This is a genomic window from Bradyrhizobium sp. HKCCYLRH3059 (assembly GCF_051168035.1).
In the GTDB taxonomy this organism is placed as follows: Bacteria; Pseudomonadota; Alphaproteobacteria; order Rhizobiales; family Xanthobacteraceae; genus Bradyrhizobium.
The window spans coordinates 284,701-340,134 of record NZ_JBNPUF010000005.1; the positions used below are offsets into that span (position 1 = coordinate 284,701).

At 66.5% G+C, this 55,434-nt stretch carries 50 protein-coding genes, 1 tRNA gene and 2 pseudogenes (1 of these 53 only partly in view); 21 read left to right on the top strand and 32 right to left on the bottom strand.

The window, feature by feature from the left end; translation table 11 throughout:
• From ACQR13_RS17790 to ACQR13_RS17800, 3 genes are all read left to right on the top strand, one after another.
• A protein-coding gene (locus tag ACQR13_RS17790; RefSeq protein ID WP_315751291.1) for an SURF1 family protein crosses the window boundary here: on the top strand, nucleotides 1-552 show its 3' portion. Its footprint begins 210 nt before the window's first position; the window shows 552 of its 762 coding nt (coding positions 211-762); the start codon falls outside the window, past its left edge; it ends in the stop codon at nucleotides 550-552.
• An 84-nt stretch (nucleotides 553-636) separates the two neighbouring features.
• Nucleotides 637-1,104: a MerR family transcriptional regulator gene (locus tag ACQR13_RS17795; RefSeq protein ID WP_315751293.1), complete on the top strand. Its 468-nt coding sequence runs from the start codon at nucleotides 637-639 to the stop codon at nucleotides 1,102-1,104.
• A complete protein-coding gene (locus ACQR13_RS17800; RefSeq protein ID WP_315751295.1) occupies nucleotides 1,043-1,447 on the top strand; it encodes a carboxymuconolactone decarboxylase family protein in 405 nt (134 codons plus the stop codon). The genes ACQR13_RS17795 and ACQR13_RS17800 overlap by 62 nt, the downstream gene beginning before the upstream one ends.
• Before the next feature lie 25 nt (nucleotides 1,448-1,472).
• Here the strand turns inward: ACQR13_RS17800 and ACQR13_RS17805 are convergent, their stop codons facing one another.
• The 4 genes from ACQR13_RS17805 to ACQR13_RS17820 form a co-directional block, all read right to left on the bottom strand.
• Complete coding sequence (locus ACQR13_RS17805; protein WP_315828026.1) at nucleotides 1,473-2,060, bottom strand: NADPH-dependent FMN reductase; 588 nt, start codon at nucleotides 2,058-2,060, stop codon at nucleotides 1,473-1,475.
• Nucleotides 2,061-2,146: 86 nt separating this feature from the next.
• Nucleotides 2,147-2,980 (bottom strand): PhzF family phenazine biosynthesis protein, encoded by an 834-nt coding sequence (locus tag ACQR13_RS17810; RefSeq protein WP_315751522.1) that lies wholly within the window; start codon nucleotides 2,978-2,980, stop codon nucleotides 2,147-2,149.
• 267 nt (nucleotides 2,981-3,247) lie between these two features.
• The gene (locus ACQR13_RS17815) at nucleotides 3,248-3,475 is read right to left on the bottom strand and encodes a hypothetical protein (RefSeq protein ID WP_315717916.1); all 228 of its coding nucleotides are present in this window, start codon (nucleotides 3,473-3,475) and stop codon (nucleotides 3,248-3,250) included.
• Nucleotides 3,472-3,795 carry a heavy metal-binding domain-containing protein gene (locus ACQR13_RS17820; protein WP_315717915.1) on the bottom strand — a complete coding sequence of 108 codons (324 nt, stop codon included), beginning with the start codon at nucleotides 3,793-3,795 and terminating at the stop codon, nucleotides 3,472-3,474. Before ACQR13_RS17820 ends, ACQR13_RS17815 begins: the two co-directional genes overlap by 4 nt.
• 1,645 nt (nucleotides 3,796-5,440) lie before the next feature.
• Here ACQR13_RS17820 and thrC point away from each other — a divergent pair.
• The 4 genes from thrC to ACQR13_RS17840 all read left to right on the top strand — a co-directional run bounded on the left by thrC (nucleotide 5,441) and on the right by ACQR13_RS17840 (nucleotide 9,607).
• The gene (gene thrC / locus ACQR13_RS17825; RefSeq protein WP_315717913.1) at nucleotides 5,441-6,856 is read left to right on the top strand and encodes a threonine synthase; all 1,416 of its coding nucleotides are present in this window, start codon (nucleotides 5,441-5,443) and stop codon (nucleotides 6,854-6,856) included.
• Nucleotides 6,856-8,145 (top strand): M16 family metallopeptidase, encoded by a 1,290-nt coding sequence (locus ACQR13_RS17830; RefSeq protein ID WP_434863107.1) that lies wholly within the window; start codon nucleotides 6,856-6,858, stop codon nucleotides 8,143-8,145. The genes thrC and ACQR13_RS17830 overlap by 1 nt, the downstream gene beginning before the upstream one ends.
• A 114-nt stretch (nucleotides 8,146-8,259) precedes the next feature.
• The gene (locus ACQR13_RS17835; RefSeq protein ID WP_315717912.1) at nucleotides 8,260-8,847 is read left to right on the top strand and encodes a GNAT family N-acetyltransferase; all 588 of its coding nucleotides are present in this window, start codon (nucleotides 8,260-8,262) and stop codon (nucleotides 8,845-8,847) included.
• A gap of 142 nt (nucleotides 8,848-8,989) precedes the next feature.
• The gene (locus ACQR13_RS17840; protein ID WP_316165809.1) at nucleotides 8,990-9,607 is read left to right on the top strand and encodes a hypothetical protein; all 618 of its coding nucleotides are present in this window, start codon (nucleotides 8,990-8,992) and stop codon (nucleotides 9,605-9,607) included.
• Between the two features lie 107 nt (nucleotides 9,608-9,714).
• On the opposite strand, the gene ACQR13_RS17845 is transcribed toward ACQR13_RS17840, so the two are convergent.
• The 5 genes from ACQR13_RS17845 to ACQR13_RS17865 form a co-directional block, all read right to left on the bottom strand.
• Nucleotides 9,715-10,206 carry a F0F1 ATP synthase subunit B family protein gene (locus tag ACQR13_RS17845; RefSeq protein ID WP_434863038.1) on the bottom strand — a complete coding sequence of 164 codons (492 nt, stop codon included), beginning with the start codon at nucleotides 10,204-10,206 and terminating at the stop codon, nucleotides 9,715-9,717.
• Complete coding sequence (locus ACQR13_RS17850) at nucleotides 10,206-10,781, bottom strand: F0F1 ATP synthase subunit B family protein (protein ID WP_434863039.1); 576 nt, start codon at nucleotides 10,779-10,781, stop codon at nucleotides 10,206-10,208. Before ACQR13_RS17850 ends, ACQR13_RS17845 begins: the two co-directional genes overlap by 1 nt.
• A 28-nt stretch (nucleotides 10,782-10,809) precedes the next feature.
• On the bottom strand, nucleotides 10,810-11,037 hold the full coding sequence (locus ACQR13_RS17855; protein WP_006615622.1) for a F0F1 ATP synthase subunit C: 228 nt from the start codon (nucleotides 11,035-11,037) through the stop codon (nucleotides 10,810-10,812).
• Between the two features lie 40 nt (nucleotides 11,038-11,077).
• Entirely contained in the window at nucleotides 11,078-11,821 is a 744-nt protein-coding gene (locus tag ACQR13_RS17860) for a F0F1 ATP synthase subunit A (protein ID WP_315717909.1), read from the bottom strand.
• An 87-nt stretch (nucleotides 11,822-11,908) separates the two neighbouring features.
• Entirely contained in the window at nucleotides 11,909-12,286 is a 378-nt protein-coding gene (locus ACQR13_RS17865) for an AtpZ/AtpI family protein (protein ID WP_315717908.1), read from the bottom strand.
• 284 nt (nucleotides 12,287-12,570) lie between these two features.
• On the opposite strand from ACQR13_RS17865, the gene ACQR13_RS17870 reads away from it, so the two are divergent.
• The 3 genes from ACQR13_RS17870 to ACQR13_RS17880 all read left to right on the top strand — a co-directional run bounded on the left by ACQR13_RS17870 (nucleotide 12,571) and on the right by ACQR13_RS17880 (nucleotide 14,355).
• Entirely contained in the window at nucleotides 12,571-13,194 is a 624-nt protein-coding gene (locus ACQR13_RS17870) for a 2-hydroxychromene-2-carboxylate isomerase (RefSeq protein ID WP_434863040.1), read from the top strand.
• 102 nt (nucleotides 13,195-13,296) lie between these two features.
• On the top strand, nucleotides 13,297-13,863 hold the full coding sequence (locus ACQR13_RS17875; RefSeq protein ID WP_434863041.1) for a hypothetical protein: 567 nt from the start codon (nucleotides 13,297-13,299) through the stop codon (nucleotides 13,861-13,863).
• Between the two features lie 24 nt (nucleotides 13,864-13,887).
• Nucleotides 13,888-14,355, top strand: coding sequence for a secondary thiamine-phosphate synthase enzyme YjbQ (locus tag ACQR13_RS17880; protein WP_434863042.1), 468 nt, complete (start codon nucleotides 13,888-13,890; stop codon nucleotides 14,353-14,355).
• A 108-nt stretch (nucleotides 14,356-14,463) separates the two neighbouring features.
• Here the strand turns inward: ACQR13_RS17880 and ACQR13_RS17885 are convergent, their stop codons facing one another.
• A complete protein-coding gene (locus ACQR13_RS17885; protein ID WP_316165574.1) occupies nucleotides 14,464-16,134 on the bottom strand; it encodes an MFS transporter in 1,671 nt (556 codons plus the stop codon).
• 352 nt (nucleotides 16,135-16,486) lie between these two features.
• Between ACQR13_RS17885 and ACQR13_RS17890 the strand changes: the two genes are divergently transcribed.
• On the top strand, nucleotides 16,487-17,161 hold the full coding sequence (locus tag ACQR13_RS17890; RefSeq protein WP_315717903.1) for a response regulator transcription factor: 675 nt from the start codon (nucleotides 16,487-16,489) through the stop codon (nucleotides 17,159-17,161).
• A gap of 1,001 nt (nucleotides 17,162-18,162) precedes the next feature.
• On the opposite strand, the gene ACQR13_RS17895 is transcribed toward ACQR13_RS17890, so the two are convergent.
• Nucleotides 18,163-18,417, bottom strand: coding sequence for a hypothetical protein (locus tag ACQR13_RS17895; RefSeq protein ID WP_434863043.1), 255 nt, complete (start codon nucleotides 18,415-18,417; stop codon nucleotides 18,163-18,165).
• Between the two features lie 26 nt (nucleotides 18,418-18,443).
• On the bottom strand, nucleotides 18,444-19,415 hold the full coding sequence (locus ACQR13_RS17900) for an alpha/beta fold hydrolase (protein WP_434863044.1): 972 nt from the start codon (nucleotides 19,413-19,415) through the stop codon (nucleotides 18,444-18,446).
• A gap of 103 nt (nucleotides 19,416-19,518) precedes the next feature.
• Here ACQR13_RS17900 and ACQR13_RS17905 point away from each other — a divergent pair, with 103 nt between their 5' ends.
• Nucleotides 19,519-20,451 carry a LysR family transcriptional regulator gene (locus ACQR13_RS17905; RefSeq protein ID WP_316193451.1) on the top strand — a complete coding sequence of 311 codons (933 nt, stop codon included), beginning with the start codon at nucleotides 19,519-19,521 and terminating at the stop codon, nucleotides 20,449-20,451.
• A 14-nt stretch (nucleotides 20,452-20,465) separates the two neighbouring features.
• On the opposite strand, the gene ACQR13_RS17910 is transcribed toward ACQR13_RS17905, so the two are convergent.
• The 6 genes from ACQR13_RS17910 to ACQR13_RS17935 all read right to left on the bottom strand — a co-directional run bounded on the left by ACQR13_RS17910 (nucleotide 20,466) and on the right by ACQR13_RS17935 (nucleotide 30,837).
• Complete coding sequence (locus ACQR13_RS17910; RefSeq protein WP_315717899.1) at nucleotides 20,466-23,984, bottom strand: PAS domain-containing hybrid sensor histidine kinase/response regulator; 3,519 nt, start codon at nucleotides 23,982-23,984, stop codon at nucleotides 20,466-20,468.
• A gap of 433 nt (nucleotides 23,985-24,417) precedes the next feature.
• The gene (gene hemA, locus ACQR13_RS17915; protein WP_315717898.1) at nucleotides 24,418-25,647 is read right to left on the bottom strand and encodes a 5-aminolevulinate synthase; all 1,230 of its coding nucleotides are present in this window, start codon (nucleotides 25,645-25,647) and stop codon (nucleotides 24,418-24,420) included.
• A gap of 209 nt (nucleotides 25,648-25,856) precedes the next feature.
• Entirely contained in the window at nucleotides 25,857-26,915 is a 1,059-nt protein-coding gene (locus ACQR13_RS17920; protein WP_315751312.1) for an MBL fold metallo-hydrolase, read from the bottom strand.
• 274 nt (nucleotides 26,916-27,189) lie between these two features.
• The gene (locus ACQR13_RS17925; RefSeq protein ID WP_315751314.1) at nucleotides 27,190-29,328 is read right to left on the bottom strand and encodes a methyl-accepting chemotaxis protein; all 2,139 of its coding nucleotides are present in this window, start codon (nucleotides 29,326-29,328) and stop codon (nucleotides 27,190-27,192) included.
• Nucleotides 29,329-29,571: 243 nt separating this feature from the next.
• Entirely contained in the window at nucleotides 29,572-30,306 is a 735-nt protein-coding gene (locus tag ACQR13_RS17930) for an outer membrane protein (protein WP_315717895.1), read from the bottom strand.
• Between the two features lie 219 nt (nucleotides 30,307-30,525).
• Nucleotides 30,526-30,837, bottom strand: coding sequence for a hypothetical protein (locus tag ACQR13_RS17935; protein ID WP_315717894.1), 312 nt, complete (start codon nucleotides 30,835-30,837; stop codon nucleotides 30,526-30,528).
• Between the two features lie 286 nt (nucleotides 30,838-31,123).
• Between ACQR13_RS17935 and ACQR13_RS17940 the strand changes: the two genes are divergently transcribed.
• Entirely contained in the window at nucleotides 31,124-33,112 is a 1,989-nt protein-coding gene (locus ACQR13_RS17940; protein ID WP_316201993.1) for a methyl-accepting chemotaxis protein, read from the top strand.
• Between the two features lie 81 nt (nucleotides 33,113-33,193).
• On the opposite strand, the gene ACQR13_RS17945 is transcribed toward ACQR13_RS17940, so the two are convergent.
• From ACQR13_RS17945 to ACQR13_RS17955, 3 genes are read right to left on the bottom strand one after another with little or no spacing between them, the layout of a single operon-like run.
• Nucleotides 33,194-35,458: a xanthine dehydrogenase family protein molybdopterin-binding subunit gene (locus ACQR13_RS17945; RefSeq protein WP_315751318.1), complete on the bottom strand. Its 2,265-nt coding sequence runs from the start codon at nucleotides 35,456-35,458 to the stop codon at nucleotides 33,194-33,196.
• On the bottom strand, nucleotides 35,448-36,506 hold the full coding sequence (locus ACQR13_RS17950) for an FAD binding domain-containing protein (protein ID WP_315751320.1): 1,059 nt from the start codon (nucleotides 36,504-36,506) through the stop codon (nucleotides 35,448-35,450). Before ACQR13_RS17950 ends, ACQR13_RS17945 begins: the two co-directional genes overlap by 11 nt.
• Nucleotides 36,503-36,997, bottom strand: a complete 495-nt coding sequence (locus tag ACQR13_RS17955) for a (2Fe-2S)-binding protein (protein WP_315751322.1) — start codon at nucleotides 36,995-36,997, stop codon at nucleotides 36,503-36,505. Before ACQR13_RS17955 ends, ACQR13_RS17950 begins: the two co-directional genes overlap by 4 nt.
• A 196-nt stretch (nucleotides 36,998-37,193) precedes the next feature.
• Between ACQR13_RS17955 and ACQR13_RS17960 the strand changes: the two genes are divergently transcribed.
• Nucleotides 37,194-37,784, top strand: coding sequence for a TetR/AcrR family transcriptional regulator (locus tag ACQR13_RS17960; RefSeq protein ID WP_315751324.1), 591 nt, complete (start codon nucleotides 37,194-37,196; stop codon nucleotides 37,782-37,784).
• A gap of 281 nt (nucleotides 37,785-38,065) precedes the next feature.
• Here ACQR13_RS17960 and ACQR13_RS17965 read toward each other — a convergent pair whose 3' ends face one another.
• The 3 genes from ACQR13_RS17965 to ACQR13_RS17975 all read right to left on the bottom strand — a co-directional run bounded on the left by ACQR13_RS17965 (nucleotide 38,066) and on the right by ACQR13_RS17975 (nucleotide 40,738).
• Nucleotides 38,066-38,362, bottom strand: coding sequence for a zinc-ribbon domain-containing protein (locus ACQR13_RS17965; protein WP_315751326.1), 297 nt, complete (start codon nucleotides 38,360-38,362; stop codon nucleotides 38,066-38,068).
• Nucleotides 38,363-38,408: 46 nt separating this feature from the next.
• Nucleotides 38,409-39,110, bottom strand: a complete 702-nt coding sequence (locus ACQR13_RS17970) for an alpha/beta fold hydrolase (protein WP_315751328.1) — start codon at nucleotides 39,108-39,110, stop codon at nucleotides 38,409-38,411.
• A gap of 827 nt (nucleotides 39,111-39,937) precedes the next feature.
• Nucleotides 39,938-40,738, bottom strand: a complete 801-nt coding sequence (locus ACQR13_RS17975) for an IclR family transcriptional regulator domain-containing protein (RefSeq protein WP_315751330.1) — start codon at nucleotides 40,736-40,738, stop codon at nucleotides 39,938-39,940.
• Between the two features lie 211 nt (nucleotides 40,739-40,949).
• Here ACQR13_RS17975 and ACQR13_RS17980 point away from each other — a divergent pair, with 211 nt between their 5' ends.
• Both ACQR13_RS17980 and ACQR13_RS17985 read left to right on the top strand, forming a co-directional pair.
• Nucleotides 40,950-42,308 (top strand): aromatic ring-hydroxylating dioxygenase subunit alpha, encoded by a 1,359-nt coding sequence (locus ACQR13_RS17980; RefSeq protein WP_315751332.1) that lies wholly within the window; start codon nucleotides 40,950-40,952, stop codon nucleotides 42,306-42,308.
• A gap of 193 nt (nucleotides 42,309-42,501) precedes the next feature.
• On the top strand, nucleotides 42,502-43,941 hold the full coding sequence (locus ACQR13_RS17985) for a glutamine synthetase family protein (RefSeq protein WP_315751333.1): 1,440 nt from the start codon (nucleotides 42,502-42,504) through the stop codon (nucleotides 43,939-43,941).
• A gap of 15 nt (nucleotides 43,942-43,956) precedes the next feature.
• Here the strand turns inward: ACQR13_RS17985 and ACQR13_RS17990 are convergent, their stop codons facing one another.
• On the bottom strand, nucleotides 43,957-44,661 hold the full coding sequence (locus ACQR13_RS17990; protein ID WP_315751335.1) for an SDR family oxidoreductase: 705 nt from the start codon (nucleotides 44,659-44,661) through the stop codon (nucleotides 43,957-43,959).
• Between the two features lie 257 nt (nucleotides 44,662-44,918).
• Between ACQR13_RS17990 and ACQR13_RS17995 the strand changes: the two genes are divergently transcribed.
• Nucleotides 44,919-45,956, top strand: a complete 1,038-nt coding sequence (locus tag ACQR13_RS17995) for a magnesium and cobalt transport protein CorA (protein ID WP_434863045.1) — start codon at nucleotides 44,919-44,921, stop codon at nucleotides 45,954-45,956.
• A gap of 207 nt (nucleotides 45,957-46,163) precedes the next feature.
• Here the strand turns inward: ACQR13_RS17995 and ACQR13_RS18000 are convergent, their stop codons facing one another.
• Nucleotides 46,164-47,447, bottom strand: a complete 1,284-nt coding sequence (locus ACQR13_RS18000; protein WP_434863046.1) for a hypothetical protein — start codon at nucleotides 47,445-47,447, stop codon at nucleotides 46,164-46,166.
• A gap of 120 nt (nucleotides 47,448-47,567) precedes the next feature.
• Between ACQR13_RS18000 and ACQR13_RS18005 the strand changes: the two genes are divergently transcribed.
• Nucleotides 47,568-48,296 (top strand): SDR family oxidoreductase, encoded by a 729-nt coding sequence (locus ACQR13_RS18005; protein WP_315751340.1) that lies wholly within the window; start codon nucleotides 47,568-47,570, stop codon nucleotides 48,294-48,296.
• A 204-nt stretch (nucleotides 48,297-48,500) separates the two neighbouring features.
• On the top strand, nucleotides 48,501-50,576 hold the full coding sequence (locus ACQR13_RS18010; protein WP_434843277.1) for a methyl-accepting chemotaxis protein: 2,076 nt from the start codon (nucleotides 48,501-48,503) through the stop codon (nucleotides 50,574-50,576).
• A gap of 342 nt (nucleotides 50,577-50,918) precedes the next feature.
• On the opposite strand, the pseudogene ACQR13_RS18015 reads toward ACQR13_RS18010, so the two are convergent.
• A pseudogene (locus ACQR13_RS18015) lies at nucleotides 50,919-51,588 on the bottom strand (IS3 family transposase); the annotation flags it as partial.
• A 164-nt stretch (nucleotides 51,589-51,752) separates the two neighbouring features.
• On the opposite strand from ACQR13_RS18015, the gene ACQR13_RS18020 reads away from it, so the two are divergent.
• Nucleotides 51,753-51,926, top strand: coding sequence for a hypothetical protein (locus ACQR13_RS18020; protein WP_315717878.1), 174 nt, complete (start codon nucleotides 51,753-51,755; stop codon nucleotides 51,924-51,926).
• A gap of 113 nt (nucleotides 51,927-52,039) precedes the next feature.
• Here ACQR13_RS18020 and ACQR13_RS18025 read toward each other — a convergent pair whose 3' ends face one another.
• From ACQR13_RS18025 to ACQR13_RS18040, 4 genes and pseudogenes are all read right to left on the bottom strand, one after another.
• A complete protein-coding gene (locus ACQR13_RS18025; RefSeq protein WP_315717877.1) occupies nucleotides 52,040-52,393 on the bottom strand; it encodes a response regulator in 354 nt (117 codons plus the stop codon).
• A gap of 196 nt (nucleotides 52,394-52,589) precedes the next feature.
• Nucleotides 52,590-53,276, bottom strand: coding sequence for a response regulator transcription factor (locus ACQR13_RS18030; protein ID WP_315717876.1), 687 nt, complete (start codon nucleotides 53,274-53,276; stop codon nucleotides 52,590-52,592).
• The gene (locus tag ACQR13_RS18035; protein WP_315717875.1) at nucleotides 53,257-53,991 is read right to left on the bottom strand and encodes a sensor histidine kinase; all 735 of its coding nucleotides are present in this window, start codon (nucleotides 53,989-53,991) and stop codon (nucleotides 53,257-53,259) included. Before ACQR13_RS18035 ends, ACQR13_RS18030 begins: the two co-directional genes overlap by 20 nt.
• A 489-nt stretch (nucleotides 53,992-54,480) precedes the next feature.
• A pseudogene (locus ACQR13_RS18040) lies at nucleotides 54,481-54,654 on the bottom strand (nuclear transport factor 2 family protein); the annotation flags it as partial.
• A 451-nt stretch (nucleotides 54,655-55,105) separates the two neighbouring features.
• On the opposite strand from ACQR13_RS18040, the gene ACQR13_RS18045 reads away from it, so the two are divergent.
• Entirely contained in the window at nucleotides 55,106-55,330 is a 225-nt protein-coding gene (locus ACQR13_RS18045; RefSeq protein WP_434863047.1) for a hypothetical protein, read from the top strand.
• On the opposite strand, the gene ACQR13_RS18050 is transcribed toward ACQR13_RS18045, so the two are convergent.
• Nucleotides 55,309-55,383 (bottom strand) — tRNA-Thr (locus tag ACQR13_RS18050). The two genes, ACQR13_RS18045 and ACQR13_RS18050, sit on opposite strands and share 22 nt — an antisense overlap.
• Between the last annotated feature and the right edge of the window lie 51 nt (nucleotides 55,384-55,434).

Below are 55,434 nucleotides of genomic sequence, written 5' to 3' on the forward strand. Positions count from 1 at the left end.
GACGAATTCCGTCGCGTCAGCTTCACCGCCACTTACGCCAAGCTCCCCGATGCGATGGTCTACAGCGCCGGCTCTGCCGTGCGCGAGGACGTCTCGGGCCCCGGCACCTGGGCATTCCTGCCGGCGCGCCTGCCGTCCGGCGAGACCGTCGTGATCGACGCCGGCTTCGTCGCCAACACGATGCAGGAGCGCGCGGTGCAGGACCGCGCCACCGCCAAGCTCGTCACCGGCGAGCCCGTGACCCTGACCGGCTATCTGCGCTTTCCCGAGGCTGCCGGTTTGCTCACCGCCGCCGAGAGCCGCGAAAAGCGGCTGTGGTTCACGCGCGACCATCGCGCGATGGCCAAGACGCTCGGCTGGGGCGAGGTCGCGCCGTTCTACATCGATCTGGAATCGCCGGTGCCCGACAATGGCATTCCCAAGCCCGGCCCGCTGTCGCCGCATCTGCGCGACGAGCACATGCAATACGCGATCACGTGGTTCTCTCTGGCCGCCGCGTTGATCGTCGCGTTCGCGGTGTGGGCGCGGGGTCGGCGCGCAGCGAACCGATGAGCCCGTAGTCCGCGAAACGTCGCTTGACTTAGAGCGCACTCGAACCCGTAGCCTGCGTGGCGTCGTGAATGGAGATAGGGGCGCATGAAGATCGGCGAACTGGCCAGGCAGTCGGGGCTGACGCCCCATACGATCCGCTACTACGAGCGGATCGGGCTGCTGCCCAGGGCCGATCGCGATCATGCCCGCCAGCGGGACTACGACGCATCGATCCTGACCTGGATCGAATTCCTCGGCCGTCTCAAGGCCACGGGAATGCCGATCCGGGACATGCTGCGCTACGCCGAGCTGCGTGCGGGCGGCGCTGCTACGGAGCCGGAACGACGCCGGCTCCTGGAGCGGCATCGCGACGCGGTCCGGGCGCGTGTCGCCAGCCTGCAGGACTGCCTTCTCGTTCTCGACGGCAAGATCGCCGGCTATGCCGGCAGCAGCGAGAGGACGAACGATGATGACGCGATCCACGCCCAACCAGGCCACGACGACGAGCCCGATGCCATCCAGCGCCAACAACGATCAGGATCGGCTGGCGCGCGGCCGGCGCGCGCTCGATAGCATCGACGGCGAGGCCGGCCGCAATGTGATCGCGGCGCTCGCCGACATCGCGCCGGATTTCGCGACCTACGTGATCGAGTTTCCGTTCGGCGACATCTATTCGCGCCCCGGCCTCGATCTGCGCAGCCGCGAGATCGCGACCATCGCAGCGCTGACCGCGCTCGGCAATGCCAGCCCGCAGCTCAAGGTGCACCTCCATGCGGGCCTCAATGTCGGCCTCAGCCGGGCGGAAATCACCGAGGTGATCATGCAGATGGCGGTCTATGCCGGCTTTCCCGCCGCGCTCAATGGATTGTTCGCGGCCAAGGCGGTGTTCGCGGAAGCGGACGCGAAGCCCGCATGAATTCGGGCGCCCGCGGTGAGCACAGTCATGACGATGGCTGTGTGTTCTCATCGCCTGCGGACGCGGCCAAGGCCAGTGCGGCGATCGCATCCGCGATGGCCGCACGCATGTCGGGGGCCGCGATGCGACCATCTGCGGTCATTGCCGTCGGCGGCACCGGTACGGCGACGCAAGCCTCATCGACGATCGTCGCGCCCGCGCGCTCCAGCACCCTGCGCAGGTCGGCATGGGCGTCGTGCGCGCCACCATGGGCCGAGCAGTTGATCCAGCCGATCGGCCGTCGATAGAGGCTGCCGGCACTGACGGTCCAATCGATCATGTTCTTGAAGCTGCCCGGCAGCGAGCCCGCATATTCCGGGGTCGACAGCATGACGGCGCGGGCGTCGCCGAGCAGCTTGCGCAAGCGAATGACCGGCTCGGGCAAGGGATCGCAATCGTGGTCGGGATTGAAGTGCGGCAGCTCGCTCAGCCCGACGTAGATCGCCGGCGTGACATCCGCTGGCGCCAGCTCGGCCGCGGCGACGATCGCTGCACGGCAGGCCGAGCGGGCGCGCAGGCTGCCGCTGATCAGAACGATGAGCGATGTGTCCTGCTGCATCTCGGTCGACATCATCACGGCGTGCTCCGCTGGCGAACGAAGCGCTCGTTCTTGCAGCCCGCGCACTATGGCGGCCAGGCGCCCCGGGATTTCAAATCAAATCACGCGTGAATCAGCCGGGCTCGCCCGGACACCCGGACCGGCGCGCCTGGAGGGCCGTCGAGATCGACCTGCAGGCAGCAGGGCACGCCCATGTCCTCGCCCTGGCGGATCACGATCGGCCGCTCGGTCGCCCAGGCGAGCTCGCGCAGATAGCCGGCCAGCGCCGCGGCCGCCGCGCCCGTCGCCGGGTCCTCGTAGACCCCGCCGAACGGAAACGGGTTGCGGGCGTGAAACAGCTGCGGCGTCTCGGCGTGTACGAGGGCGAAGGTGCAGAAGCGCTCACGCTGTGCCAGCACCTGGCCTCGAGCGAAGTCGTAGCTGATGGCAGCCAGGCGGCTGCGGTCGCGCAGGGCAATCACTGGATGATCCATGCCGGCGTGAGCGATCACCGGCGGGATCCGCTCGTCGAGTTCGTCTTGCGACAGCCCGAACAGCGTCAGGATCTTGTCGAGCGCCGCAGATGGCAGGGCCCGGGTCAGCGTCGGCGGCGATCGAAACGCCGCGCTCCAGTCGGTCGCCGAATGATGCCCGTCGACAGTGATTTCGGCATGGTTGAGCGTCAGTGCGAACGTGCCGGAGCGCTCGTGCCTCGCCAGCGCCGCGCCGAGCGCAATCGTCGCGTGGCCGCAGAAATCCACCTCGGCCTGCGGCGCGAAATAGCGCACCCGCCATTTGTCGCCGATGGGCGCCGCGAACGCCGTCTCCGAATAGCCGATCTCCGCCGCCGTCGCCTGCATGGTGGCGGCCTCGGGCAGCGCCTCGCAGATGACGACCCCGGCCGGATTGCCGCCGCGTGGGCCGTCGGTGAAGGCTGCGATGTGCTGGATGATCATGGAGGTCTCGCGCTCGATCTCTGTGTTGGCGATGCTAGGCTTTCAGCGCTCGCAAGTGAAGATGTACAAGACGTGACTCCACGCACCGCTGTCGTCCCTGCGAACGCAGGGACCCATACCGCGGAATCTATCGGTGAAGCGCAACTGCCAGTCGTCGTCCCACCGAAGCCGGTGGTTATGGGTCCCTGCGTTCGCAGGGACGACGGCGGAATGTGACGCGGCTTCCCTGTGTCGTCGGTGCGATGGTCTCCCGCGTTCGACCGCGGTCTACACGGATCGGCCCGCCCTCACATACGCCCGCTCGCCGGTCCGCGGATGAAACCACACGTCCAGCGTCTCGCCGCTGGTGGGATCGACGAAGCGCTCCTCGGTCTTGATCCAGTCCGGGCCTGGCGGCGCCGCCAGCGCATCGCGCTTGTAGCCTCCCTGGCGGAAGACGAACCACACCAGGACGACCGCTGATATGACCGCGAGCCAGAGCACGAGATCGATCACGGCGCGGGTTCGATGACGGCGGCGGTGCCATAGGCGACGATCTCGCTCATGGTCTGGCCGATCTCGGCGCTATCGAAACGCATCATCAGAATGGCGTTGGCGCCCATCGACGTGGCGTTGGAGACGAGCCGGTCGAGCGCATGGCGCCGCGCCTCCTCCAGCATCTGCGTGTACTCGTGGATCTCGCCGCCGACGATCGAGCGCAGGCTGGCCACCAGATTGCCCCCGAGCCCGCGGCTGCGCACCACCACCCCAAAACACTGCCCCAGCATCCGCACCGTGCGGTGGCCGGTCACGTTTTCCGTCGTTACGACGATCATGGAAGGCTCCTGTTGTGGTCCTATTTGGTCCGAGCGAGCGCTCCTGAGGTTCGAAGTCGCCAAGGTCCGGGCGAGTCCTAACGTTCCGTTGTCGCCCTCCCTCGGCCAAATTCATCGAATCTTACCCCCAGATAGGCTCTGATGATGCGGTGGGGTACCGAGCGTCCGCGTGGGCAGTATCGTCGGGTGAAATCGTGCGCTTTCGAATCTTGCTGAACGGCAAGGACTTCGTTGTTCTGATGGATGGGAAGCCGACCAGGTGCGGCTTCTTCACGACGTGTGTCCTGAATGCGCCGACAGCGGACGTGGCAACCGAACGAGCGATCCGCCGTGTCATGGCCGATCATCGCTGGCGTGATCCTGGTCGAGTTGGAACGGTCGCCGTCCAAGACGTGTATCCGGTCGGTTGGTTCTATCGACGCTTCAATCCGCCATTCGGATACACATTCTATCTCCCAGACGATTCTGGTGGTTGATGTGAAGAGGCCCGTGCTGCGCTCAAGCGGGGCGCGGCATCGAGGTGGCGGCCCTCAAGATCCTGATCCGAGTCGCCCGACGGGCTGTTCGCGGCAGCATGCGCGCGCGCCGGAAGATCGGCATTCGGTTGCGCCGAGAGACTAATTTCGTGAGCCCGCGCAACACGATCACCCGTGTAGTATGGTCTCACGGACATTTTTCTATTTCATTTTTTCCGAAATCATGCTTGTCTATCGCCATCCCGCCTCGTTGCGAGGGGCGTACGCGTCGTCACGGACGTGAGGTGGGGTGCGATGGACGGGTCGGCTGCAACTGACGAGTGCGGCCGGCACGGACGGTGAAGTCGCGTGGTCCTGATACCCCGACGCTGGTATCAAGTTGGCGCTGGTGCCCATGCATCGCGTCGATGACGGTGGCCAAAAAGCCCGGTGCACCGAGGAGATCGCGTATAAGTCGTAAGCCATCGCGCAGGGAAGGCCGGGTCGCTCTGGCTGAACCTGTGGTTCCTGCCCCGTGCATTCTTGTTCGCACGGGGGCCGCGGGTGCCAGCCGGCATCCGGTCTTCCCTGCGCCCTCCGATTCGGAGGGAGGTATGCTTGCAAAGCTCGGGCGCTCATCGCGCCGCGAGAACGCTTCTCCACGCACCGCCGTCATTCCGGGGCGCCCGCAGGGCGAGCCCGGAATCCATACTCCCGGTCGTGGTTATGGATTCCGGGCTCGCGCTCCGCGCGCCCCGGAATGACGAGGTGGAGAGATCGTGCCGATATCCCATGGTTCGTTCGCGTGTTCGAAGTACCCGGCCGGAAGCCGACGGCACCGCCGTCATCCCCGCGCAGGCGGGGATCCGGGACGCCGCGGCGGTGCGGTCGACCGCGGCCGCCGCGGCGTACGGGATCGCCCGGTTGAACCGGGGATGAAAGCGGTGGGGCGGATGGTCCGCTGGAGCGGCCCGGGTCAGCCGTTGCGACCCAAGTCTCGTAACCGATGCCCCCTGACCCATGCTCCGTAACGCCGCCGTAACCCCTCCTCGCGACCATCCCGGCGGCAACAACCGGTTTCGCAACAAGGTCAAAACCATTATGGTGCCGGACCATGTTGCCGCCGGGCGGTTCCGATTTCGAATTCAATCAACGGGTTATGGCCTGGTGACGCAGGTCAGGAGAGCGGTTTGACGCGCTATGTTTCGACCCGCGGGGAAGCCCCCGCGCTCACCTTCTGCGATGTGATGCTGACCGGGCTCGCCCGTGACGGCGGCCTGTACGTGCCCGAGACCTGGCCGCAGCTGACGCCCGCGACGATCGCGTCGTTTTTCGGCCGGCCCTATTGGGAGGTCGCCGTCGAGGTCATCAAGCCGTTCGTCGCCGGCGAGATTTCCGACGAAGAACTCGGCCGCATGGCCAACGAGGCCTATGCGACGTTCCGTCACCCCGCCGTGGTGCCGCTCGACCAGATCGCGCCGCATCAGTTCGTGCTGGAGCTGTTCCACGGCCCGACCTTGGCGTTCAAGGACGTGGCGATGCAGCTGATCTCGCGGCTGATGGACCACGTGCTGGCCAAGCGCGGCGAGCGCACCACCATCGTCGTGGCGACATCAGGCGATACGGGTGGCGCGGCGGTCGAGGCCTTCGCCGGCCGCGACAATGCCGACCTCATCGTGCTGTTCCCGCATGGCCGCATCTCCGAGGTGCAGCGGCGGATGATGACGACGTCGGGCGCGGCCAACGTCCATGCGCTGGCGATCGAAGGTCATTTCGATGACTGCCAGGCGATCGTGAAGGGCCTGTTCAACCATCACGGCTTCCGCGATTCGGTCAGGCTGTCGGGCGTCAACTCGATCAACTGGGCGCGCGTCGTCGCCCAGGTGGTCTACTACTTCACCTCGGCGGTCGCGATCGGGGCACCCCACCGCGCCGTCGACTTCACCGTGCCCACCGGCAATTTCGGCGACGTCTTCGCCGGCTATGTCGCCAAGCGCATGGGCCTGCCGGTGCGCACGTTGCGCGTCGCGACCAACGTCAACGACATCCTCGCCCGGACGCTGACGACCGGCATCTACGAGGTGCGCGAAGTGCATGCGACGGCTTCGCCCTCGATGGACATCCAGGTGTCGTCGAATTTCGAGCGGCTGTTGTTCGAAGCCGGCGGCCGCGACGCCGGCACCGTGCGGCGGCTGATGGACAGCCTCAAGCAGTCCGGCCGCTTCGTGCTGCCGGATGCCATGCTGGCGGCGATCCGCGCCGATTTCGACGCCGGCCGCGCCGACGAGACCGAGACGGCGGCGGCGATCCGCGCCGCCTTCCGCGAGGCCGGCGATCTCGTCGATCCGCACACGGCGGTGGCGCTGGCGGTGGCCGATCGCGACGGCACCGATTTGTCGGTGCCGAACATCGTTCTGTCGACCGCGCATCCCGCCAAATTCCCCGATGCGGTCGAGGCCGCCTGCGGGATGCGGCCGCATTTGCCGGTGTGGCTCGAAGGGCTGATGAGCAGGCGCGAGGACATCAGGATCATGCGGAACGACCAGGCCGAGGTGGAGAAGTTCATCCGCTCGGTCAGCCGGGCCGCCAAGCAGGGAATTGCATGATGGGCGTGGAAGTCACCAAGCTGCCGACGGGGTTGACGGTCGTCACCGACACGATGCCGCATCTGGAGACGGCGGCGCTCGGGGTCTGGGCCGGCGTCGGCGGCCGCGACGAGAAGCCGGACGAGCACGGCATCTCGCATCTGCTCGAGCACATGGCGTTCAAGGGCACGACCACGCGCAGCGCCCGCGAGATCGTCGAGACCGTCGAAGCCGTCGGCGGCGATCTCAATGCCGGCACCTCGACCGAGACCACGGCCTATTACGCCCGCGTGCTGAAGGCCGACGTGCCGATGGCGCTCGACGTGCTCTCCGACATTCTCGCCAATCCGTCCTTCGTGCCGGAGGAGCTGGAGCGCGAGAAGAACGTGATCGTGCAGGAGATCGGCGCGGCACAGGATACGCCCGACGACGTCGTGTTCGAGCACCTCAACGAGCTGTGCTTTCCGGACCAGCCGATGGGCCGCTCGCTGCTCGGCACCGCCAAGACGCTCGAGGCGTTCGATCGCGACAAGCTGCACGGCTATCTGTCGACGCACTACCGCGGCCCCGACATGGTGGTCGCCGCGGCCGGCGCCGTCGATCATCAGCGCGTGGTCGAAGACGTGATGAAACGATTTGCCAGCTTCAATGGCGGCCCGGCGCCGAAGCCGCTGCCGGCGGCATTCGGCAAGGGCGGCTCGCGCGTCGTGCATCGCGATCTCGAGCAGGCGCATCTGACGCTCGCGCTCGAAGGCGTGCCGCAGGCCGACCCGTCGCTGTTCTCGCTGCAGGTGTTCACCAACATCCTCGGCGGCGGCATGTCGTCCCGGCTGTTTCAGGAGGTGCGCGAAAACCGGGGGCTCTGCTACTCCGTCTACACGTTCCACGCGCCCTATAGCGACACGGGATTCTTCGGCCTCTACACCGGGACCGATCCCGCCGACGCGCCCGAGATGATGGAGGTCGTGGTCGACATCATCGGCAATGCGGTGGAGACCTTGAGCGAGGCCGAGGTCGCCCGCGCCAAGGCGCAGATGAAGGCCGGGCTCTTGATGGCGCTCGAGAGCTGCAGTGCCCGTGCCGAGCAATTGGCGCGGCATATCCTGGCCTATGGCCGGCCGCAGACGTTGCAGGAGATGGTCGCCAAGATCGAGGCGGTCAGCGTCGAGAGCACGCGCGATGCGGCGCGGGCGCTGCTCGCACGCAGCAAGCCGGCGGTCGTCGCGCTCGGCACCGGCAGGGGTCTGGACACGGCGGTCACTTTCGCCGAAGGTCTGACCGGTTCGAGATCGAAAGCCCAACTGCACTGAACGTGGTGCGGCTCGGTGCGGTCCGCGCATTGCAATCCGCCAGCGCTCGGCATCGGAGATCTGGGGTGGGTCGGAGCAGGCTTCGACCCGGAAAGAGCAGGGGGAGCATCACAGATGGCCCTGTTTCGCTTGCCATCCAACGGACCGGCTGCGCTGGCTCCGCGCGGCCAGGGCCTGCTGTTGCGCGCGCCGCAGATGGCCGATTATGCGCAATGGGCGCGGCTGCGCGAGATCAGCCGCGACTATCTCACGCCCTGGGAGCCGATCTGGCCATCCGATGACCTGACGCGCTCGGGCTTCCGCCGCCGGCTGCGCCGCTATGCCGAGGACATCTCGGCCGACCGCTCCTATCCGTTCATCGTCTTCCGCGAGCAGGACGGCGCCATGCTCGGCGGCATCACGCTCGCCAATGTCCGCCGCGGCATCGTTCAGGCCGGCACCATCGGCTATTGGATGGGGCAGCCGTTCGCGCATCATGGCTACATGACGGCGGCGCTGCGGCTGCTGCTGCCGACCCTGTTCGGCGAGCTCAATCTGCACCGGGTCGAGGCGGCCTGCATCCCGACCAATACGCCGTCGATTCGCGTGCTGGAGAAATGCGGCTTCACCCGCGAGGGCCTGGCGCGTCGCTACCTCTGCATCAACGGGGTCTGGCAGGACCATTACCTCTACGGCCTGTTGCACGAGGATTTCCGGGGGTAGCAATCGTGATCGGGATCGCCGCGGGAGAGGCCGATCGGGGCTGGTTCCGGCCTCTGAAATGGGTATAGACGCCTGGGCTGGGCGACCGAGTTGCCGGGGATATCAGACGATGCGAGAGACGAGCGTGATCAGGGCTGGAACGTTGGCAGCCGTGCTGCTGGCCTTGGGAGCCGCCGGCGCGGCGCCGCCGGCAGCCGCCCAATCGCTGACCGACCGCTTCAAGAGCCTGTTCGGCGGCGGCTCCGACAACAAGGGGCAGGAGAACCTGCCCGCCAGCGGCGGACCGCCGGTCGATCCGACCGAGGGCCTGACCTGTCCGCCGGTCAACATTCGCGCCGGCGCCTCGACCTACGCCGTGGCCGCGCCCGGCAAGCAGGCCGTTGGCAACGACGTCCGGTTCCAGGCGTCGATCACCAAGACCGCGCGCGAATGCAGTCTCAACGGGGCCGAAATCACCGCCAAGATCGGCATCCAGGGCCGCATCGTTGCCGGCCCCGCGGGCGCGCCGGCGAGCGTCGACATTCCGATGCGCATCGCCGTGGTCCAAGGCGGCATCGGCGAGAAGGTGATCGCGACCAAGTCGTATCGCACCACGGTGCAGATGACCGAGGACGGCAGCGTGCCGTTCACGATCGTCGCCGAGGACATGGTCTATCCGGTGCCGCCGCCCGGCGCCAATGCCGACAATTACGTCTTCTACATCGGCTTCGACCCGCAGGCGCTGACCCCAGAGCGGCCGCACGGCAAGAAGCGGCGGTGACGATTGCCGTGGCGCGAGGCGCTCGCCGGAGAGCGTGAATAGCAAAAGGCTGGTGCGATGGGATCGCACCGGCCTTTTGAAGTTGATGGATGGAGACGGACTGCCGCTCAGTTCAGCTTGCGGCCGACTTCCGCGATGCCTTTGGCGACGAGGTCTTCGCCAAGAGCGCCCTTGACCGACTGCGACAGCACGGTCGCGGCGGCCTGGACGGCGGCCTCCGCCGCAGCGGACCTGACGTCGGCGAGAGCCTGGGCCTCGGCGAGGGCGATCTTGCCCTCGGCGGCCTTGGTGCGACGGGCGACAAAGTCTTCCATCTTGGCCTTGGCCTCCGCCGCGATGCGCTCGGCTTCCGCCTTCGCGCTGGTGACGATCTCCTCGGCCTCGTGTTCGGCGCTGGCGCGGCGGGACTTGTAATCGGCGAGCACTTTGGCCGCCTCTTCCTTGAGCCGCTTGGCCTCCGCCAGCTCGGATCTGATGCGCTCGGATCGATTGTCGAGCGCCTTCAGGACCGTGCGATGGACACCGAGATAGGCGAACAGGCCCATCAGGATCACGAAGGCAATCGCAACCCAGGTTTCCGGATCAGCGAGCAAATGCATCAGGCTGTTCCCTTCAACGATGCATCGACCGCAGCCTCGACCGTCTTGGCCGCGGGGGCCTTGCCGGTGAGCTGCTTCACGATCGCGCTGGCTGCGTCTGCGGCGATGCCGCGGACATTGCTCATTGCGGTCGTGCGCGTGGTGGCGATGGACTTCTCAGCCGCCGCGAGCTTGGCCGCGAGGCTGTCTTCCAGCGCCTTGCGCTCGGCGTCCGAAGAAGCCGCGAGCTTCTCGCGGGTCTCCGCTCCGATCGCCTGGGCACGGGCACGAGCCGTCGCCAGCTCGCTCTCATACGCCTTCATCGCGGCTTCGGATTCATCCTTCAGCCGTTGCGCTTCAGCCAGATCGCCGTCGATCGACTTCTGGCGGGCGTCGATGACTGCCCCGACCTTCGGCAGCGCCATACGCGAAACGATCACGTACAGCGCCACGAAGGCGATCACCAGGGAGACGATCTGGGAGGGAAAGGTTTCCTTCTGGAAGGGAGGGAAACCATGCCCGCCATCGGCCTCAGTATGGGCGCTTGCGGTGCCCTTGGCCTCGCCGCCCTTGGCCTCGCCATGACTTTCAGCCACGGGCTTCTCCTGTCCGGCTCAGGCCGTCTTAGACGGCGTACAGCAGGAGCAGGGCGATCAGCAGCGAGAAGATGCCGAGCGCTTCGGTCACCGCGAAGCCGAAAATCAGGTTGCCGAACTGGCCCTGAGCGGCCGACGGATTGCGCAGAGCGGCCGACAGGTAGTTGCCGAAGATGATGCCGATGCCGGCACCCGCGCCACCCATGCCGATGCAGGCAATGCCCGCGCCAATGTACTTCGCTGCAACCGGATCCATGAAACGAACTCCTTTGAGGGGTTTGGTAGAGAGGGCCGGATCAGTGGCCCGGATGGATAGCATCGTTGAGATAGATGCAGGTGAGGATCGTGAAGACGTAGGCCTGGAGGAACGCGACCATCAGCTCGAGGCCGGTCAGCGCGACCGTGAGGCCGAGCGGCAGCAGCGCGCCGACCTTGCCGACGAAGCCGAGCGCGCCGAGCATGGTCACGAAGCTCGCGAACACCTTCAGGGTGACGTGGCCGGCCAGCATGTTGGCGAACAGACGGACGCTGTGCGAGATCGGGCGGGAGAAGAAGGAGATGATTTCGATCACGACCACCAGCGGCAGGATCACCGCGGGGATGCCGGACGGCACGAACAGCTTAAAGAACTTCAGGCCGTTCTTGTAGAAGCCGTAGATGATGACCGTCAGGAACACCAAGAGCGCCAGCGAGAAGGTGACGATGATGTGGCTGGCGACGGTGAAGGTGTAGGGGATGATGCCGACGATGTTCGAGACGAAGATGAACATGAACAGCGAGAACACCAGCGGGAAGAACGTCATGCCGTGCGAGCCGGCGCTGGTTCTGATGGTGTTGGCGACGAATTCGTAGGACAGCTCGACCACCGACTGGAACCGGCCCGGCACGAGCGCGCGCCCGGCGGCCATCATCATGACGGCGATCAGCACGACCGCGAGCAGCATGTACGCGGACGAGTTGGTGAAGGTGATCTCCTGATTGCCGATATGGCCGATCGTGAAGATCTTGTTGAGGTGGAATTGATGGATCGGATCGATCATCCGCGTGGCGTCTCATTGTTCACCGGCCACGCCGGCGCTTTGCAATTCACTCGTTGGTCTTCCGCGCCGAGGTCTTCCGCGCATGTCTCACTGGCGGGGCCTGTCGGGAGCTATGCCTGCGGATCTCACCACGTTCAACACGCCGGCGGCGAAGCCGAGCAGGAAAAACACGATGAATCCGAAGGGCGATGTCGACAGCAAGCGGTCGAAGCCCCATCCAAGCACCGCGCCGACGAGGACACCGGCAATCAACTCGGACGACAGTCGCAGGCCACGCGCCATGGCCGAAGCCCTGGCTGCAGTGTCACCGCTGCCGATTCCAGGTTGATCAGTCCCGATCGAGCGGCCGTCGCGAATTTCGGACAACCGTTGGTCGAGACTTCCGAGCCTTGCGGAAAGCGCAACCTCATCGGGCGACTTGTCGCGATCCTTGTGTCCGCTGCTCTCGTTCGTGTCATCCGCCATGTGCCATCCGCCACGTGTGGAGACCCGACCCGGCCGCGAGTTTCAGGAATTAGCGCCCCATCGCCCTTTAAAGCCGGGCGGACCATACTGACCGCATCCCCCCAAGTCAAGATTGCGTGTTGAACTGTTAGATGCCTGAATTTACACGTTTTCTCGGCTTTTTCGTCAGATCGGTCGCGCGTGTCACCGCGCCGCATCAACAGTGTTGTGTGCGGCTGCGATCTTGCACCTGTCAATGCCCTCTGATCCGATGTCGCTGACCTCCGACCGGCACGGGAACCCGCATGTCGCGCCAGATCGATTACTATTTCTCGCTGCAGTCGCCATGGGCCTATATCGGCCACCGGCTGTTCCGCGACATCGCCGCGCGCCACGGCGCGACCGTCAACCTCAAGCCGGTCATGCTGGTGGATCTGTTCGCCGAGACCGGCGGGCTTCCGCTGGCCAAGCGCCATCCGGCGCGGCAGCGCTATCGCATCGTCGAGCTGAAGCGGTGGCGCGACAAGCGCGGTCTCGATTTCCACATCCAGCCGAGCAACTGGCCCTTCAACGCCCGGCTCGCCGACGGCGTCGTCATCGCGGCGCAGCAGGCCGGCCTCGATCCGGAGCCCTATCTGCAGCGCGCCTTCCCGGCCATCTGGGAGCAGCAGCTCAACCTTGCGCATGCCGAGGTGATCGCCGGCTTGGCCGATGCAGCCGGGCTGCCCGGCCGCGATCTCGTGACGCAGGCGGCGACGGACGTGGTCGGGGCGGCCTACGAGCAGAACCGGCAGGACGCGATCGCGGCCGACGTGTTCGGCTCGCCGGCCTATGTGCTGGACGGCGAGATCTTCTGGGGGCAGGACCGGCTCGAGCTGCTGGCGGACGCGTTGAAATCCGGTCGCTCCGCCTATACGTGCGAAACATAGGTGCGGCCTGTGGCAGGGGATCGCACCTGAGGCAACGTCATGGCCGCGACACAATGTCGGCGTGCATGGCGGCGGTTGCGAATGCGCCTGGGAGAGCCAGCCATGAGTCTCACGAAGCCGTACCGGCCGTCCCTCCTCGCGCTGCTGGCGTTGAGCTGCCTGGGCGGCGAGGCGTTTGCGGTCGAGGACACCGCGCCTGACGGCGACAAGGGACGCTATACGATGTCGACGACATCGGACGGCGTGATCCGGCTCGATACCAAGACCGGTGCGGTCTCGATGTGCAACAACAGCAGTGGATCGGGCTTTGCCTGTTACGCGGTGCCTGATGAGCGCGCCGCGCTGGACGCCGAGATCGGCCGTCTGCAGGCGGAGAATGAAAAGCTCAAGGGCCAGCTCGCGTCGCGCGACCAGAGCATCTCCGGCAAGATTGATGAGCCGCTGCCGAAAGATCAGGCGCTGCCCAAGTCCGATCAGTTGAAGAAAGCCGAACCCAAGACGGGGGACAAGCCGGGTGAATCGAAATCCTCCGATGGAACGCGCAAGCTCGAGATCCCGCTGCCCAGCGACCAGGACATGGACCGCATGATGGGGTTCCTCGAGCAGGCTTGGCGCCGGCTGCTCGACATGGCAGCGCGGGTGCAGAAGGACGTCTCGGGCAGGATCTGACCCCGGGGCGAGGAGGTCAGGCAGATGCCGGCAGCATCGATGTCGCGGACGGCGCCGTCGGCCGTCGCCGTCAACACGGTCGTGACGGCTGCCCTGACGGTGCAGACCTCCGGCCGCGGCTTCACCGACCTGACGCGCGAGGTCGCGGCGTTCCTGCGCGAGGTCCGTGCGAAGGAAGGGGTGGTGACCGCGTTCATCCGCCACACCTCGGCGTCGCTCACGATCCAGGAGAATGCCGACCCGACGGTGCTGCACGATCTCACCACGGCGCTGTCCCGGCTGGCGCCCGAGGATGCCGGCTGGGTGCACGACGCCGAGGGGCCCGACGACATGCCGGCTCACATCAAGACTCTGCTGAGCTCGGTGTCGCTGCAGGTGCCGGTGCGCGACGGCCGCATGCTGCTCGGCACCTGGCAGGCTCTCTATCTGATCGAGCATCGCTCTCGTCCGCATCGGCGCGAGGTGGTGTTGCAGTTCATCGGGGCGGTCTGACCGGCAAAAAGAGCAAACGCCTGGCCTGAAATGCGGAACGGCCGCGGAGCGATCCGCGGCCGTTCGTCGGAAGGGGATGCGAGCGGATGGGGCCGCTCGCAACACGGGTCACTTCGCCTGGATGTCGACGTCCTTGGTTTCCGGCAGGAACAGGAAGCCGACCACCGCAGTGATCACGGCGAAGAAGATCGGGTACCACAGGCCGGCATAGATATCGCCGGTCGAGGCCACGATCGCGAAGGCGGTTGCGGGCAGGAGGCCGCCGAACCAGCCGTTGCCGATGTGATACGGCAGCGACATCGAGGTGTAGCGGATCTTGGTCGGGAACAGCTCGACCAGCATCGCGGCGATCGGGCCGTACACCATGGTGACGAAGATCACCAGGATGAACAGCAGACCGATGATGGCAGCGACCTGCGGACGGAAGATGTCGAAGGGATGCGCCATCTTGACGATGCCGGCATCACCCGCCTTCGGATAGCCGGCCTCGCCGATCGCGGCCGTCAGCGCCGGGTTGCTGGTCTTCGCGTCGGTGTAGGGCACTTCCTTGCCGTTGAAGGTGACCTTCACGCCGGAGCCGGCCGGGCCATAAACCGTCGAGTACCTGACCGAGGACTGGGCCAGGAAGGCGCGGGCGGTGTCGCAAGGCGCGGTGAAGACGCGGGTGCCGACCGGGTTGAACAGATCGCCGCAGCCGGCGGGATCAGCCACCACTTCCACCTTCGTCGCCTCGATCGCCTTCTCCAGCGCCGGGTTGGCGTTGGTGGTGATCATCTTGAAGATCGGGAAGAAGGTCAGTGCCGCGATCAGGCAGCCGCCCATGATGATCGGCTTGCGGCCGATCTTGTCGGACAGCATGCCGAACACGATGAAGAAGCCGGTGCCGAGCAGCAGCGACCAGGCGATCAGCAGGTTGGCGGTGTAGCCATCGACCTTCAGGATCGATTGCAGGAAGAACAGCGCGTAGAACTGGCCGGTGTACCAGACCACGCCCTGGCCCATCGTGGCGCCGATCAGCGCCAGCAACACGATCTTGGCGTTGCCCCAGTTCGCGAACGCTTCCGTCAGCGGCGCCTTCGAGCTCTTGCCCTCGTCCTTCATCTTCTGGAACACGGGCGATTCGTTCAGGCGCAGACGGATCCAGACGGAGACGCCGAGCAGCAGCACGGAGACCAGGAACGGAATGCGCCAGCCCCATTTGGCGAAGTCGGCCTCGCCGATGATGGTGCGGGTGAACAGGATGACCAGCAGCGACAGGAACAGGCCCATCGTCGCCGTCGTCTGGATGAAGGAGGTGTAGTAGCCGCGCTTGCCCATCGGGGCGTGCTCGGCGACATAGGTCGCGGCGCCGCCATACTCGCCGCCGAGCGCGAGGCCCTGCAGCAGGCGCAGGCCGATCAGGATCACCGGTGCCGCGAAGCCGATGGTCTCGGCGTTCGGCAGCAGGCCGACGATGAAGGTCGACAGGCCCATGATCAGGATCGTGACCAGGAAGGTGTATTTGCGGCCGACGATGTCGCCGATGCGGCCGAACACGATCGCGCCGAACGGGCGGACCAGGAAGCCGGCGGCGAACGCGAGCAGTGCGAAAATGTCGCGGGTGGCTGCCGGATAGCCGCTGAAGAACTGCGCGCCGATGATCGAGGCCAGCGACCCGTAAAGATAGAAGTCGTACCACTCGAAGACGGTGCCGAGAGAGGAGGCCAGAATGACGAAGCGTTCGTCCTTCGTCATGCCTCCCGATCTCGCTTGTGTGGCTACCATTGTTGACATCGGCATTCGCTCCCCATGATTGTTGTGATGATGGCTTTCGCCTCCGCATGCCGGACTTGGACGGCGCAGGTCGCGGAGACCTTGCTCTTCAGTAACATTGCAGTGAAACCCGCCCCAATACGACTTTCGGCTCTGCCCTCTGCGGCGCGCGGGAAAGATGGGGACATTGCGCCGGATCAAGTTCGGTGAGCGGCCGTCGCGCTATCGATGTTGCGTTGCACAAGGTTCGGATTAACCGCCTTCCCTGCAAGTGGAATTGGACGCTTGCATGCAACCGGTGGCCGGGCGAGTATTTCCGGAAAACCGGGCGCGTGCAGTTGCAGCACGTCGTCGGTCTCGCAAGGTCAAGTCTGGATTCATGGCGGCTGCCAGCACCCATCTCGTCATTGCCGATGATCACCCGCTGTTCCGCAACGCTTTGCGGCAGGCGGTCGCGAGCGTGCTCGCGGAGGCCGTGGTCGACGAGGCCGGTTCGTTCGAGGACCTCACCGCGCTGCTGGAAAAGGATTCCGAGGTCGATCTCGTACTTCTCGACCTCACCATGCCCGGCATCTCCGGCTTCTCGGGCCTGATCTATCTGCGCGCGCAATATCCGGCGATCCCGGTCGTCATCGTGTCGGCGAGCGACGATGGCGCGACGATCCGCCGCTCGCTCGATTTCGGCGCCTCCGGCTTCATCCCGAAGCGGTTCGGCGTCGACACGCTGCGCGATGCCATCAAGAAGGTGATGGACGGCGACGTCTGGGTGCCGCCCGACACGGACTTGGCCGCCGGCGCCGATCCGGAGATGACCAGGCTGCGCGACCGTCTGGTGACGCTGACCCCGCAGCAGGTGCGGGTGCTGATGATGCTGTCGCAGGGGCTGCTCAACAAGCAGATCGCCTACGAGCTCGGTGTCTCCGAGGCGACCATCAAGGCGCATGTGTCGGCGATCCTGCAGAAGCTCGGTGTCGAGAGCCGGACGCAGGCGGTGATTGCGGCGGCGAAGATCGCGGGCAGCGCCTGGCGGCAGGACGCGCCGACGGGGAAGTAGGCGACGGGAAAATCTGGATGGGTCGTCATTCCGGGTCTGGTCCGCAGGACCAGACCCGGATGCGCAGTTGCGCATCGGGAATCTCGAGATTCCGAATTCGGCTCTGCGAGCCGCCCCGGAATGACGATACCCCGCAGCCGTCTGCCGGAGGCGCCATTGGCCGGCGCTTGATGCCGTATGTGGACAGCGTCCATTCCGCACGCCTTCTGCTTCAATCGCGACACACCTTCACGGCCTCGCGACGCATCGCGCGTCCGAGCTTTGCTCATTGTCCGCCCCCTCGAAGACAGAGGGCGCAGGGAAGGCCGGGCGCTGGCCGCGCCCGTGGCCCGCCTGCAGAAAAAAAGCAGGCGGCAGTCACCACAGGTCTGGCCGAAGACACCCGGCCCTCCCTGCGCGATGGTTTTGACGGCTGCTCCGTGCTCTCCCCGGGGACCGGCGTTCTTGCCCCCGTCATCCGCAACATCGTCGCTACGGACTTGGCATCAGCACCGGGATGCCAGGACCACACGGCTTGACCGTGCGCGCCGGATCGTTCGTCCGCAGGACCAAGCCCGCTGCGACCCGACGCGCCCACCGCATCCCGCACCCCACGTTCGTGACGATCGCGAAGCGCCCCTCATGACGAGCACGGGACGACTCAAGGGGTAGCACGATTTCTGGAAAAAAGAAAGTCTGTATCTAGGGGGACGCAGAGCAAAGTGCGCAAGCTCCGCTTAGGCCCATCTCCGTGCAAGTCTCCCCAAAGCCACGGTAAGATTCCGCAGGTGTGCCAAGGCGCCCTGCCGCGAGGTTTGCGACGTTGAGTTTTGTTGGACTGTTACCGAGGCCTTCCAGTCTTGTGGAGCAAGTGACGCCTTGTTGGTCCGTACATCAATCCGGTCGGCTAGACCTGATCTTTGAGATCGAGTGTAGCAATCTTCTCCCTCACTTCGTCGCTAAGATAATTGGGATTGACCGTTCGCAGATATCGAAGTGCTTCTACGTCATTGGCCTTGTACTCAAGGCGTCGCTTGTAACTTGTAAAATGTTAGGCGACCTTCGGATTCCGAGATTATCTGACCCCAGGTCTTTACCCAAACTCGAACCTTCGGCTCGTCATACTCGGCCAACCCGGCGTAGCCGGCGGCGTCGAACAGCTCGACCCACCGATCCCACGAGCCGGGCTTCAGCCACAGGCCGTGGATGAAGATGATCGCGCGCCTTTGCGAGGCGTTGGCTGCGACGATCGCATCATCGCATGTGTGGGTCGACATGATCGGCGCCCTTCTGCTGCGTTGGATCAGTTGCGCGGCGGCGTGGCGGCGGACTGCCCGTTGAGGAAGGCGTCGATCGCAGCGACCGTCGCGGCCGGCTGCTCCTCCATCAGCCAATGGCCGGAGCCGGGGATGACCTGCTCCTGCACGTTGGACGCGCCGGCCCGTGCCACCACCGCCATGGTCGGGCCGAAGGACGCCGCGCCACCGATCGCCAGCACCGGCATCGTCAGCTTGCCATGCGCCGCGAGCCAGGCGCGGTTGTCGATCGCGTCCTGATCGAAGGCGGCGAACTGGCTGAAGCCCGCATGCATCCGCCCCGGGCCGGCATAGAGCTGCGCGTAATGGACGCGCGCGGCCTCCGGGAAGTGGGCAGGGTTAGCCGAGAACTCGTTCCAGAAGCGGTCGAGATAGATGCGCTCGCGCCCCTCCACCAGGCGCTCCATGTCGGGGCCGCCGAAGCGGAAGTGCCACAGCAGCGGGTTCTTCAGGATCTCCTCCCACGGGCCGATGCCCGGCACCGGCGCATCCATCAGCACCAGCTTGGTCACGCGGTCCGCATGCCGTGCCGCCAGCGCGTAGGCGACCATGTTGCCGATGTCGTGCGCCACGACCTCGGCGGTGCGGGCGCCCAGCGCGTCCATGACGCCGGCGATGTCCTCGGCCTGGTTGGCCTTCTCAAAACCTTTGTCGGCGGGAGCGGAGAGGCCGAGCCCGCGCAGGTCGGGCACGATGACCGTGTGGTTCTGCGAAAGCTTGGCGGCGAGCGGCACCCACATGTCGCCGGTGTCGCCATAGCCGTGCAGCAGCACCACCGCGGGTCCAGTGCCGCCGACGCGGACGTGGAGCGTGGTGCCGTTGGTCGGGATCTCCTGGGTGCGGAAGGTCTTGGGGAAATTCCCGGGCGCCTCGGTCGCGTCGGCGAGGGCGGCGCTGGTCAGGACGGTGAGCGCGGTGGCGGCAAAGGCGGTTCGTTGCAGCAGGCGGGGAAGGGTCATGGCGATCTCCTCAGTGGCCGTGTTGATGCACGCGAAGCTAGACGAGCGAGGTCCGCGGTATTAGAGGGTAGTCACGCCAAGGATTTTTGATCGGGACGCAAAGATGGTATTGGCCAGCGCGGACCGTGCGCGGGATCTCGAAGTGTTCTGCGCCGTCGCCGGCAGCGGCAGCTTCTCGGCCGCCGGTCGCAGTCTCGGGCTGACGCCATCGGCTGTGAGCCGGACGCTCGATCGCATCGAGGCGCGGCTTGGCGCACGGCTGCTGTTGCGAAGCACGCGGGCGCTGACGCTGACGGCCGAGGGGCAGGCCTATCTCGCGGCCGCCCGCCGCATCCTCGCCGACCTCGACGAGGCCGAGCAGGCGATCGCGGATCAAGGCGCGCCGCGCGGGCGCATCCGGGTCAGCGCCGCCCTCTCGCACGGCCGCGTCTGCATCGTCCCTCTGCTCGGCGAGTTCGTGCGGCGCTATCCAAACATCCTGGTCGACATCAATCTGAGCGACGGGCTCGTCGACGTGGCGGCGGGGCAGGCGGATGTCGCGATTCGCGGCGGTCCGCTGCCCGACAGCGCGCTCACCGCGCGCCGCCTCGGCGACAACGGCCGCACCATCGTCGCCTCGCCCGACTACCTGGCGCGCTGGGGCGTGCCGGAGGCGCCGGAAGACCTCTACAACCACAATTGCCTGAACTTCAGCTTTCGCCGCGCCGAGCCGGTGTGGCCGTTCCGCCGCGATGGCGTCGACTATGCGCTGAAGGTGCGCGGCGCCGTCGAAGCCAACAGCGGCGACACGCTCAGCCAGCTGGCGCTCGGCGGCGTCGGCATCGCCCGCGTCGGCGATTTCAGCCTCGGCAACGCCATCGCCGAGGGGCGGCTGGTGCCGCTGCTCGAAGCGTTCAATCCCGGCGACAGGGAAGTCTTTCACGCCGTCTTCGTCGGCGGCGCCAACACGCCCGCGCGTGTTCGGGTGTTCGTGGACTATCTGGTCGAGCGGATGGGGGACAGTCCCGGCAAGGCAGCAACGCGGCGAGGGTCGTGACTTGGCAGCCGCCCTTACTCCGCCGCGACCATCTGCTGAATCCGCCACTGCCCGAGCAGCGCCCGCAGCGATGCCGGCTTCAGCGGCTTGTTGAGCACGGCGATGTTGTCGTCGCGGGCGGCGGCGCGGACGTGGGGGCTGCGGTCGGCGGTGATCAGGATCGCGGGCAGCGCCTCGTTGAAGCGGCGGCGGATGTCGCGGATGGCGGCGATGCCGTTGCCGCGGTCGAGATGGTAGTCGACGAGCAGGCCGGTGACGGCGCCGTCGCGCGCCGCGATCGCCTCCATCGCGGACTCCGGATCAGGGACGGCGATCACCTCGGCGTCCCACGCCGTCAGCAGGGTCTTCATGCCGTCGAGGATCGCCGGGTCGTTCTCGATGCAGACGATCAGGGCGCCCGCAATCGGCGTCGTCGCCAGCGGGGTTGCGGTGGTGACGGCGGCGGTGTGGTTGATCGCCTTGGCGATCGGCACCGTCACTGAGAACACCGAGCCGCGGCCGGGCCGCGAGTCCAGCGCAATGCCGTGATTGAGCACGCGCGCGATGCGCTCGACGATCGACAGCCCCAGGCCGAGGCCGCGCGCGATCCGCGCGCCCTGCTCGAGGCGGTGGAATTCCTTGAAGATCTCGCCGCGCTTGACCGGGGGGATGCCGACGCCGGTGTCGTAGACGCCGATCTGCAGCGACTGGCCGTGGCGGCGGCAGCCGACCAGCACGCGGCCCTTGGGGGTGTACTTGATGGCGTTGGAGATGAAGTTCTGCAGCAGCCGGCGCAGCAGCAGACGGTCGGACTCGACCGGCAGCGATGACGGCACGAACACCAGCTCCAGACCCTTGGCGCGCGCGGCGGGCGCGAACTCGATCTCCAGCGAGCGCATCAGGTCGGCCATCTTGAAGCTCGAGACCTGCGGCGTCATCGCGCCGGCATCGAGCCGGGAAATGTCGAGCAGCGCGCCGAGAATCTCCTCGATCGCCTCGAGCGAGTCGTCGATGTTCTCGACCAGGCGCGAATCCTCGCCGGCCGTCTGCCGCTCGACGAGGCTCGTCACGTAGAGCCGCGCCGCGTTCAGCGGCTGCAGGATGTCGTGGCTGGCCGCCGCAAGGAAGCGCGTCTTGGAGATGTTGGCGTCCTCGGCGGCGCTCTTGGCCAGCGCCAGCTCCGAGTTCAGCCGCGTCAGCTCCTCGGTGCGGTCGCGGACGCGCTTTTCCAGCGTCGCATTGGCGCGCTCCAGTGCCTCGGCGGCTTCGAACGAGGGCGTGACGTCGGTGAAGGTGATGACGAGGCCGCCATCCGGCATGCGATTGGTGCGGACCTCGATCACCATGTGGCGGTCGGCGAGGCGTTCCAGATAGGGCTCGCCCTCGGTCGTGTAGGCGGCGAGCCGCCGCGCCAGCAGCGCCTCGCCGTCCTCATAGGTGGGCGCGCCGATCGTGCCCATGAATTCGAGGATCTCCTTCAACGGACTGCCGATCTGCACCAGATCCGGCGGCAGCCCGAGCAGGTCGACGAACTGGCCGTTGGAGCAGATCAGTTGCAGGTCGGCGTCGAACACCGCGATGCCCTGGCGCACATGATTCAGCGCGGTCTGCAGGATCTCGCGGTTGAAATGCAGCGCGGCGTGGGAATCGTCGAGCAGCTTGAGCGCGGCCTTGGCGGACACCGTGCGCTTGCGCAACAGCAGCGACATCACGAGGCGCGACGACGCCGCGCCGATCGACGAGGCGATCAGGTGCTCGGCATGGCGCAGCAGCTCGAAATCGGCCGGCGCGGCCGGATCGAGCGGGAGGTTGCGCTGGGCGGCGAACGCCTCGAACGAGGCGCGGGCGCGGTCGGGACCGAGATATTGGCCGACCGTGCTCTGGATGTCCTGCACCGTCACGGTCGAGCGCCAGCGCCGGAAGCTCGGCGCACTCGGCGTCAGCTCGGCCGGCACGAAGATGTCGGCCTGCAACAGCTCGATCGACGACGGCTGCCGCGCCAGCGACAGCACGACGTAGGTCAAGAGATTGAGCGACAGGCTCCACAGCACGCCGTGCAGCAGCGGCGGCAAATCGGTGCCGAGCAGCGCCTGCGGCCGCAGCGGCTCGAAGCCGAACGGACCGTGCTGCAGGAACAGGATGCCGGCGGTGGAGGTGTCGAGGAAGCTCGGGATGAACAGCGTGTAGAGCCAGACGGCGAAGCCGACCAGCATGCCGCCCATCGCGCCGCGCGCGGTCGCGCGCCGCCAGAACAGACCGCCGAAGAAGCTCGGTGCGAGCTGCGCGATGGCGGCGAACGACAACAGGCCGATCGCGGCGAGCTGGGTGTTGCCGAGCGCGCGGTAGTAGAAATAGGCCATCACCATGATGGCGAAGATCGCGATGCGGCGGGTGCCGAGCAGGAAGCCGGCGAAGTCGCGGCCGATCTCGCGCTGCTCCTGGCGCTGCAGCACCAGGGGCACGACGATGTCGTTGCACACCATGATCGACAGCGCCACGCATTCGACGATCACCATCGCGGTCGCCGCCGACAGGCCGCCGACGAAGACCAGGATCGACAGCCATTGCGAATTGGCTTCGATCGGCAGCGCCAGCACGTACATGTCGCTGTCGACGGCGCCGAACGGGAAGGTGATGAGGCCTGCGAGAGCGATCGGGATCACGAACAGATTGATCGCGATCAGATAGAGCGGAAACAGCCAGCGCGCACGCGACACCTCGGCATCGTCGGCGTTCTCGACCACGCTGACATGGAACTGGCGCGGCAGCAACATCGCGGCGCAGAACGACAGCAGGGTCATGGTGAGGAAATTGCCGATGCCCGGCACATATTCCAGCGCGCGCTCGGCCTCCGGCGATTTCATGGCCCGCTCGATCAGCTCGACCGGCGAGAACATCCAGAAGGTGACGAAGGCGCCGGCGGCGATGAAGGCGACCAGCTTGATGATCGACTCGGTCGCGACCGCCAGCATCAGGCCGTGCTGGTGCTCGGTGGCGTCGGTCTGCCGCGTTCCGAACAGCACCGCGAAGACAGCCATCGCCAAGGTGACCATCAGCGCCATGTCGCCGACGAAGGGGATGTGGGCGAAGGCGCGGTCGTCGATCAGGATGGTCTGCAGCGACGAGGCGACGGCCTTGAGCTGCAGCGCGATGTAAGGCACCGAGCCGATGATCGCGATCAGCGCCACGGTGGCCGCCACCGCCTGGCTCTTGCCGTAGCGGGCGCCGATCAGGTCGGCAACGGAGGTGATGTTCTGCGACTTGGCGAGCCGGATCACCCGGCGCAGCAGCGGCGTGCAGGCGCCGACCATCAGGATCGGCCCGAGATAGATCGCGAGGAAGTCGACGCTGGTGCGGGAGGCAAAGCCGACCGAGCCGAAGAAGGTCCAGGACGTGCAGTAGATCGCCAGCGACAGCGGGTAGATCAGCCCGGCCAGCCGGCCGCGGCTCTCTGCCGGCCGCCGTTCGCCGGCCCGGTTGCCGCGGCTGGCGACCAGGAACAGGAACCCGATATAGCCGAACGCGGCCAGGATCACGCCCCAGTCGTGCAGCATCTCCTACGCGTCTCCGACGTCTTCCTCGAAGGCTCCGGGCTGATCCCGTTGTCCGGGAAATCTAGCCCGTTGCTGGAGGCAGGGCGATAGCGATCTTGCCGAGAGAGCGCGGAGCTGGAGTCGTCGTTAGCGCGGGAGACCCCGCAGTCTCCGCCGTCCTTCCGGAGCGCCCGCAGGGCGAGCCCGGAATCCATGTCGCCTCATGCCGTGCTGCCCGATGGATTCCGGGCTCGTGCTTCGCACGCCCCGGAATGACGGAGAGGGTGTTGCTCGGTCAGCTGGGCGGCAAGCGGGGCAAACGGGCCACCACGTTTTCCGCCGTCATTCCGGGGCGCCCGCAGGGCGAGCCCGGAATCCATGTCGCCTCATGCTGTGCTGCCCGATGGATTCCGGGCTCGTGCTTCGCACGCCCCGGAATGACGGAGAGAGGGAACTACTCCGCCGCCAGCGGCTTCTTGTGCAGCGCGAGTCCGAGCCGTTCCCAGACCTGCAGCAGGGCTTCCGCCAGGCGGTCGATCAGGCCGTCGTCGTGGTAGGGCGAGGGCGTGATGCGCAGGCGCTCGGTGCCCTTGGCGACCGTCGGGTAGTTGATCGGCTGGATGTAGATGCCGTGCTCTTCCAGCAGGAGATCGGAGGCCTGCTTGCACTTCTCGGGATCGCCGACGAACAGCGGCACGATGTGGGTGTCGTTGGTCATCACCGGCAGGCCGGCGGCGTTGAGGACCGCCTTCACCCGTGCGGCGCGGTCCTGGTGGCGCTCGCGCTCCCAGCTCGACGATTTCAGGTGCTTGATCGCAGCCGTGGCGGCCGAGCAGATCGGCGGCGGCAGCGCGGTCGTGAAGATGAAGCCCGGCGCGTACGAGCGAACCGCGTCGATGATCTCGCCCTTCGCGGCGATGTAGCCGCCGAGGCAGCCGAACGCCTTCGCCAGCGTGCCTTCGAGGATGTCGATGCGGTGCATGACGCCATCACGCTCGGCGATGCCGCCGCCGCGCGGGCCGTACATGCCGACCGCGTGCACCTCGTCGACATAGGTCATCGCATTGTAGCGCTCGGCGAGATCGCAGATCGCAGCCAGCGGCGCCACGTCGCCGTCCATCGAATACAGGCTCTCGCAGGCGATCAGCTTCGGCCTGTTAGGACCGGCGGCGATCAGGAGCTGTTCGAGATGGGCGAGATCGTTGTGGCGCCAGATCTGGCGCTCGCAGCCGGACTGGCGCACGCCCTCGATCATCGAATTGTGGTTCAGCGCGTCCGACAGGATCAGGCAGTCGGGAATCAGCTTGGCGAGCGTGGCGATGCCGGTCTGGTTCGACACGTAGCCGGAGGTGAACAGCAGCGCCGCTTCCTTGCCGTGGAGGTCGGCGAGCTCGGCCTCGAGCTGCACCAGGGGATGATGGGTTCCGGCGATGTTGCGGGTGCCGCCGGCGCCGGTGCCGACGCGGGTTGCGGTCTCGACCATCGCGCCGACCACCTTCGGGTGCTGGCCCATGCCGAGATAGTCGTTGGAGCACCAGATCACGACATTGCGCGGTCCGCTCGGCGAGTGCCAGGTCGCGTGCGGGAACCGGCCGGCGATGCGTTCGAGATCGGCGAAGACTCGGTAGCGACGCTCATCATGCAGGCGACCGAGGGCGGCACTGAAGTACTGGCTGTAGTCCATCACGAAACCCGAACTGGCGCGCTGCAGTGCAGCACCTGAAGCGAAAACCTCGCGGCATGCGTGGCGTAAGGTCTTCTTAGAGCGTTTCCAGAGCGGCTGTCGAGCCGGAATCCCAAGGCGGGAATTGGGCGATTTGTCCAAGGGGGGAGTGATCTCGGCCGAACGGCGCCGGGATTGCGGCGATGCGGCGGCGTCGCGGCCCCGCAGCCTCAGGTGGTGCGATAATGCAGCACGCCGTCGATGGTCTGGCTGGTCAGGCGGCCCTCGACCAGCATGTAGTTGACATGGGCGATCAGCTCGCCGGCGGCGAAGCCCATCTGGTGCGGGTCGAGCACGTGCTTGTGGAACACGACCGGCACGAGCTGCGCCGAGGTCTTCGGCTCGTCGCGGCAGGCGTCGGCGATCATCCGGCAGCGCTCCTCGTGGTGGTCGGCGAGCTGCTTGATGCGCGTCTTCAGCCCGTAGAACGGCACGCCATGGCCTGGCAGCACCAGCACGTCATAGGGCAGGGTGGTGGTGAGGCTCGCCAGCGAGGCCAGATATTCGCCGAGCGAGTTCTGGTCGGGCTCGACCGCCCAGACGCTGACATTGGGCGAGATCTTGCTCAGCACCTGGTCGGCGGACAGGAACAGCTTGTCGGCGGCGCAGTACAGCATGACCTGGTCGAGCGCGTGCCCGCCGCCGGTGATGACCTTGAAGCGCCGGCTGCCGATTTGGATCTCGTCGCCATGGGAGATGCGGCGGTAGGAGGCCGGCAGCACCGAGACGCGCTGCAGATATTCCTGGCCGCGGCCGAGCAGCTTGTCGGTCAGGGTCTCGTCCATGCCGTGGCGGCGGAAGAACAGCCGCTGGGCATTGCGGCGCTCCTCGGTGCCGCGGTTCTGGTGATAGACCGACTGCAGGTACTCGACCTGCGACATCACCAGCGGGCAATTGAAGCGCTCGACGATCCAGCCGGCGAGCCCGACATGGTCGGGATGCGAATGCGTGACGATCAGCCGGGTGATCTTCACATGCTTCAGCGGGCCGTCGAGCAGCCGCGTCCAGGCGGCGATCGACTCCTCGTTGCCGAAGCCGGAGTCCACCGCGACCCAGCCGTCGCCGTCGGCGAGCAGATAGATGTTCACATGGTTGAGGCGGAACGGCAGCTTCAGCCGCAGCCACAGCACGCCGGGCGCGACCTCGACGACCTGGTCCTCGCCGGGATGCTGCTCCCAGGGATAGCGCAGGGCTTCGGCGGAGGAGGTGGCGGTGTCGGTCTTGGTCATGCCTCATCGATTAACGGCCGCCGCGGACGAGCGCCAGCCGAAAAACACATGGCTGGACGGCATTCCGGGGTACGGAAGCTGCGTCGGGTCGCGCCAGCATGACCTGCCTCGACGCCTTCTGCTTCGCCACGCCCCCGTCATTCCGGGGCGAGGCCGCAGGCCTCGAACCCGGAATCGCGAGATTGTCTTGCGCTCATCAGCTCGAGATTCCGGGTTCAATCGCCAATGCGTAAAGCGCATTGACGATTGCCCCGGAATGACCGGCGAGTAGCAACTACGCCGCCCGGATGTTGGTCAGGAACGCATCGACCTCGGCGCGCAGGGTGTCGGCCTCGCGCCGCAGCGCTTCGGAGGCACTGAGCACCTCGTTGGCGGAGGTGCCGGCCTGGGCCGAGGCGCTGGAGACGCCTGTGATGTTGTTGGAGACCTCGGTGGTGCCGGAGGCCGCCTGCTGGATGTTGCGGGCGATCTCGTGCGTCGCGGTGCCCTGCTGCTCCACGGCGGCGGCGATCGCGGTGGTGACGTTGTCGATCTCGGCGATGGTCTCGCCGATGTTGCGGATCGCCGACACCGCCGACGAGGCGACCTGCTGCATGCCTGCGATCTGGGTGCGGATCTCGTCGGTGGCCTTGGCGGTCTGGCTCGCCAGGCTCTTCACCTCCTGCGCGACCACCGCGAAGCCGCGCCCGGCCTCGCCGGCGCGCGCCGCCTCGATGGTGGCGTTGAGCGCGAGCAGGTTGGTCTGCGAGGCGATCGCCTGGATCAGGTCGACGACGACGCTGACGCGGCTCGCATTGTCGGCGAGTCCCTGCATCGTCGAATCGGTGGCGCCGGCTTCCTCGACCGCCTTCTTGGCGATCTGGGCCGAGGTCACGACCTGGCGGCTGATCTCCGCGATCGACGACGACAATTGCTCGGTGCCGGCCGACACGGTCTGGACGTTGACCGAGGTCTCCTCGGCAGCCGCCGCGACCGCATTGACCAGCGAGTTGGACTGGTCGGCGGTCTGCGACATGCTCTGCGCGGTCGCCTGCATGGCCGTGGCGGAGTTCTGCAGCGTGCCGAGGGCGCTGCGCACCGTCGCCTCGAACGTGGCGATCTGGGCCTCCATGCGCGCGGCGCGCTCGGCCTTGGCGGCATTCTCGCGGTCCTGCTCGGCGGCCAGGGTGCGGGCACGGACCATGTTCTCGCGGAACACCTGCAGGGTGTCGACCATCGCGCCGATCTCGTCGCGCTGCTTCGAGGCCGCAATCTCGGTGTCGAGATCGCCGCTCGACAGCGTCTGCATCGCCTGCTGCAGCCGCTTGATCCGGCGCAGGATGTTGCCGCCGACATAGAGCCAGACGAACAGCACCGAGCCGAGCAGCGTGGCTGCGCCGGCACCGGCCATGCCGAGCGTTGCCAGCTCGATGTCACGGCCCGCCGTGCCGGTGGTGCTTTCGGTCGACTTGCGCACGCCTTCCACGAGCTGCTGCACGCTGATGTCGAGACCGACATTGAGCTTGCGCGTCTCCTCCAGCACGGTCTGCCCGTAATCGTTGGCGTCGAGCTCCTTCTCGCGCGTCTTGAACACGCGGGCCTTGCCCTCGCCGAGTGCGGCGAGCTTCAGCGCGGCATCGTGGATTGCCTTGGTGCTGCGGCCGGTCGGCAGCAATTCGAGATTGGATTTGAGCTGCGCCAGCGCCTCCTTGAACTGCCGCTCGATCGTCTCCAGCGTGTCGCTGTCGTTGGCCGATAGCGCGGCGGCCATCTGCGCCACCAGCAGGTTGCCGGACGCTATCACATTGCCGAGCTGCTCGACGAACCGTGCGGCCGCCGTCGCGTCGTCTGCCGACACCTCGGCTGCGCCGAGCACGGCGTTGAGCTGCGTCTGGGCATCCAGCATCGGCTCGTTGGCGGCGGCAGTGAAGTCCGCCTGCGCCTTGCGCAACGCGTCATACTGCTTGTTGTGCAGGGCCGCGACTTCGAGACGCTCGCGTGCGGCGGACACCAGGCTCTGATTGGCCTCGTTGATGTTCTTGATGGTCTCGGCGAGCGGCGCCACCACGCTCTTCGCGGCGCCGAGCGCGCTGATCTCGCTCAGGCGCTCCTGCGTGGTCTTCTGGATCTCCTGCATCTTCTTCAGGCGCTCGTTGAGCGCGTCCTCGCTCTGGGACTGCAGCAGCGCCGGGCCGAGGCTGGCCAGGCCGGAGCTCTGCGCCAGCAGCTGCAGGCTCGAGGTCAGGCGCGGAATCTCGCGGCCCGAGAGTTCGACCATGGTGCCGCCGACGTGTCGCAGCATCAGTCCCGCAGCGACGCTGATCGCGATCGCCATGCCGGCGATCACTGCGAAGGCTGCGAACAGGCTGCCGCGGACGCCCCATCTGGGTCGCAGGACTCCGAGCACCCTGCTGAAGCTGAACCGAATCGCCATCTCTGGTGTCCCCCGATATGCACTACTTGGAGCTGTTGCTTGCAGGCAGTATCGCGGCGGGCGGTTAACAAATCCGGGAAACTACTCGGGCAGTGCTGAGTTTTCTCGCATTTTCGCATTTCACCGTGCGGCATTTAACGGGACGGAAGGGATTGTTGGGCCGCGCCTTCGATAACCTATGACAGAAAAGGCCGGCATCGCTGCCGGCCTTCCCGTCGTTTGTTGTTATTTGACGCCTGCGGATCAGTAGCGGGCCGCGAGCGGAGCGCCCCAGTTGAAGCGGTAGTTCACGCCAGCCTTGAAGGTGTGGTCGTCGGTGGTGAAGCTGCCGGTCGGCACCAGCGCGGCGGGCGCCGTGAAGGTGGCGCTGCCGAAATTGTAGTACTGATACTCGGCCTTGGCCGACCAGTTCGGCGCGAACATGTATTCGAGTCCGCCGCCGACGGTCCAGCCGTTGCGATGGTCGCCGTTGGTCGCGAAGCCGACCGGCGTGCCGGCGAACGTCACCTTCTCGTTGTTGTCGGAATAGGCGTAGCCGCCCTTCACGTAGAGCAGGCCCGGACCCCAGGTATAGCCGAAGCGGCCGGTGATCGAGCCGAGGCCGCGCTGGCTGTTGGTGTAGACGAGGCCGCCGGGGAAGGCGGCGCCGACGCTGCCGCTCAGCCAGCTGTACTGGCCCTCGGCGCCGATCACCCAGGTCGGTGCGAACTGCCAGTCGGCGCCGACCTGCAAGCCGCCCAGGAAGCGGCCGTTGGAGTTGTTGCCGGTGGCGAGGCCGGAGAAGTTGTTGTCGCTCGAGAACGCGCCGCCGAGATGGGCGCCGAGATAGAAGCCGGTCCAGTTGTAGATCGGGGCGGCGTAAGCCGGCGGCGCCTTGGTGGCGTAAGGATAGGTCCGGGCGCCGAGATCGGCGGCGACAGCGGACTGGGCCGAAGCCAGCGCGGCGACGGCAACGGTTGCGAACAGGATCTTCTTCATGGCGGGTCTCCGATACTCAACTAACAAGGCTCGCGCATCGCGCGCCGTCGATGCATCGGAGATAGATCGCTTTTGAATAAAATGCTGTCACTCCCGCAGCACACCGGCCTCCAACCCGACCTTCTCCGGGCAAAGGTTCTGGCGTAGTTAGCAATGCACTAACGAAGGCTGAACCGGGAGTTAACGCCGGGCCCCTTTGTGCCGCCGCGGCACAACCGGTTAAGGCGCGTTAAGAGCTCGATGCAGAGCCGCGACTGCGTCGCGCAGCTGCTCGCGATGAACGATGTCGTCCTTGGGCATCGAAGCGATGCCGGCGGCGAGCTCGTGCAGAATCGCGGCGAGCAGTCCGAAGTTCAGGTGCATATGGATCGACTTGCGGACGTCCTCTGGGCCGGGCCGCTCCAGGGTCAATGCCAGGCCGGATGATTCGAGATGGGCTTCGAACCGCGAGGAATGCTCGAACGTGCCGGCATAGAACTTGTCGGGATATTCGAGCGCGATCTCGGCCTTGTCCGGGATGGGTTTCGACATGGTGGCTCCTGAAGCGACGATCCATGAATGTTCGCAGATCCGCCTCCCGCCGCCTTGCGCCAGGTCATAGTGGGAGGAGCGCCTGCATCCTCGGCCGAAACGGGCTGGACCGCATTTCTACGGGGGCGGAAATTTACCTTCCCTGAGAAAAGGTTGTGCACGCTGGATCAAATTAACGACTCGATGCCGGTCGTTCCGGACGGACCTGCTCCATGCAAGCGAGCGGAGAGGGCTCCGGCGGGGCGACGGCGGGTGCAGTCCACCCTCCAGCGAATGTGCCGCCGACATGAAGATGCGTCTCTCCATTTCCACGTTCATTGCGGCTTTTGGCCTTGTGCTCGCACTCGGCTTCGGTGCGGTCGTGCTGACCAGCGCCTATGCGCTGCGCGAGCTCAAGGTCGGCGGGCCCCTCTACGACAAGATCAAGCTCGGCAATGATCTGGTGGCCGACATCCTGCCGCCGCCTGAATATGTGCTCGAGGCCTATCTCGAGGCGACCCTCGCGCTCCGGACGCCGAACGATCTCGACGCGCACGTCACGAAGCTGGCGCAACTGAAGAAGGACTATGAGGATCGCAAGACGTTCTGGACCGGCTCGGCGCTGCAGCCTGATCTGAAATCGCTGCTGGTCGAACGATCGGACGGCGAGGTCCGGAAATTCTGGCAGGCCCTGGAGGCCGAGTTGATCCCGGCGCTGCGCTCCGGCGACATGGCGAAGGCCGATGCCGCCTATGCCCGGCTGGCCGAAGCCTACGCCGCCCACCGCGCGGTGATCGATACGCTGGTCGACAAGGCGAACAAGCTGAATTCGGACATGGAGGCGACGGCGGCGACCCAGGATCGCAGCATCTCCATCATTGTGTGGACCGTGTCCGGCATCGTTCTGGCTCTGGTCGTCGCCGGCATGTCGGGGCTGGTGATCGGCGTCGTCCGTCCGCTGTCGCGCATGACCGGGCTGATGCGGCGGATCGCCGAGGGCGATCTGTCGGCCGACATTTCCTATTCGGAACGCGGCGACGAGATCGGCGCGATGGCGGGCGCGCTGAGCATCTTCAAGACCAACGCGCTCGAGAACGCGAGCCTGCGCGACAGGCAGGAGCGCGATCGCTCGGCCGCCGAGGAGCATAAGAAGCGCGCCATGCTCGACATGGCCGACGTGATCGAGCGCGAGACCGAGACGTCCGTCGAAGCTGCGGCCGGCGCATCGCGCCAGGTCGAGGCCGTCGCCGCAGGCCTCTCGAAACTGGCCGAGGAACTGTCGACCGATGCGCAATCGGTGGCCGCAGCCTCGGAGAAGTCGCTCTCCAATGCCCAGACGGTCTCGTCGGCAGCCGAGCAACTGAGCTCGGCGATCCGCGAGATCTCGAGCCAGGTGGCGCGCGCCAGCACGATCACCAAATCGGCGGTGACCGAGCGCGAGAAGGCGAAGAACACGATGCTCTCCTTGTCCACGGCCGTGGACAAGATCGCCGAGGTCTCCAACCTGATCGGCGGCATTGCCGAGCAGACCAACCTTTTGGCGCTCAATGCCACCATCGAGGCCGCGCGCGCCGGCGATGCCGGCCGCGGCTTTGCCGTGGTTGCGGCCGAGGTCAAGTCGCTGTCGGATCAGACCGCCAAATCGACCGAGGAGATCTCGCGCCTGATCGGCGAGGTGCAGACCACCACGCAGGCGACCGTCGACGTCGTCGAAGGCATCGGCAGCCAGATTTCCGAGATCGACGAGGTCGCAGCCTCGATCGCCGCGGCGATGGAGGAGCAGCACGCGGCGACCCAGGAGATCAGCCGCTCGGTCCAATCATCGGCCAGCGCGGCGCGCGACGTGTCGTCCAAGATCGGCAATGTCGGCAGGGACGCCGGCATGGTCAACGATCGGGCCGCCGAGGTGCGCAACGCCATCGGCTCCGTGGCAACGGGCCTGACCTCGCTCCGTGCCACGCTGGTGAAGGCCGTCAGGACGGCGACCGCCGAAGCCGATCGCCGTCAGTCGCCGCGGTTGAAGTCGAGCCTGTCGATCAAGGTCGTCGACGATCGCAGGGGCGCGGTGAAGGCCGATCTGGTGGACATTTCCGAAGGCGGCGCCTGGTTCCGGTTCGACCCCGAGCCGGGCATCGGCGATCGCGGCGTCATGGAATTCAGCGGCTTCGACGGCAGCGTGCCGTATCGGGTTCGCGCCCGTGAAAAGGACGCGCTGCATGTCGAGTTCGACCCCGGCCAAAATCGCGAGGCGTTCCTGGCATGGTTCAGGCGGACCTTCGCACGGCAGGCGGCCTAGACGGAGCGAGGTCGCTTGCCTCCGCTCTCGGTCAGGAGAACGGAGGCATTGCTTCGAACGGGCTTCGTCAACGCGCCAATGTCATTGGCGCGAGACCAGATCGCTGATCCGCACCGGAAAGCGCCTGATCCGAATGCCGGTCGCATGCGCCACCGCGTTGGCGACCGCCCCGGCAGAGCCGGTGATGCCGATCTCGCCGACGCCCTTGACGCCGAGCGGGTTGACGAACGGATCGTGCTCCTCGACCGTGAAGGCCTCGATCGCCGGGACGTCGGCATTCACCGGCACATGATACTCGCCGAGATTGGCATTCATGATCCGCCCGGTGCGGCGATCGGTGACCGCCTCCTCGTGCAGCGCCAGCGAGATGCCCCAGATCATGCCGCCGACGAGCTGGCTCTTCACCAGCTTCGGATTGATGATCCGTCCCGCCGCGAACGCGCCGACCATGCGGGTCACCCTGACCTGGCCGAGATCGGGATCGACCTTCACCTCCGCAAAGACCGCGCCATGTGAATGCATCGCATATTGCTCGTTGGCCGCAGGGTCCGGCATGCCGCTGCCGGAGCCCTCGACCTGGTCGAGGCCGGCGCGGGCGAGGATGTCGGCGTAGCTCTCGCCGCGGCCCTCGTCGTCGCGCCGAAGCAGCCGACCGTTGCGCGCGATCACGCCGGCGTTGCCGGCGCCGAACAGCGGCGAGCGCTGGTCTGATGTCGCGAGCTCGGCGAGCCTGGCGATGACGGCGGCGCCCGCATTGTGGATCGCAGTACCGACCGTCGCCGTATGTGCCGAGCCGCCGGCGATGCCGGCATCCGGCAGGTCGGAGGTGCCGGCCTTGAACGTCACCCGGTCGAGTTCGAGCGCGAGCGAGTCTGCCGCAATCTGTGCGAAGGCGGTCCAGGCGCCCTGGCCCATGTCGTGCGCGCCGCTCTCGACGACGCCGGTGCCGTCGCGCCGGATCACCGCGCGGGCCTGGCCCGCGAACATCAGCGCATGGAACGTCGCCGTGCCCATGCCCCAGCCGACCAGGAAGCCGTCCTTGTCGCGCATCATCCGCGGCTTCAGCGGCCGCTCCCACCAGCCGAACCGCTCGGCGCCTTGCGTGTAGCACTCGCGCAGCGCCTTGGATGAGAACGGTCTGCCCGTGGCCGGCTCGACCTCGGCGTAGTTCTTGACCCGGAAGGCGAGCGGATCGAGGCCGCAGGCTTCCGCCATTTCGTCGACGGCGCTCTCCAGCGCGATCGATCCCGGCGCGATTCCGGGGGCGCGCACGAACAGCGGCGTGCCCGTGTCCATGCGTACCGCGTCATAGGTCGTCGCGATCGCCGGCGCGGCATACAGCGTGTGCGTCACATGCGCCGCCGCTTCGTAGAAGTCCTCGAAGCTCGAGGTCGCGATCCTCGCGTGGTGACGGATCGCCGACAATTGTCCGGTGCTGCTGGCGCCGAGCTGCAGCGTCTGCCGGGTCGGCGAGCGATGGCCGAACGGGCCGTAGAGCTGCTCGCGACGCGCCACCAGCTTCACCGGGCGGCCGACCATCTTGGCGGCGAGAATGCCGAGGACCTGCGGCCCGGCCATCAGGCCCTTGCCGCCGAAGCCGCCGCCGAGATAGGGGCTGCGGATCAGGATGTTCTCAGGCGCGATGCCGAACAGCTCGGCAAGGCGGCCGCGCATCATCACCAGGCCCTGGGTCGGCGTGTCGATGATGAGCCTGTCGCCCTGCCACTCGGCGACGATCGCGTGCGGCTCCATTGCGTTGTGATAATGCGGCGGGGTCTCGTAGATCGCGGTGATCTGCTTGTCGCTGCCCGCCAGCGCGGCCTCGACATCGCCGTGATGGCTCTCGGCGGGAAAACCCATGCCGACGACAGGCGGCACATAGGCGTCGGCGGCATCGAGACCGATGCGGGCCGGCTCGGCCTCGTAGCGCGGCGACAGCAGCGCGGCGCCCTCGGTCGCGGCTTCCAGGCTTTCGGCAATGACCAGCGCGATCGGCTGGTTGGCGTAGCGCACACGGTCGTTCTGCAGCGCCTCGAAGCGGAATGCGAACGGGTTCGGCTTGCCGTCGGGATCGGCGTGCAGCGGCGGCCGGTTGGCGGAGGTCATCACCTCGACCACGCCGGGATGCGCCTTGGCGGCTTCGACGTCGAGCGCGACGACGCGGCCGCGCGCGATGCTGGAGACGGCGAGCACGGCATAGAGCAGGCCGGGCGGATTGTTGTCGGCGGCATAGCGCGCCGTGCCGGTGACCTTGGCACGGCCATCGACGCGCGACAGCGGCTGGCCGATGTTGGAGCCGTGTCTGACATGGGCGGGATCGCGGGAGAGATTGAGCTCAGGCGTCATGAAGTGCTCCTGGAACGGCGGAGAAGGGAGAGGCCGGCAGCGCCGGCACGCGCGACGGCGTGCCTTGCGCAGCGGCGGCAAGCGCGCGCATGATCAGGCTGCGCACGAGAGGGATCTTGTGGGCGTTGTCGCCGGATGGCTTTGCATCGCGCAGCGCGATGTCGGCAGCCTGCTGGAATGTGTGCGGCATAGCCGGCTGGCCTGCGAGCAGTGCTTCGGCCTGGTGGGCGCGCCACGGCTTGGCAGCGACGCCGCCGAGCGCCAGACGTGCGTGCTTGATTGCGCCGTTCTCGATCACGAGACCGGCCGCGGCGGAGACGACGGCGAACGCATAGGAATTGCGCTCGCGCACCTTCAGATAGCGCGCGTGCCTTGCGAACGCCCGCGCCGCCGCGGGCAGCCGGACCGCGACGATCATCTCGCCCGGCGCGAGCACGGTCTCGCGCTCCGGCGTGGTGCCGGGGAGCAGATGCAGCGCCTCCAGCGCGACCTCGCGCCGGCCGGAGCCGCCTTCGATCTCGACGATCGCATCGAGCGCGGCGAGCGGCACGCAGAAGTCCGAGGGGTTGGTGGCGATGCAGGCCTCGCTCCAGCCGAGCACGGCGTGCTGATGGGTGTCGCCCCCGCGCGCGTCGCAGCCCGCGCCGGGCGTGCGTTTGTTGCAGGCCGAGGCCGGATCATAGAAATACGCGCAGCGTGTCCGCTGCAGCAGATTGCCGCCGACGGTGGCCGCATTGCGCAACTGTGCCGAGGCGCCCGACAGCAGCGCTTCGGCGACCGCCGGGAAATCGCACGCGAAGGCCGCGTCATGCGCAAAGTCCGCATTGCGCACCAGCGCGCCGATCCGGACGTCGCCATTGCCTGAAGTCTCGATCCGCGTCAGCTCCTTGATCTGCGAGATGTCGACGAGCCGCGCCGGCCTGATGACATTGCCCTTCATCAGATCGAGCAGGTTGGTGCCCGAAGCGAGATAGGCCGCACCGGGCGCGCTGGCCGCTGCGACCGCCTCCGCGACCGTCGACGGCTTCACATAGTCGAACCGGTTCATGCCGCGCGCTCCTTGTCCTCGGCGAGCGTCGCCTGGGCGTCGAGCACCGCCTCGACGATGCCGACATAGGCGCTGCAGCGGCACAGATTGCCGCTCATGCCTTCGCGCACGCGCTCCGGATCGCCGCCGGCGTGACCTTCGTTGATGAGCCCGACCGCGCTCATGATCTGGCCGGGCGTGCAGAAGCCGCATTGCAGGGCATCGTGGGCGATGAAAGCTACCTGCACCGGATGGAGCTGGTCGCCTTGAGCGAGTCCTTCGATGGTGGTGATCGCCGCGCCGTCGAGGCTGACGGCCAGCGTCAGGCAGGAATTGATGCGGCGGCCGTCGACCAGGACGGTGCAGGCGCCGCACTGGCCGCGGTCGCAGCCCTTCTTGGCGCCGGTGAGGTGGAGGCGCTCGCGCAGCAGGTCGAGCAGGGTGACCCTGGGGTCGTCGAGCGCAAGCGTTCGCGGCTCACCGTTGACGGTGAGTCTGACAGTCCAATTCATGCGTTGTTCCGATCGAAGCGATGGCCTAATCGGATCGCAGCGGACACCGCCTTACGGGCGAATGTCCGTCCAGATCCAGCGACCGCGGGACGACAGCTGAGGAAGGTTGGCTGTCCCGGGTGGCAGGTCTATTTATACGGAGGGTTCCTCCGTTTAGCAAGGGGACATGAACGGTCCGTCATCAAGAGCTGGTGAGATGGAGACGAAACCACAAGACCGCCATCGCAAGCCGCGCGCCGATGCGCAGCGCAATCGCGAGCGCGTGCTCGAGGCGGCCAAGGCGGTGTTCAGCGTCGGCGGCGCCGAGGCCAGCCTGGAGGCGGTGGCGCGCCAGGCCGGCGTCGGCATCGGCACGCTGTATCGCCATTTCCCCACCCGCGAGGATCTGTTCGAAGCGGTGTACCGGCGCGAGGTCGAGCAGCTCGCCGAGCTTGCGGAAGAGCTGAAGAGCGAGCAGTCGGCGGTCGAGGCGCTCCGCCGCTGGCTGCGCTCGACGGTGCAGTTCGTCGCCACCAAGAAGGGCATGATGGCCGCGCTCGCGATCGTCATGAACGCGAACTCTGAGCTCGCGGCCTATTCGCACGGCCACCTCACCCGCTCGATCGGCGCGCTGCTGGCGCGTGCCGTCGCGGCCGGCGAGATCCGCAGCGACATCAGCGCCGACGACGTCCTGCGCGCGCTGATCGGCATGTGCTACATGCACGACCAGACCGGCTGGCAGCAGAGCGTGCTGCGGCTGTTGGATGTGTTCGTGGATGGGCTGCGGGTGGGGAAGGGGCGGGCGTGAGATTGCCTCACGCTGCGTATTAGCCGCTCATTGACTTGCCCGGGCCGACACGTCCGACGGCACTCTCGTCCGGGCGATACTCCGTAGATCCGGATGCTCCCTCCATCGTCATTCCGGGGCGCGCGAAGCGCGAGCCCGGAATCCATAACCACGTTCTGTTGCTGAAATTCGCAGTGCCTCTGTACGGCCCTCTCGCTCCACAACCAAGACCTGTGAGTATGGATTCCGGGCTCATTCGCTGCGCGAATGCCCCGGAATGACGAAGTTGGCGTGGGGTGATGCTATGAAACCGGCGTCCCGCAGGCGGCGCAGAATTTCGCGCGGGGTGTTCTCAACGGCTTTCCACACGACGTGCACGCCGGACCGAAATCACTTCGTCGATGGTGCCAGATCGCAAGGGCATTCGTCTCGTCAAAGCCGGTCAGTTCACGGTAGCGCTGCAGCACGCCCGCTTTGCTATCGACCGCAGCGGCGGCTTGCCCGAGAGTACATTCATTCAACCGCCGGTAGTCTTTGATGTCGTCGATCGGTTTCCTCAGGAGAGGCTCGATCTCCACCCACTCCTTCTCATCGAGCATGGGCACCTCGATGCCACAACGCCAGCAATATACTGTGATGGCCATCTCACCCCCGCAACCATTCCATCAGCGCCTGCGCCGTTTCCTCCGGCTGCTCGGGCTGCGGCAGGTGACCGCAATTCTCCAGCACGACCAGCCAGCTGCCGTCGATGCCGTCGGCCATTTCCTTCGACAGGCTGTTCGGGATGGTGTTGTCGGTGTCGCCGGTCAGCACCAGGGTCGGGCAGCGGATCGCTGTCAAGGTCGGCCGCGAGTCCGGACGCGACATGATGGCCGTCAGCTGCCGGATGAAGCCGATGACGCCGACCTCCTCGGCCATGTCGTGCACGAGCTGGCGCAGCCGCGGATCATCCTGGCGCGACGGATGCACGAAGCCCGAGAACAGCTCGTCGACCACGCCGTGATAGTCGCCCTCCTTGGCGCGGGTGATCATGGTGCGGCGGCGGGCGCTCGCCTCCGGCGTGTCGGGCCGCGCCTGGGTGTTGATCAGCGCCAGCCGACCCACGCGTTCTGGCGCCTGGCGCATGATCTCGAGCGCGATGTAGCCGCCCATCGAATGTCCCGCGAGCGCGAAGCGCGGCGGCGCCTCGGCCAGGATGCGGCGCGCGATCGCGGCCATGCTGTCATCGCGGATGTGGTTGGCCACCATCACCGGCCCGAGCCGCCACAGCGCCGGGATGACAGGCGCATAGATGCGGGGCGACGAGATCAGGCCAGGCACCAGCACGAGCGGCAGCGCATCAGTCATGGGTCTTCCCCCCGGAAACGGCATTCACCTGCAGGTCCGGGTGTTGTCCGCCCGGCATGCCATTTACGCGCGAGAAGCAGCCGATGTCCAACGATGTGCTGCGGCTCGCGCCCGCCGCCCCAGGCCGACAACCTCGTCCCCAGCCGAGTCCTGGCTCCTCCTGCGCCTCTTCGCGGCAGCGGGGGGGCCGGTCGGATGATCGCGGTGATCGGGTTGCCCGCGATGCTGCTTGGGCCGCGGCGCCTTCGGCTTTCGTGATTGCGGCGCCATTCGCGGCAATCTGGTGGCGTCGTCCGCAATTCGCGCGTGAGATCGGAGATCGAACTACTTCCGCTCCGGATCATGCCACCATCGCATGCAGCGCGATGATACCTGGACGGACCATCAATCGTGGCAAACAGGGTCGGGCGTCACGATAATATCACGTAATGGGCGTGGGCCGCGGCGTCGCAAGGCCTGCGACCACAACGATTAGTTCGCGCGGCCGGTAACTTCACGTGGCCGGCGATGGCCGGCTCTCTCGTGCTGCTGCGGAGATAAGTTGGTAGCACCGCGCTGTCGGTGATGACATCGGAACGAGTGTCGCGCGAAGTCCGGCTCTCACGAGAACGGCGAGTGCGCCGATCCGCGATGCAGCGAGGGGCGGGACGACGTGCTCGATCAGCGGCGCGACGATGCCTCCCGGCGATGTCGCTGCCGGATGGAGCAGCGGCGCTCGTGGCCGCGAGTTCGATGCGACGCGAGTTCGATGCGAAGGTTGCGGTGGCGTGACCTGATGCGCGAGCGAGAGCCAGCGCGCGCCGGCGGCCGAGGCCTCTCCCCGACGATCAGACGAGCAGAGGCTGCGCCGTCGCCGCGAGCTTCTTCAGCAGCGGCAGGAAGCGCTCCTTCATCTCGTCGACGCCGATGCGATCGACGTGGCCGCCGATGTTGGCGGCGGCGATGATGCCGCCGTCATATCGGCGAATCGGCACTGAAATCGAGCGGAAACCCTGCTCCGCCTCACCGTCGACGAGCGAGTAACCGTCGTCGCGGACGGCGATGATCGACGCGAGCAATGCTTCCTTGTCGGTGATCGTCTGCGGCGTCATCTCGGTCAGAGTCATGCGCTCGACGGCCTGGCGCAACTGATCGTCCGGCATCCGGCTCAGCAACACGCGGCCGACCGACGTGCAGAACGCCGGCAGCCGATAGCCGATTTCGAGCCCGGTCGAGAACATCCGCGTCGAGGTCGCGCGCGCGATGAAGACGACCGACTCGCCGTCGAGGACGGCGAGCGAGCAGACCTCGCGCGCCTCGCCGGCCATGCTGTCCATCAACGGCTGCATCACGCTGTTGATCTGGTTGGAGGCGAGATAGCTGGAGGCCAGCAGCAGCACGCGCGGCGTCAGCGAGAACAGCCGGTCGTCGCCATGGACGAAGCCGGAGGCCTTCAGGGTCAGCAGAATCCGTCGCACCGTGGCGCGGGCGAGGCCGGTGAGTTCCGCGGCCTTGCTCAGCGTCATCGGCCGGCCCTCGCGGCTGAAGGCTTGTATCACCCGCAGGCCGCGATCGAGCGCTTCCACGAACTCGGGGCCGTCGCCCCGAGCCTGCTTCTTCTCCTCATCAGTGCGCTTCAGTTTCGGCATCGGCCTGACATGATCCGCTGTTGTTGTTTTCGGCCGCAGTGAAGCTGCAGTCCGTTGGCCCCTCGGCTTCGGTTGTAGCTTTTTCACTTGCGCTTCTCCCCACTTAAAGCGAATCTAATCTGGGCGAACATGTGTTCGTCTAGCGAACATTATTAGATGATCGCGTGACGCTCAACGCCCGACTTGCGACGGAACAGGAGAGACGGCCATCATGATGAGCCAGGAGCAGAACGACCTGATCACGCGCGTCGGACCCGGCGCGCCCGCCGGTAAACTAATGAGGATGTACTGGCAGCCGGCCGCGCTGGTCGATGAGCTCGTGGGCGAGCGGCCGGTGCGCGCGGTGAAGCTGCTCGGCCAGGACTTCGTGCTCTTCAAGGATGCGCAGGGCCGCTACGGACTACTTGATCGCGATTGTCCGCATCGCGGCGCAGATCTCGCCTTCGGACGGCTGGAGAACGGCGGGTTGCGTTGCGCCTTCCATGGCTGGCTGTTCGACGCCGACGGCAATTGTCTGGAGACGCCGGCCGAACCGGCGGGCTCGCCGCTGTGCAAGAACGTCAAGCAGCGCGCCTATCCCGTGGTCGAGAAGGGCGGCATCCTCTGGGCCTGGCTGGGCGAGGGCGCCGCCCCGGCGTTCCCGGATCTCGACTGCTTCACCGCGCCAGACGCCTACACCTTCGCCTTCAAGGGCCTGATCGAGTGCAACTGGCTGCAAGCGCTGGAGGTCGGCATCGACCCCGCGCATGCCTCGTTCCTGCACCGCTTCTTCGAGGACGAGGATACGTCGACCGCCTATGGCAAGCAGTTCCGCGGCGCCTCCGCCGACAGCGAGCTGCCGATGACCAAGGTGCTGCGCGAATACGATCGTCCGATCATCAATGTCGAGGGGACCGAATACGGCCTGCGCATCATCGCGCTGCGTGAGATCGATGCCGAACGCACCCACGTGCGCGTCACCAATCAGCTGTTCCCGCATGCCTTCGTGATTCCGATGAGCACGGAGATGACGATCACGCAGTGGCACGTGCCGGTCGATGACGAGAGCTGCTATTGGTACGCGATCTTCACCAGCTATGGCGCGCCGGTCGACCGGGCGAAGATGCGGGCGCAGCGGCTCGAGCTCTATGAGCTGCCCGACTATCGCTCGCGCAAGAACAAGAGCAACGACTACGGCTTCGATCCACGGGAGCAGGCGACCGCGACCTACACCGGCATGGGCAACGACATCAACGTGCACGACCAGTGGGCGGTGGAGTCGATGGGCCGAATCCAGGACCGCACCCGCGAGCATCTGGGCCAATCCGACAAGGCGATCATCCAATATCGCCGGCTGCTGCGCGAGCAGATCGAGAAGGTCGCGAGCGGCGAGCCGCCGATGCTGTTCCTCGATGCCGCTGAGGCCCGCAGCGTGCAGGGCCCGGCGACGATGGACGGCATCGGTCCGACGCGCGGCTGGGAGACCTATTGGATGGAAGTCGATGTCCGCCGCCGCCGCAATGCCCCCTGGGCCCCGCCGGTGCCCGCGGATATCGTGCGGCGGGCCCCGCATCTGAGCGCGGCGGAGTAGCTCCTTTGCTCCGAGCTGCCGTAGGGTGGGCAAGGCCGGCGGAACGGCGCGTCGTGCCGTCCGACGGCCCGCCCACCATTCACGCGCACCGTCGCGGCGGTGGGCGCGTCGCGTTCGCAGTGTCCACTGGCGCAACAGCGGAGGCAGCGCCGCGAGCGCGCCTTTGCCCGTCCCACGATTCGAGGAGCCATCGTTGAGTTTCGTCGACAAGCATCAGTTGTGGACCGTCGAGCAGGCCGAGGCCGCAATGCGCATGCGCCGCCTCGCCGAGGAGCACGGCCTCACCACCATCCGCTTCTCGTTCCCGGACCAGCATGGCATCCTGCGCGGCAAGACACTCACTGTCGATGCTGCTTTGTCCTCGCTCGAGGATGGCTGCTCGATCACGACGACCCTGCTCGCCAAGGACACCTCGCATCGCACCGTGTTTCCGGTGTTCACCGCCGGCGGCGGCTTCGGCATGGCCGAGATGCAGGGCGGCAGCGACGCGCTGATGGTGGCCGATCCCACCACGTTCCGGGTGCTGCCCTGGGCGCCCGGCACCGGCTGGGTGCTGTGTGATCTGTATTTCGCCAACGGTGCGCCGGTCCCGTTCGCCACGCGCAATCTCTATCGGTCGGCATTGGCGACGCTCGAACAGCGTGGCTATCAGTTCATGGCCGGCCTCGAGGTCGAGTGCCACATCTTCAAGGTCGAGGATCCCAGGCTCGCGCCCGGTGATGCCGGCTCGCCCGGTCAGCCCGGCGTGCCGCCGACGGTCAGCCTGCTGACCCAGGGCTATCAATATCTCACCGAGCAGCGCTTCGATCAGATGGAGCCGGCGCTCGAGATCATCCGGGCGAACCTCGTCGCGCTGGGCCTGCCGTTGCGCTCGATCGAGCTCGAATATGGACCGAGCCAGTGCGAATTCGTGCTGCAGCCGGGCATCGGGCTGGCGCCTGCGGATACGATGGTGCTGTTCCGCAGCGCCGTGAAGCAGATCTGCCAGCGCCACGGCTATCACGCCACCTTCATGTGCCGGCCGCGCATCCCCAACGTGATGTCGTCGGGCTGGCATCTGCACCAGTCGCTGGTGGCGCGCGACGGCAGCAACGCGTTCATGACGGAGGACGCCGAAGGTCTGTCCGCGCTCGGCCGCCACTACATGGCGGGTCTGCTCGCGCATGCGCGTGCCTCCGCGCTGTTTTCGACGCCGACGATCAACGGCTACCGGCGCTACCGCGCCTATTCGCTGGCGCCGGACCGCGCGATCTGGGGCCGCGACAACAGAGGCGTCATGATCCGCGTGCTCGGCGGCCCCGGCGATCGCGCCACCCGCCTGGAGAACCGCATCGGCGAGCCCGCCGCCAACCCCTATCTCTACATGGCTTCGCAGATATCAGCCGGCCTCGACGGCATCGACCGCGAGCTCGATCCGGGACCGTCGGCGGATGTGCCCTATGAGACCAAGGCGAGCCTGCTGCCGAAATCGTTGCGCGAGGCGGTCGATGCGCTGAAGGACGATGCGTTCTTCCGCCAGGCGTTCGGTTCGACCTTCATCGACTACTACACCTTCATCAAGAACGCCGAGCTCGAGCGCTTCCAGCAGGAGGTCTCCGACTGGGAGCAGCGCGAATATTTCGAGATGTTCTGACGGCGCGGTGGCCCCTCACACGCTGCGCGTCAGCCCGCCGTCGACGCGGATGTTCTGGCCGGTGATGTAGGCGGCACCCTCGGAGGCCAGGAAGGCGATGGTCGCGGCGATCTCCTCGGACTTGCCGTAGCGGCCCATCGGCACCGTCTTACGGCGCTCCTCCGTCGCCGGCAGGCTGTCGATCCAGCCCGGCAGCACGTTGTTCATGCGGATGTTGTCGGCCGCGTAGGTGTCGGTGAAGATCTTGGTGAAGGATGCGAGCCCGGCGCGGAACACCGCCGAGGTCGGGAACATCGAAGACGGTTCGAAGGTCCAGGCGGTCGAGATGTTGATGATCGCGCCGCCCTTATGCGCCTGCATGACCGGTGTCACCAGGCGTGTCGGGCGGATGACGTTCAGCAGATAGGTATCGAGGCCCGTGTGCCACTGCTCGTCGGTCAGCTCCAGGATCGGCGCTCGCGGGCCGTGGCCGGCGCTGTTGACGAGCACATCGATGCGGCCCCAGCGGTCCATCGCGCCGTCGACGAGGCGTTTCAGATCGTCGCTGGACGTGTTGGAGCCGGTGATGCCGAGGCCGCCGAGCTCGGCCGCCAGCGCCTCGCCCTTGCCCGACGACGACAGGATCGCGACGTGGAACCCATCAGCGGCAAGCCGGCGCGCGGCCGCTGCGCCCATGCCGCTGCCGCCCGCGGTGACCAGTGCGACACGTTGTGTGGCCATGACGATGACTCCTGCCTTTCACGGATGACGACGGCGATCATGTAGCGCTGTTCTCCCGGTGGCGTCGAGCAAAACACAGGAACGCGCCGGTCGCCATGACGGCGAGCGACAGATCATCAACAAGCCGTATCGGCACCGATCTGATCCGGCGCGTTGCTTGACCGGCGGCTGCAACGCGCCGAAAATCGGAAACAGGCCGGTGCAACGGGAACGCGCCACCGCGTGGATCCGTTGAGACCGGACAGCAGGGAGGCACGATGCGCCACGTGACGACGCAGACACCGGCCGATACGCCGGTCGTTCAGGTTCGCGGCGCGTCGCGCGAGCCCGGCGTGGTCGCGGCGAGCGCCTATGCCGATGGCCGCCGCGTCGCCGACGTCGCGATCGAGGAGGCCGGCGCCTGGAGCAGGCGGCCGGGCCATGTGGTGTGGATCGGGCTGCATGAGCCTGATGCGGCGCTGCTGCAGCGCGTCGCGGATCAGTTCGGGCTGCACGAGCTCGCGATCGAGGATGCGTCGAAGGCGCATCAGCAGCCCAAGGTCGAGCGCTACGGCGACGCGCTGTTCGTCGTCGCCCGCACCGCGCAGCTCGTCAAGGAGCACATCGTGTTCGGCGAGACCCACATCTTTGTCGGCCCCGGCTTCGTGGTCTCGGTGCGCCACGGCGCCTCGACCTCCTATGGCGCGGTGCGCGAGCGCTGCGAGAGCTGTCCGGGCTCGCTCGCCAAGGGGGAGGACTACATCCTCTATGCGATCCTCGATTTCATCGTCGACAACTACCGGCCGGTGACCGAGAGCATCATGGCCGAGGTCGAGACGCTGGAGGAGGTCGTGCTGCAGCGGCCGCTGGCGCGCCACGAGGTCGACCTTCTGTATCGCCTGCGGCGCGACCTGCTGCGGCTGCGCCGCGCCGTCGGCCCCGTGGTCGACGTCTGCAAGCGGCTCGAGCATGTCGACAACGTCGCGATCGACGCCGAGATGGCGCCGCTGTTTCGCGACGTGCTCGACCACGCCAAGCGCGCCGAGGAGGATGCGGATTCCCTGCGCGAGATCCTCGCCTTCGTGTTCGAGGCCAGCATGATGGCCGGCCAGGCGCAGCAGACCGACATCGCCCGTCGGCTCACGGCCTGGGCCGCGATCCTCGCGGTGCCGACGGCCGTCGCCGGCATCTACGGCATGAACTTCGAGCACATGCCGGAGCTGAAATGGCAATACGGCTACTACGCCGTGCTGGGCTTCATCGCCACCGTGTGCAGCGTGCTGTACTGGCAGTTCCACCGGCGCGGATGGCTGTGAGGGGAGGGGCCGTCGGTCCCTGCTCGCGAAGCGGGTTCAGCCACTTGCGAGCGGCGCGAAGGCGTTGCTCCAAATCCCCTGCGCCCAAGCGAGGCGCGGTGCCAGGGCGCCGAGTGCGGTGGCGCCGCGACCGCCGGGCACGACGTGGCGCGTGTGGCATCGAAATCGTTTGCCGTTGAGGAGGCAAGGCGTGCCATGGCGCAGCGGTCACGCCGCGGCGGATCGCCCCTGGTGCGCGGACCACCACGCGGCGATCGCGTCCGTCAGTTCGTCCCAGATCGCGGTCGGCAGGTCGGGCACGGCGACGCGCACGCTGTAGCGATCCGTGGTGGCGTCGTGAAACCATTCCGTCGCAGCGAAATCGAAGCCGAAGCTGCCGGCGTGGCGGATCGGCAGCCCGGCGCGCCGGAGATCGTCGCTCATGGCGGTTGCGGCTTGCCGCGCGGTGGCCTCGTCGAGCGGCGCGCGGCCGGCGAGCGTGACGTAGAGCCCGTGCGCGAAGTCGAGCTCCGCGGTCAGGCCGTGCAGCGCGGTCGCGAATTGACGCCGCGCGCGCCGGCTGTTGCGCAGGATGGCGGCGACGCGCCGCGCGGTCAGTTCGCGATAGGCGGGCAGGCCGACATAAGGCGGGAAATGCGCCGGCAGCGCCGCGCCGCCGAGCAGCCTGACGGCGTTGCGCGTCTCGTCCGGCAGCGTCTGAAGCACAACGCGGCCCGCGGCGCCGGCCTTGCTCCAATCGATGAAGGCGACCGAGCCGAGCCGGCCATATTCAGCGCCGAGCGAGTCGAGCTTGGTATGGCTGCGCACCATCACGACCGGCACGTCCCAGCGTCGCGCCCAGGCCAGCACGCGGCGAACGCGGCCGGAGCCATTGGCAAAGCAGGTGGTGTCGAAGATCAGGAGATCGATCGCCGGACGGTCGCAATTCAGCACGGCCTCGAAGCGCGGCGCGGTCGCGCTGGAATCGATCAGCAGCAGCCGCGGCGCCGGCGCGGGCTGCGCCAGCGCGGCGGCAAGGTCACGGGTCAGCGTCACCGGGCGCAGGTGCCGCGCATGCGCCGCGACCAGCTCCTGCGTCTCGCCATAGGAACCCGGCAGCATCAGCAGGTTCGCCGTACCGAGAACGGGGCGGGTCGCCAGCAGCAGTGCCGCGATCGCCGCCATGCCGGAGATGGTGTAGATGGTGTCATGACGGCTCTCGCCCGCCGCATAGAACGACGGCCCGCGCACGTCGAGATCGGCGCGCTGATAGTCGTAGCTGAAGGCGAACGGTCCGGCGCGATGATCGTCCGCATCCGCCCAGGCCGTCTCTGTCGCGGTCCAGTCGCTGAGCGCGTGCTCGGCCTTCAGCGCGGCCGTGAGCTGAAACTTGCGCCGGACGGCCTCCATCACGGAGCGTGGCGCCGGCAGCGCATGCGGTCTCCGCAGGCAGCAATTCAGGAGCTGCAGCTCCTGATGCTTGCGGGCGAGATAGGCTTCGATCGTCTCCATCGGGCTCTTCACGGGTGATGCTGGCGGCCGGGATGCAACGCGCAGGGATTGCGATGGGTCCAACGGAGTGCGGCAATGCCGCGCGGTTTGCTGTAGTCTGGCCGGACAAGGAGGAGATGAATGGGCAGGGAACTCGAAGGCAAGGTGGCGGCGGTCACCGGCGCGGCGTCGGGCATCGGCCTCGCCAGCAGCGCGGCGATGCTGGCCGCCGGCGCGCGCGTCGTCATGATCGATCGCGACGCCGCGGCGCTGGCGAGCCTGCGCGAGCGGCACGGCGAGGCCGTGATCCCCGTGGTGATCGACCTGCTCGATCCCACGGATTGCGCCACCCTGCTGCCGCGCGTCCTCGATGCGGCCGGCCGGCTCGACATCCTTCACGCCAATGCCGGCAGCTATCTCGGCGGCGATCTCGTCGACGCCAGGACGGACGCGATCGACCGCATGCTGAACCTCAACGTCAACGTCGTGATGAAGAACGTACGCGACGTGCTCCCGCACATGATCGCGCGCGGCTCGGGCGACATCATCGTCACCAGCTCGCTCGCCGCCCATTACCCGACGCCGTGGGAGCCGGTCTATGCGTCGTCGAAATGGGCGATCGACTGCTTCGTGCAGACGGTGCGCCGCCAGGTGTTCAAGCACGGCATCCGCGTCGGCGCGATCTCGCCAGGCCCGGTGATCACCGCGCTGATCGCCGACTGGCCGGCCGAGAAGCTGAAGGAGGCACGCGAGTCCGGCAGCCTGCTGGAGCCCTCAGAGGTCGCCGAGGTGATCATGTTCATGCTGACCCGTCCGCGCGGCATGACCATCCGCGACGTCGTGATGCTGCCGACGAATTTTGATTTGTAGGGCAGCCGGGTTTTCCTGAGCTGGAATCGGCCCTAAGTCGTCGCCGCGCGTCAGGACATTCTTCAAGCGGCACGGGATGTCCTGTCCGGGTGCCATGTCTCCGATCCAGGGCGCGCGACGACCCCGTGGAACTACGGGGATCGAATTAAGCGCAACCTTAATCATAAGGAACCTAGCGTGAGCCCGCGCAATCCGGGGGCAATAATGAAGATCGGCCGACTTTTCGCAATTTCCATGCTGTCGGTGACGGCTTTGGCCGTCCTCCCTGCTGCTCAAGTCGTGATCGAGCAGGTCAGGGCTGTCAGCGACAAGGCCGAGGCGATCAAGACGGTCGAGGCGTTCGGCGCCGTGCTGCTCTACGCGCAGGACGTGGTCGGCCATCGCGCTCCCTACATCACGCCGATCTTCCAGGATACTCCCGCCACGCCCGCGCAGCTCGAAGGCGTGCGCAAGATCAGGCAGTCCGCCGACGCATCCTTCGCCAGGGCGCGCGCGCAGCTGGCGAACGTCTCCAACGGCGAGGCGATCACGCGCAGCCTGGACCAGGCCTCGTCCAAGCTGAACGAGATCCTCGCCAAGGTGGACCCCGCGCTGACCGCGCCGCTGAACGCGCGCGATCCGGCCGTCATCAAGAGCTTTCTCCCCGGGGTCACCCAGGTCGCCCTGGCAATCGAGCCGATCCTGAACCAGCTGCAGAACCGCATCGCCAATGCCGACGCGTCGCTGACGACGCTGCTCGACGTCGCCCGCACCGCGCAGGACCTGCGCGTGACCGCCGGTGGTCGTGCCGCCGCGCTGTCGCCGGCGCTCAGCGCCCGCCGCGCCGTGGCACCGGCCGAGAAGGCGGCGATGGACCGCGCCCAGGGCCGCACCGAAGCCGACCGCGAGCGCCTGGACGCCGGCATCGACCAGCTCGGCAATCCGGAGCGGCTGCTCACGGCGTTCAAGGAGGCCCGTGACGCCTATTTCGGGCGCGCCGTTCCGATCGTCGACAAGGACATCGCAGCCGGGCTCGGCGATCTCAACTACGCACTCACCGCCGACAGCCTGGCCGAGGCGGTCGTCCCGGCCGTGCAGAAGTTCTTCGTCGTGCGCGACGCCGCGATCGCCGAGGCCCGCGAACGCGCCGTCGCGGCGCGCGATGCAGCCTATCTGATGCTCGCGCTGGCGACGGCGGTGGTCGCGGCCCTCGCCGGCATTCTCGTGTTCGTCACCATGCTGCTGCGCCGCCGCGTGATCAACCCGATCGTGAACCTGACCGGCCTGATCGGCGAGATGGCGGCCGGCCATGACGACGTGGCGATCCCGACGATCAATCGCGACGACGAGATCGCCGCGATGACCGGCTCGCTGCAGACCTTCAAGGAGGCGCTGCTGGAGAAGAAGCGCGCCGAGCAGGCGGCCGCGGCCGACGCGCAGGCCAAGATCGAGCGCGGCCAGCGTGTCGAGCGCTTCACGCGCGAGTTCGAGATGGCGATCGGCGAGGTCGTCGGCATCGTGTCATCGGCGTCGGCCGATCTGGAGCGCTCCGCCGCCACGCTGACGACGACCGCCGGCCGCTCGCTGGAGCTCGCCACCGTGGTGACCTCGGCCTCCGAGGAGGCCTCGACCAACGTGCATTCGGTCGCCGCGGCCGCCGAGGAGATGAGCTCGTCGGTCAACGAGATCAGCCGCCAGGTGCAGGATTCCGCGCGCATCGCCAACGAGGCGCTGGCGCAGGCGCGCAAGACCAACGACAACGTCGCGGAGCTCGCAAAGGCCGCGGCGCGGATCGGCGACGTCGTCGAGCTGATCAACGCGATCGCCGGGCAGACCAACCTGCTCGCGCTCAACGCCACCATCGAGGCCGCCCGCGCCGGTGAGGCCGGCCGCGGCTTCGCGGTGGTCGCCTCCGAGGTCAAGGCGCTCGCCGAACAGACCGCCAAGGCCACCGGCGAGATCGGCCAGCAGATCGGCGGCATTCAGGCCGCGACCCAGGAGTCGGTCGGCTCGATCAAGGAGATCGGCGAGACCATCGCCCGGATGTCGGAGATCGCGTCCGCCATCGCTTCCGCCGTCGAGGAGCAGAGCTCGGCGACGCGCGAGATCTCGCGCAACGTCCAGCAGGCGGCGCACGGCACCCAGCAGGTGTCGGCGAACATCGCCAGCGTCCGGCATGGCGCCGACGAGACCGGCTCGGCCTCCTCGCAGGTGCTGTCCGCCGCGAAGTCGCTGTCCGGCCAGAGCAGCCGCCTCCGCGACGAGGTCAGCCGCTTCCTCGACTCGGTGCGCGCGGCGTGAGGGTGCATTATGCGTGGCCTCGACGAGGGCCGCGCATCGCCACCCGATCGCAGCAGCTATAGCCCGCATGAGCGCAAGCGACATGCGGGGCCAGCCCCCTCAGATATCGGTGCCGCTCATCCGGGCTACAGCTACTCAGATCTGCGCTGCTGCCGATGCTCCGCGATCGGACCGATCGCGCCCTTTGTTCTTCTCGGCTGCCCCGTTCTCCCGCGAACGCGGGAATCCATAACCCCAGGCGGATGTTAGCTTGCGAGACACGTTCAACTGAAGTGGACCCCACGCACGGGACCATGGATCGCCGAAAATTAAGGTGTGATCGCGCCTGCCCTGTCGTTCAAATCAAGCAGCTTCCTGCTGCTGCGTCTGGGCCTGCTGTGGGTATGTGGGCAACGCGTTTGCGTTGTCCAAGCGAAGCGGCATATCCACAGTCTGGGCCGCCTCGATCACATCCATGCCGGCGCGCCATGCCGCCATGGGAAACTGATTGTTCATCGCCTGGTGCGGGCGGCGATGATTATAAAAGGTCATCCATGAGCCGATGCCGTCTCGCGCTTCGCGCCCGTCAGCATAGGCTTTCAGATGCACTTCCTCATACTTGATCGAGCGCCACAATCGTTCGATGAAGATGTTGTCCATGAAACGGCCGCGTCCGTCCATCGAAATCGCAATGCCTGCAGCCTCCAGCCTGCCGGTGAAGGCTGAGCTGGTGAACTGCGCGCCCTGATCGGTGTTGAAGATCTTAGGCCGGCCGTGACGCGCCATCGCCTCGTCGAGCGCAGCGATGCAAAAGCCCGTATTCATCGTGTTCGACAAGCGCCACGCCAGCACCGCCCGGGTGGCCCAGTCGATGATCGCCACCAGATACAGGAACCCCTGCGCCATCGGAATGTAGGTGATGTCGGCCGCCCAGACGTGATTGGGCATCGGTGATGCTGACGCCGCGCAGCAGATAGGGATGGATCTTGTGGCCGGAGGCGGCCTTGCTGGTGCCGGGGCGCGGGACCAGCGCCAGTACCGTTAACGGACCGCCGGACAATGGTTGAAGTTTCCGATACAGGTGCTCTTTGAGTTTTGCTTCCAACCCTCTCCCTTTGAGGGGTTTCCAAGACATGTCTTGCAAGAAGTGGTCGACGTAGCGCCCTTGCAACCTAAGTTTTTGTAGCAGGTGCCCGCATGGACGGTCCAAGGAATGAAAACAATCGCGACTATTGCGGCGGCGGTGCAGATATTTCTCATCGTTTTTTCCCATTTGAAGCGGTGATGGTCTCGATCGAGCCGATAAGCGAAGGGCTCGACCAGCATTTCAGTCGTCAAAGCGGGCACGGCATTGGTAGCTACCAATGCTAACGCTGGAGACTTAAACTGACATCGGGGTCGCACCCCGTTTTCGCATTGGGAGAATCCCCCATGGGCCGCCCAGCTTCGCACGCGTCAACTTGCCGGACGCAGACGGGCATGGATCAAGGCGCCGGTGCGCCGTAAGGGTCGCCGAGCAGCACGCTGCGGATCGCCACCAGAAGGTCTTCTGTCATCTCCTGCTTGGCGACGTAGTCGTCGGTGCCGGATTCGAAAGCGCGGCGGACGTATTGCGGCGAATCATGCCTGCTCAATCCAGGTAGCGGCAGACGAACAAAGCGCGCGCGAACGTCTCTCACCAGATCCAAACCATTGCTATCGCCAAGGAACAGATCGACGATCCCTAGATCGGGTTTCGTGGCCGCGATGGCCACGAGCGCATCCCGTTGGGTGGCCGCCAAGGCACATACGACAAGACCGGGCTCAGCATTGATCAGCGCGGTCAGCCTGCGCCGCATCAGGGGTGACTGTCCACAATGAGCAGACGCCGCGTGCGCCGTGCTGATTGCGCAGTCCGCTTTAGCACCATGGCCCAGACCGCGTGTTCGGCCGTCGCGCTTGCCGGAGAGGGGCTGTGCCTGCTTGGTCGAGAAGTCATCGGCGGCATGGCAGACGTGTATGACACTAGCCGCGCACTTGGGCGAACTTTATGACTCAACCCAATCGGCCGATTGTAACCCATTGAGCCGCGCGTTGGGCAAGTTCAGCAGCCGATTCGATCGCCAGCTTATTCTTGATGTGCTCAAGATGGGATTCTACCGTTTTGACGCTGCGGTTCAGTAGACCAGCGATCTGCCGCGTGGTTCGGCCCTGACCAACGAGCCGAAATACCTGCAATTCCCGATCGCTCAGCGTGCGCACCGGCGAGGCGGTCTCGAGCGGTCGCGCGCCGACGCATCGTTCAGCCAGCCGCCGCTGCAGAGCCTCGCTCATGTAGGTCTCGCCTGCAAGCACCCGACGAATGGCAGCGATCACGGTCGATTCGAGCTGTTGTTTGGTGACATAGCCGAGGGCGCCGGCGCAAAGCGCGCGCTCGGCGAACACCTCTTCGTCGTACATCGAAAGCACCAGCGAGCGAACGCCGGGATGACGCGCTTTGATTTCCTTGACGAGATCTAGGCCGTCCTCGTCGCCGAGAGCAAGGTCTACGATCACCAGATCAGGGCGACTGATCGCGATGGTCTTGAGCGCGGCCACGCGCGTACCGACCGCGCCGTGAACGGCGAGGCCGTTTTCCGCCTCGATGAGGGCGATCAACCCGCGGCACAGCACGGGATGATCGTCGACGACAAGCAGCCTCTTCCGCACCGCGTCCGCGGCTTCAGCCAGGCAAGTGGGCATCGCCGATACTTTCCTGCCGTTCGTAATTCGATAACAGCGGAAACGCGCACGCAACCATGACGCCGCGACGGGCCTGCGGCTCCACAGTAAGAGAACCGCCGATCGCCCGCGCGCGGTAGTCCATGGTATAAAGCCCGATGCCGTCATGATCGCGCCATTTTTCGGGAAGCCCGACACCGTTGTCCCGGATGCTCAATAGTCCCGAGCCTGCAGTGCACGCCAGACGGATCTCGATTTCGTCGGCTCGGCCGTGGCTGACCGCATTGCGGACGGCTTCTTGGGCGATACGCACGAGGTGGCTCGTGGTTTCGCGGCCAAGATCGGGACAAGGGTTATCTTCCACAAACGCACAAAAGGCGCCATGAGCGGCGCTGACGTTGCGGGCGAGGCTCTCAAGGGAGCCGACAAGATCCGCGCTATTCAGACCGATCGAGCTGAGCCCACGAGCGAGGTCACGCGCCTCGCCGATGGTCTCGTTCAGCAATCGTACGAGTTCGGCCGCGGCCGCGGCGGGACCCGGTTGGCCGCTCGCCGCCAAACTTCGCCACAGCGCCGCAGCTAGCGCCGCTAAGCCGGCGAGCGATTGGCAGAGCCCGTCGTGGAGTTCACGCCCAATGCGCTGTCTCTCGCGAGAGGCAATCGCAAGAATTTCACGTTCAAGAATTTCTTGTTGCCCAATATCGCGAGTTATGGCTTCGATCTGCTCCCGTTGCATCGAAGACCAGCCAGGTTTTCTCGTGACTAAGATACACCCTTAGGATGTATCAGTAGTATGATCGAGTCAACTTCAAAGATCGATTTAAACCGCATAACTTTATGTACATTAAAGCTACGCGCCGCACCGTTGTAATTGTCGATCGGCAGGGCGTCGATGAAGCTCATCGCGTCGACGGAGAACACCGCGCCGCCATTCGCCGTCTTTCCCGACGCTAGCATGAGTCAGTGGACGCTGAGCCTTGCAGCTTCCATACGCATGAAATGTGGACGTGAGGTGAAGGTCTCACAGGCGTTGAATAGCGGGCAGCGGGTTTATCCTCATTCATGATTGATCGCCTCGGCAACTCTGTTGAGGCAATCTCATGACAGGCAAGATCAAACCAATCTCGATCTGTCTCGCGGGCGCCCGACCGCAAGGTACGACCGCCGTGCTTCCACGTCAGTTGCGCGAAACGGAAATGCAACGCCAGCGGTCGCCACGCCTCCATTAGACGTCCGTGTAGCAGCCAGTCCCCCGGCTTCCGTCGGGTTTGGTGAAGTGCGTGCGTGCATTCACGACACCGATGTCTCCAAGGACCCTGATCTGGATGTCGCTGCCGGAAATCTCGGTGACCGGCGACTTCCGGGCGACTTGCCGCAGGAAGCCGGCGCGGTCGAGGACGGTCCCGTCCGGGGATTACGGTGACGCTGGGATTACGGTGACGCTGCACCAAACAAAGCCCCCTCCGCCGCCCGTATCCCAGCTCTGCTGAAACTGCCCGTCGTGCCACTCTGCCGCACCCATTCCCCTTGTGCCGTCGGGCAAATCACCTGCACATTTCCGGCCGTCCCGTGCTCATCGAAGAGGGGCGTTCGCGAGTCGTCACGAGCGTTGGGTGTGGGATGCGATGGCCGGGTCGGAGTTGCAGCGCGCATTCGCGAGCGGACGAACAACTTCGATACGGACGGTGAAGTCGCGTGGTCCCGACCTCCCGATGCTGAGGTCAAGCTCGCTGATGTGCGTCAGTGCATCGCGGGTGATGGGGGCAACAAAGCCCGGTCCCCAGGGAGAGCGCGTATAAGTCGTAAAGCCATTGCGCAGGGAGGGCCGGGTGTGTTCGGCCAGACCTCTGGTGACTGCCGCCACCATTCTTTTTCTGCAGGCGGGCCACGGGCGCGGCCAGCGCCCGGCCTTCCCTGCGCCCTCGATTTCCGGAGAGGGCGGTGCTGCAGCAGAGCTCGGACGCAAATTGCGCCGCGAGGCCGACGACGTGCATCTGCGCGTGGCCTGTGGTCCCGAGGCGTCGCCGAAGATCATGTTTGGGGAAGAATGCCCTGGTGCTGCCGGACAGGATTGAACTGTCGACCTCTCCCTTACCAAGGGAGTGCTCTACCACTGAGCTACGGCAGCAAAGGGACTGGCGGGGACCGGCCCGAAAGCCGCGACCGAACGCGGGCGGTT

Excerpts from the sequence above, each read along its gene's own strand:
- ACQR13_RS17795 (WP_315751293.1), top strand. The coding sequence starts at position 637 with ATGAAGATCGGCGAACTGGCCAGGCAGTCGGGGCTGACGCCCCATACG.
- ACQR13_RS17800 (WP_315751295.1), top strand. The coding sequence starts at position 1,043 with ATGCCATCCAGCGCCAACAACGATCAGGATCGGCTGGCGCGCGGCCGG.
- ACQR13_RS17805 (WP_315828026.1), bottom strand. The coding sequence starts at position 2,060 with ATGATGTCGACCGAGATGCAGCAGGACACATCGCTCATCGTTCTGATC.
- ACQR13_RS17810 (WP_315751522.1), bottom strand. The coding sequence starts at position 2,980 with ATGATCATCCAGCACATCGCAGCCTTCACCGACGGCCCACGCGGCGGC.
- ACQR13_RS17820 (WP_315717915.1), bottom strand. The coding sequence starts at position 3,795 with ATGATCGTCGTAACGACGGAAAACGTGACCGGCCACCGCACGGTGCGG.
- ACQR13_RS17830 (WP_434863107.1), top strand. The coding sequence starts at position 6,856 with ATGGGCGTGGAAGTCACCAAGCTGCCGACGGGGTTGACGGTCGTCACC.
- ACQR13_RS17835 (WP_315717912.1), top strand. The coding sequence starts at position 8,260 with ATGGCCCTGTTTCGCTTGCCATCCAACGGACCGGCTGCGCTGGCTCCG.
- ACQR13_RS17845 (WP_434863038.1), bottom strand. The coding sequence starts at position 10,206 with ATGCATTTGCTCGCTGATCCGGAAACCTGGGTTGCGATTGCCTTCGTG.
- ACQR13_RS17855 (WP_006615622.1), bottom strand. The coding sequence starts at position 11,037 with ATGGATCCGGTTGCAGCGAAGTACATTGGCGCGGGCATTGCCTGCATC.
- ACQR13_RS17860 (WP_315717909.1), bottom strand. The coding sequence starts at position 11,821 with ATGATCGATCCGATCCATCAATTCCACCTCAACAAGATCTTCACGATC.
- ACQR13_RS17865 (WP_315717908.1), bottom strand. The coding sequence starts at position 12,286 with ATGGCGGATGACACGAACGAGAGCAGCGGACACAAGGATCGCGACAAG.
- ACQR13_RS17870 (WP_434863040.1), top strand. The coding sequence starts at position 12,571 with ATGTCGCGCCAGATCGATTACTATTTCTCGCTGCAGTCGCCATGGGCC.
- ACQR13_RS17875 (WP_434863041.1), top strand. The coding sequence starts at position 13,297 with ATGAGTCTCACGAAGCCGTACCGGCCGTCCCTCCTCGCGCTGCTGGCG.
- ACQR13_RS17880 (WP_434863042.1), top strand. The coding sequence starts at position 13,888 with ATGCCGGCAGCATCGATGTCGCGGACGGCGCCGTCGGCCGTCGCCGTC.
- ACQR13_RS17885 (WP_316165574.1), bottom strand. The coding sequence starts at position 16,134 with ATGCCGATGTCAACAATGGTAGCCACACAAGCGAGATCGGGAGGCATG.
- ACQR13_RS17890 (WP_315717903.1), top strand. The coding sequence starts at position 16,487 with ATGGCGGCTGCCAGCACCCATCTCGTCATTGCCGATGATCACCCGCTG.
- ACQR13_RS17895 (WP_434863043.1), bottom strand. The coding sequence starts at position 18,417 with ATGTCGACCCACACATGCGATGATGCGATCGTCGCAGCCAACGCCTCG.
- ACQR13_RS17900 (WP_434863044.1), bottom strand. The coding sequence starts at position 19,415 with ATGACCCTTCCCCGCCTGCTGCAACGAACCGCCTTTGCCGCCACCGCG.
- ACQR13_RS17905 (WP_316193451.1), top strand. The coding sequence starts at position 19,519 with ATGGTATTGGCCAGCGCGGACCGTGCGCGGGATCTCGAAGTGTTCTGC.
- ACQR13_RS17910 (WP_315717899.1), bottom strand. The coding sequence starts at position 23,984 with ATGCTGCACGACTGGGGCGTGATCCTGGCCGCGTTCGGCTATATCGGG.
- hemA (WP_315717898.1), bottom strand. The coding sequence starts at position 25,647 with ATGGACTACAGCCAGTACTTCAGTGCCGCCCTCGGTCGCCTGCATGAT.
- ACQR13_RS17920 (WP_315751312.1), bottom strand. The coding sequence starts at position 26,915 with ATGACCAAGACCGACACCGCCACCTCCTCCGCCGAAGCCCTGCGCTAT.
- ACQR13_RS17925 (WP_315751314.1), bottom strand. The coding sequence starts at position 29,328 with ATGGCGATTCGGTTCAGCTTCAGCAGGGTGCTCGGAGTCCTGCGACCC.
- ACQR13_RS17930 (WP_315717895.1), bottom strand. The coding sequence starts at position 30,306 with ATGAAGAAGATCCTGTTCGCAACCGTTGCCGTCGCCGCGCTGGCTTCG.
- ACQR13_RS17935 (WP_315717894.1), bottom strand. The coding sequence starts at position 30,837 with ATGTCGAAACCCATCCCGGACAAGGCCGAGATCGCGCTCGAATATCCC.
- ACQR13_RS17940 (WP_316201993.1), top strand. The coding sequence starts at position 31,124 with ATGAAGATGCGTCTCTCCATTTCCACGTTCATTGCGGCTTTTGGCCTT.
- ACQR13_RS17945 (WP_315751318.1), bottom strand. The coding sequence starts at position 35,458 with ATGACGCCTGAGCTCAATCTCTCCCGCGATCCCGCCCATGTCAGACAC.
- ACQR13_RS17950 (WP_315751320.1), bottom strand. The coding sequence starts at position 36,506 with ATGAACCGGTTCGACTATGTGAAGCCGTCGACGGTCGCGGAGGCGGTC.
- ACQR13_RS17955 (WP_315751322.1), bottom strand. The coding sequence starts at position 36,997 with ATGAATTGGACTGTCAGACTCACCGTCAACGGTGAGCCGCGAACGCTT.
- ACQR13_RS17960 (WP_315751324.1), top strand. The coding sequence starts at position 37,194 with ATGGAGACGAAACCACAAGACCGCCATCGCAAGCCGCGCGCCGATGCG.
- ACQR13_RS17965 (WP_315751326.1), bottom strand. The coding sequence starts at position 38,362 with ATGCTCGATGAGAAGGAGTGGGTGGAGATCGAGCCTCTCCTGAGGAAA.
- ACQR13_RS17970 (WP_315751328.1), bottom strand. The coding sequence starts at position 39,110 with ATGACTGATGCGCTGCCGCTCGTGCTGGTGCCTGGCCTGATCTCGTCG.
- ACQR13_RS17975 (WP_315751330.1), bottom strand. The coding sequence starts at position 40,738 with ATGCCGAAACTGAAGCGCACTGATGAGGAGAAGAAGCAGGCTCGGGGC.
- ACQR13_RS17980 (WP_315751332.1), top strand. The coding sequence starts at position 40,950 with ATGATGAGCCAGGAGCAGAACGACCTGATCACGCGCGTCGGACCCGGC.
- ACQR13_RS17990 (WP_315751335.1), bottom strand. The coding sequence starts at position 44,661 with ATGGCCACACAACGTGTCGCACTGGTCACCGCGGGCGGCAGCGGCATG.
- ACQR13_RS17995 (WP_434863045.1), top strand. The coding sequence starts at position 44,919 with ATGCGCCACGTGACGACGCAGACACCGGCCGATACGCCGGTCGTTCAG.
- ACQR13_RS18000 (WP_434863046.1), bottom strand. The coding sequence starts at position 47,447 with ATGGAGACGATCGAAGCCTATCTCGCCCGCAAGCATCAGGAGCTGCAG.
- ACQR13_RS18005 (WP_315751340.1), top strand. The coding sequence starts at position 47,568 with ATGGGCAGGGAACTCGAAGGCAAGGTGGCGGCGGTCACCGGCGCGGCG.
- ACQR13_RS18010 (WP_434843277.1), top strand. The coding sequence starts at position 48,501 with ATGAAGATCGGCCGACTTTTCGCAATTTCCATGCTGTCGGTGACGGCT.
- ACQR13_RS18020 (WP_315717878.1), top strand. The coding sequence starts at position 51,753 with ATGGACGGTCCAAGGAATGAAAACAATCGCGACTATTGCGGCGGCGGT.
- ACQR13_RS18025 (WP_315717877.1), bottom strand. The coding sequence starts at position 52,393 with ATGCGGCGCAGGCTGACCGCGCTGATCAATGCTGAGCCCGGTCTTGTC.
- ACQR13_RS18030 (WP_315717876.1), bottom strand. The coding sequence starts at position 53,276 with ATGCCCACTTGCCTGGCTGAAGCCGCGGACGCGGTGCGGAAGAGGCTG.
- ACQR13_RS18035 (WP_315717875.1), bottom strand. The coding sequence starts at position 53,991 with ATGCAACGGGAGCAGATCGAAGCCATAACTCGCGATATTGGGCAACAA.